The 57671-nt window shown below is 62.3% G+C and carries 41 protein-coding genes, 2 tRNA genes and 2 pseudogenes (2 of these 45 cut by a window edge); 24 read left to right on the top strand and 21 right to left on the bottom strand.

The genetic code is table 11. The features are described 5' to 3' along the window. Positions 1-123, bottom strand: the start of a protein-coding gene (locus J0663_RS13880; RefSeq protein ID WP_207240911.1) for a sigma-70 family RNA polymerase sigma factor. 144 nt of this gene lie to the left of the window's left edge; the window shows 123 of its 267 coding nt (coding positions 1-123); the start codon lies at positions 121-123; its stop codon lies beyond the left edge, outside the window. Positions 124-261: 138 nt separating this feature from the next. Beyond that, the gene (locus J0663_RS13875) at positions 262-486 is read right to left on the bottom strand and encodes a hypothetical protein (protein ID WP_207240910.1); all 225 of its coding nucleotides are present in this window, start codon (positions 484-486) and stop codon (positions 262-264) included. 83 nt (positions 487-569) lie between these two features. Between J0663_RS13875 and J0663_RS13870 the strand changes: the two genes are divergently transcribed. From J0663_RS13870 to J0663_RS13855, 5 genes and pseudogenes are all read left to right on the top strand, one after another. Continuing rightward, a complete protein-coding gene (locus tag J0663_RS13870; RefSeq protein WP_085777282.1) occupies positions 570-1217 on the top strand; it encodes a S24 family peptidase in 648 nt (215 codons plus the stop codon). Positions 1218-2024: 807 nt separating this feature from the next. Further along, positions 2025-2288, top strand: a complete 264-nt coding sequence (locus tag J0663_RS13865; protein ID WP_207240909.1) for a hypothetical protein — start codon at positions 2025-2027, stop codon at positions 2286-2288. Beyond that, positions 2281-2510: pseudogene (locus J0663_RS31715) on the top strand (hypothetical protein). Before J0663_RS13865 ends, J0663_RS31715 begins: the two are co-directional and overlap by 8 nt. A 32-nt stretch (positions 2511-2542) precedes the next feature. Continuing rightward, positions 2543-2794: a type II toxin-antitoxin system Phd/YefM family antitoxin gene (locus J0663_RS13860; protein ID WP_207240908.1), complete on the top strand. Its 252-nt coding sequence runs from the start codon at positions 2543-2545 to the stop codon at positions 2792-2794. Next, positions 2791-3240 carry a type II toxin-antitoxin system VapC family toxin gene (locus tag J0663_RS13855; RefSeq protein WP_207240907.1) on the top strand — a complete coding sequence of 150 codons (450 nt, stop codon included), beginning with the start codon at positions 2791-2793 and terminating at the stop codon, positions 3238-3240. The genes J0663_RS13860 and J0663_RS13855 overlap by 4 nt, the downstream gene beginning before the upstream one ends. Positions 3241-3265: 25 nt before the next feature. Here the strand turns inward: J0663_RS13855 and J0663_RS13850 are convergent, their stop codons facing one another. From J0663_RS13850 to J0663_RS13835, 4 genes are all read right to left on the bottom strand, one after another. Further along, positions 3266-3505, bottom strand: coding sequence for a DUF982 domain-containing protein (locus J0663_RS13850; RefSeq protein WP_207240906.1), 240 nt, complete (start codon positions 3503-3505; stop codon positions 3266-3268). 548 nt (positions 3506-4053) lie between these two features. Then, positions 4054-5376 (bottom strand): glucoamylase family protein, encoded by a 1323-nt coding sequence (locus J0663_RS13845; RefSeq protein WP_207240905.1) that lies wholly within the window; start codon positions 5374-5376, stop codon positions 4054-4056. Between the two features lie 2 nt (positions 5377-5378). Then, on the bottom strand, positions 5379-9233 hold the full coding sequence (locus J0663_RS13840) for a GH36-type glycosyl hydrolase domain-containing protein (protein WP_207240904.1): 3855 nt from the start codon (positions 9231-9233) through the stop codon (positions 5379-5381). A 42-nt stretch (positions 9234-9275) separates the two neighbouring features. Then, entirely contained in the window at positions 9276-11723 is a 2448-nt protein-coding gene (locus J0663_RS13835; protein WP_207240900.1) for a phosphoketolase family protein, read from the bottom strand. Between the two features lie 378 nt (positions 11724-12101). Here J0663_RS13835 and J0663_RS13830 point away from each other — a divergent pair, with 378 nt between their 5' ends. Beyond that, entirely contained in the window at positions 12102-13790 is a 1689-nt protein-coding gene (locus tag J0663_RS13830; RefSeq protein ID WP_207240898.1) for an ABC transporter ATP-binding protein/permease, read from the top strand. A 131-nt stretch (positions 13791-13921) separates the two neighbouring features. Here the strand turns inward: J0663_RS13830 and J0663_RS13825 are convergent, their stop codons facing one another. Continuing rightward, on the bottom strand, positions 13922-14149 hold the full coding sequence (locus J0663_RS13825) for a hypothetical protein (protein ID WP_207240897.1): 228 nt from the start codon (positions 14147-14149) through the stop codon (positions 13922-13924). A gap of 506 nt (positions 14150-14655) precedes the next feature. Between J0663_RS13825 and J0663_RS31250 the strand changes: the two are divergent. After that, positions 14656-15519, top strand: a pseudogene (locus tag J0663_RS31250) (septal ring lytic transglycosylase RlpA family protein); the annotation flags it as partial. A 414-nt stretch (positions 15520-15933) separates the two neighbouring features. Here the strand turns inward: J0663_RS31250 and J0663_RS13815 are convergent. Then, a tRNA-Pro gene (locus J0663_RS13815) sits at positions 15934-16010 on the bottom strand. A 262-nt stretch (positions 16011-16272) separates the two neighbouring features. Here J0663_RS13815 and J0663_RS13810 point away from each other — a divergent pair. Then, positions 16273-16680 carry a hypothetical protein gene (locus tag J0663_RS13810; protein WP_010055906.1) on the top strand — a complete coding sequence of 136 codons (408 nt, stop codon included), beginning with the start codon at positions 16273-16275 and terminating at the stop codon, positions 16678-16680. Positions 16681-16879: 199 nt separating this feature from the next. Here the strand turns inward: J0663_RS13810 and J0663_RS13805 are convergent, their stop codons facing one another. Beyond that, complete coding sequence (locus J0663_RS13805; protein ID WP_207240895.1) at positions 16880-19855, bottom strand: NAD(P)-dependent oxidoreductase; 2976 nt, start codon at positions 19853-19855, stop codon at positions 16880-16882. A 921-nt stretch (positions 19856-20776) separates the two neighbouring features. Between J0663_RS13805 and J0663_RS13800 the strand changes: the two genes are divergently transcribed. Next, positions 20777-21967 (top strand): TCR/Tet family MFS transporter, encoded by a 1191-nt coding sequence (locus J0663_RS13800; protein WP_207240893.1) that lies wholly within the window; start codon positions 20777-20779, stop codon positions 21965-21967. A 515-nt stretch (positions 21968-22482) separates the two neighbouring features. Next, positions 22483-22767, top strand: coding sequence for a GIY-YIG nuclease family protein (locus J0663_RS13795; protein WP_207240892.1), 285 nt, complete (start codon positions 22483-22485; stop codon positions 22765-22767). Positions 22768-24293: 1526 nt separating this feature from the next. Here the strand turns inward: J0663_RS13795 and J0663_RS13790 are convergent. The 3 genes from J0663_RS13790 to J0663_RS13780 all read right to left on the bottom strand — a co-directional run bounded on the left by J0663_RS13790 (position 24294) and on the right by J0663_RS13780 (position 28792). Continuing rightward, the gene (locus J0663_RS13790) at positions 24294-27689 is read right to left on the bottom strand and encodes an acyl-[ACP]--phospholipid O-acyltransferase (RefSeq protein WP_207240890.1); all 3396 of its coding nucleotides are present in this window, start codon (positions 27687-27689) and stop codon (positions 24294-24296) included. Between the two features lie 82 nt (positions 27690-27771). Then, on the bottom strand, positions 27772-28059 hold the full coding sequence (locus J0663_RS13785) for a YiaA/YiaB family inner membrane protein (protein WP_207240888.1): 288 nt from the start codon (positions 28057-28059) through the stop codon (positions 27772-27774). A gap of 46 nt (positions 28060-28105) precedes the next feature. Then, positions 28106-28792 carry a PspA/IM30 family protein gene (locus J0663_RS13780; protein WP_207240886.1) on the bottom strand — a complete coding sequence of 229 codons (687 nt, stop codon included), beginning with the start codon at positions 28790-28792 and terminating at the stop codon, positions 28106-28108. A gap of 111 nt (positions 28793-28903) precedes the next feature. On the opposite strand from J0663_RS13780, the gene J0663_RS13775 reads away from it, so the two are divergent. The 4 genes from J0663_RS13775 (at position 28904) to J0663_RS13760 (ending at position 35060) form a co-directional block, all read left to right on the top strand. Further along, positions 28904-29518, top strand: coding sequence for a TetR/AcrR family transcriptional regulator (locus J0663_RS13775; protein ID WP_207240885.1), 615 nt, complete (start codon positions 28904-28906; stop codon positions 29516-29518). Between the two features lie 427 nt (positions 29519-29945). Next, on the top strand, positions 29946-30725 hold the full coding sequence (locus J0663_RS13770; RefSeq protein WP_207240883.1) for an SDR family NAD(P)-dependent oxidoreductase: 780 nt from the start codon (positions 29946-29948) through the stop codon (positions 30723-30725). A gap of 524 nt (positions 30726-31249) precedes the next feature. Then, a complete protein-coding gene (locus tag J0663_RS13765) occupies positions 31250-31810 on the top strand; it encodes a hypothetical protein (protein ID WP_207240876.1) in 561 nt (186 codons plus the stop codon). Between the two features lie 61 nt (positions 31811-31871). After that, the gene (locus J0663_RS13760; RefSeq protein ID WP_207240874.1) at positions 31872-35060 is read left to right on the top strand and encodes a type ISP restriction/modification enzyme; all 3189 of its coding nucleotides are present in this window, start codon (positions 31872-31874) and stop codon (positions 35058-35060) included. An 82-nt stretch (positions 35061-35142) separates the two neighbouring features. Here the strand turns inward: J0663_RS13760 and J0663_RS13755 are convergent, their stop codons facing one another. Continuing rightward, positions 35143-36630 carry a hypothetical protein gene (locus tag J0663_RS13755; RefSeq protein ID WP_207240869.1) on the bottom strand — a complete coding sequence of 496 codons (1488 nt, stop codon included), beginning with the start codon at positions 36628-36630 and terminating at the stop codon, positions 35143-35145. Positions 36631-36743: 113 nt separating this feature from the next. Then, a tRNA-Gln gene (locus J0663_RS13750) sits at positions 36744-36818 on the bottom strand. A 164-nt stretch (positions 36819-36982) separates the two neighbouring features. On the opposite strand from J0663_RS13750, the gene J0663_RS13745 reads away from it, so the two are divergent. From J0663_RS13745 to J0663_RS13730, 4 genes are all read left to right on the top strand, one after another. Then, positions 36983-37900: an MBL fold metallo-hydrolase gene (locus J0663_RS13745; RefSeq protein WP_207240865.1), complete on the top strand. Its 918-nt coding sequence runs from the start codon at positions 36983-36985 to the stop codon at positions 37898-37900. Positions 37901-37902: 2 nt separating this feature from the next. Then, positions 37903-38370, top strand: coding sequence for a thiol-disulfide oxidoreductase DCC family protein (locus tag J0663_RS13740; RefSeq protein WP_207240864.1), 468 nt, complete (start codon positions 37903-37905; stop codon positions 38368-38370). Then, on the top strand, positions 38367-40091 hold the full coding sequence (locus tag J0663_RS13735; RefSeq protein ID WP_207240863.1) for a saccharopine dehydrogenase family protein: 1725 nt from the start codon (positions 38367-38369) through the stop codon (positions 40089-40091). Before J0663_RS13740 ends, J0663_RS13735 begins: the two co-directional genes overlap by 4 nt. A gap of 280 nt (positions 40092-40371) precedes the next feature. After that, complete coding sequence (locus J0663_RS13730; protein WP_207240861.1) at positions 40372-41052, top strand: peroxiredoxin-like family protein; 681 nt, start codon at positions 40372-40374, stop codon at positions 41050-41052. A 720-nt stretch (positions 41053-41772) separates the two neighbouring features. Here J0663_RS13730 and J0663_RS13725 read toward each other — a convergent pair. After that, complete coding sequence (locus tag J0663_RS13725) at positions 41773-42681, bottom strand: DUF1499 domain-containing protein (protein ID WP_207240859.1); 909 nt, start codon at positions 42679-42681, stop codon at positions 41773-41775. 332 nt (positions 42682-43013) lie between these two features. Between J0663_RS13725 and J0663_RS13720 the strand changes: the two genes are divergently transcribed. Beyond that, the gene (locus J0663_RS13720) at positions 43014-43400 is read left to right on the top strand and encodes a hypothetical protein (RefSeq protein WP_207240857.1); all 387 of its coding nucleotides are present in this window, start codon (positions 43014-43016) and stop codon (positions 43398-43400) included. 15 nt (positions 43401-43415) lie between these two features. On the opposite strand, the gene J0663_RS13715 is transcribed toward J0663_RS13720, so the two are convergent. Then, complete coding sequence (locus J0663_RS13715; protein WP_064706406.1) at positions 43416-43661, bottom strand: hypothetical protein; 246 nt, start codon at positions 43659-43661, stop codon at positions 43416-43418. A 103-nt stretch (positions 43662-43764) separates the two neighbouring features. Between J0663_RS13715 and J0663_RS13710 the strand changes: the two genes are divergently transcribed. Continuing rightward, a complete protein-coding gene (locus tag J0663_RS13710) occupies positions 43765-43962 on the top strand; it encodes a hypothetical protein (RefSeq protein ID WP_207240856.1) in 198 nt (65 codons plus the stop codon). A gap of 679 nt (positions 43963-44641) precedes the next feature. Then, entirely contained in the window at positions 44642-44917 is a 276-nt protein-coding gene (locus tag J0663_RS13705; protein WP_207240855.1) for a hypothetical protein, read from the top strand. Positions 44918-44923: 6 nt separating this feature from the next. On the opposite strand, the gene ppdK is transcribed toward J0663_RS13705, so the two are convergent. Next, on the bottom strand, positions 44924-47590 hold the full coding sequence (gene ppdK / locus J0663_RS13700; RefSeq protein WP_207240854.1) for a pyruvate, phosphate dikinase: 2667 nt from the start codon (positions 47588-47590) through the stop codon (positions 44924-44926). A 903-nt stretch (positions 47591-48493) separates the two neighbouring features. Here ppdK and J0663_RS13695 point away from each other — a divergent pair. Then, on the top strand, positions 48494-49477 hold the full coding sequence (locus tag J0663_RS13695; RefSeq protein WP_207240853.1) for a phosphotransferase enzyme family protein: 984 nt from the start codon (positions 48494-48496) through the stop codon (positions 49475-49477). A 95-nt stretch (positions 49478-49572) separates the two neighbouring features. Beyond that, positions 49573-50223, top strand: coding sequence for a glutathione S-transferase family protein (locus J0663_RS13690; protein ID WP_207240852.1), 651 nt, complete (start codon positions 49573-49575; stop codon positions 50221-50223). Positions 50224-51558: 1335 nt separating this feature from the next. Here J0663_RS13690 and J0663_RS13685 read toward each other — a convergent pair. From J0663_RS13685 to J0663_RS13670, 4 genes are all read right to left on the bottom strand, one after another. Continuing rightward, positions 51559-55020, bottom strand: a complete 3462-nt coding sequence (locus J0663_RS13685; protein ID WP_207240851.1) for a chromosome segregation SMC family protein — start codon at positions 55018-55020, stop codon at positions 51559-51561. 255 nt (positions 55021-55275) lie between these two features. Continuing rightward, the gene (locus J0663_RS13680) at positions 55276-56046 is read right to left on the bottom strand and encodes a DsbA family protein (RefSeq protein ID WP_375337198.1); all 771 of its coding nucleotides are present in this window, start codon (positions 56044-56046) and stop codon (positions 55276-55278) included. A 157-nt stretch (positions 56047-56203) separates the two neighbouring features. Continuing rightward, positions 56204-56350, bottom strand: coding sequence for a type II toxin-antitoxin system RelE family toxin (locus J0663_RS31240; RefSeq protein ID WP_246590403.1), 147 nt, complete (start codon positions 56348-56350; stop codon positions 56204-56206). A 339-nt stretch (positions 56351-56689) separates the two neighbouring features. Next, positions 56690-57181 carry a DUF721 domain-containing protein gene (locus J0663_RS13670; protein WP_207240849.1) on the bottom strand — a complete coding sequence of 164 codons (492 nt, stop codon included), beginning with the start codon at positions 57179-57181 and terminating at the stop codon, positions 56690-56692. A 96-nt stretch (positions 57182-57277) separates the two neighbouring features. On the opposite strand from J0663_RS13670, the gene mutY reads away from it, so the two are divergent. Then, on the top strand, positions 57278-57671 hold the 5' portion of the coding sequence (gene mutY, locus J0663_RS13665) for an A/G-specific adenine glycosylase (protein ID WP_207240848.1). Its footprint extends 698 nt past the window's final position; only the first 394 of its 1092 coding nucleotides appear in the window; its start codon is at positions 57278-57280; its stop codon lies beyond the right edge, outside the window.

Raw genomic sequence — 57671 nt, 5'->3', positions numbered from 1 at the left:
CTCGCTTTCCACGGCGGGCACCGGCAGGCCGAGGATGGCGGAGATTTCGATATAATCCCGGCCGGAGCGGAAGAGCTCGAGGGCGTTCATGTGAGCGGCTTGATGCGCCGGGGCGATGCTCATCGTCTAATCCTCTTTTCCACTCGATCCGCTGCCGAGCTCTTCCCGCAAAGCGGGCGCCGGCGAGATCGTTTGTTTCAAATCTTGTGGGAGGTGCCGGCGTCGCCGAGGGAGCGCGGCGACGCCAGCTGCCGATAGCCTTCAGGGAGGAGTGAGGCTGCCGGATTTGCTGCTCGGCCGAGAGCCGGGGAAGACCGGCGTCTGCCGCATCTCTTCGGGCTCGGTCTGCCGGCCGCAATTTTCGCAATGGCGCTCGATCACCTCGGCGATCGACAGCGCCCTGCCGCAGCGCGGGCAGCCGGTGTAACGGGCATTGGCAATGCCCGAAAGCCGGGGCCGGTTGTTGATGATATCGGTGCTTGTCATGGGCATAAGGGTACGTAAAATACCTCGTACGTCAAGCGATTTAGGGGATTACATGTACCTTTTTTTAGGGTATTATTTATATCATGTTGAAAGATCAGGAACAATTTGAGCGCGAAGAACGCGCAAAGCGTCTGGTCATGGCCAGGAAGAACGCGGGCTTTGCCGGGCCGAAGGCGATCGTCGATCGTTTCGGCTGGAACGCCAATGTTTACAAGGCGCACGAGTCGGGCCGGAACGGCTTCGGCATCGCCGACGCGAAGAAATATGCCAAGGCGTTCAGGGTCAATCTCAACTGGCTGCAGTTCGGAACCGGCGATGCGCTCGATCCGGAGGAGCGGCCGGTCTCCGTCGCCGACGTGCCGAAGATCTCCTGGGTCAGCGCCGGCCAGCTGACCGAGCAGGCGCCGATCACCGACTTCTCGGAATTCCCCACCGTCGCCGCGCTCGATCTGCCCGATGGCGACTGGATCGCGCTCGAGGTCGAGGGAAATTCGATGAACAAGATCTCGCCGCCGGGCTCGATCATTTTCGTCAACCGCCGCGACAAGCGCCTGGCGCCGAACGCGCTTTACGTCGTAGCCGACGAGACGGGGGCCGCGACCTACAAGCGCTATCGCCCGAACGACAATCCGCCGTTCCAGCCCGCCTCATACGAGGACGTGCCGCCGCCGGAATTCCACGGTGCCGTCACCATCGTCGGCCGCGTCCGCCGGTCGGTGATCGAGATGTGAGAGCAACGCTATATTGCAAAAATTCCAGGTTGCTCCGCGACTTAACCCTTAGCGTTCCAGCAACATTCCAACCACTTCCCAAAAAGATTCAAGACCATCCGCCCGTCCTCACGAGCCGGCAGGATCTAGTTCCAAATCGCGACACCTGCCGTGCTGATCACCGCTTTCGGCGCCACGCTAGCGATCCTGCTTTGAGGTGAACCCCTCACAACGAAGACGGATCTCAAGACCGAGGCCCGCTCTGCCCGGCGCTCCACTCACCCCGCGCAAGGTGCCTGCAGCGACCTCGCGACTGACGCCTGCAAACAACCGCTTCGAGCGCAGGCGTCCAATCTGAAGGCCGCGACGCGCCGCAGAGCGGAGCATCGCCCGCCCCGCGCGCCCGCGATATCCTGATCTCTCTCACTCCCTCTCTCTTCCATCTCTTTCCAGTTCCTGAAGGCTGGTGAGGGAGGGTTCCGGCCAAAGCTTCCCCCTACCCCATGAGCAAGGCCCATGAAGCCGGGAGAGCATTGGCCATGTCCTGAAGACCGGAGCCGGGATGGGACACGTGCCAGAGGGGCCATTCGCTTCGCCCTCGTCCTGATTTTCTGACAGCGCACTTAAGGACTTTCGCTTCCCGCGCCGCTGGGCTTCGTCAGCTCGGGAGTTGCACCCGGTCGCCCAATCACTGACCGAGACATACGCCTACGATTCGTACCTCGTCAACCGATCAGGTATTTTTTATACCTTTTCCGATTGACGATACAGGGTATCTTATATACCTTCTTGACATGCCATTCCGGCGGCACGAGAGAGGGCAGAGCGATGCAGCATATCCGCAGGATCGAAACCGAGCAGAGCCGGCGGGACGCCCGATGGAATGGCGCGCGCGGGCTCGACGACTGCCACGCCTATATGGCCAACGAGGCTCAGCGCATGGGCGCCCTCGGCTTTGCCTATCTCGCCCGCCCCGAGCATTCGGTGCGCGGCCCGTCATGGCTGCGCGGCGCCACCGCCAGCGTCGAGGCGCATTACCGCTACGCCCGCGAGATCATGGGCATCACCGATGGCGATCAGCTTTATGCCTGAGGAAGAAAAGGACATATCCGCCAATTGCGTCATCAAAGCCTTTTCCGGCTGCGCCTGCCCGTCCGGTCAATGCGCAGAAAAGCCCGTCATCCCGGCCCCAGTCACCTTCATCTCCTGCGGCTCCAGGCGATCACCTGCATCGCCTTCGGCTTCCTCGCAGCGATCCTCGCATCCGCCTGGATGGGAATTTTTCTTGATTCCAGCAGCAGCAAGCTATTTTGACCACATATGGTCATATTAATCAGGAGATGGTGATGTCGACGATCAGCGTGGCAGAGGCAAAGGCTGGTTTCGCCGGCCTGGTGGACGAAGCCGCAAAGGGCGAGTTCGTGACGATCACCCGCCATGGCAAGCCCGCCGCCGTGCTGGTTTCGGTCGAAGCGGCCGAAGCCGCCAAGAAGGCGCTCAACAGGCCGCGGCCGAATTTCGGGGATTTCCTGTTGACCTTCCCCGGCGGTGTCGAACTGGAGCGGAACCCCTCAAAATTGAGGGGTGTTGATTTGTGACGGCCTATCTTGTCGACACGAATATCATTTCGAAATTCGCGCCGGGCAAGGTGCCGCCGTCCGATCCTGTGCGGGCCTGGTTCCACGAGCAGGGCGAATCCGACGCACTCTTTCTGTCGGCTCTGTCCGTGGCGGAGATCGAGAAGGGAATGCGCAGTCTTCACCGCCGCGGCGGGATCGAGCGGGCAAAGCGCCTTTCGACATGGCTGAATTCCATCACCGACACTTTCGGCGACCGGATATTGCCAATGGATACCGTCGTCGCGCGGATCGTCGGTGCGCTGAAAGATGAGGCGGAAAGCAAAGGCTGTCATCCCGGCCTCGGCGATCTCATCATCGCAGCGACGGCGCGGGCTTATGACCTCACCGTCGTCATCGAGAATCTGCGACATTTCCAGCCGCTCGATGTTCCCGTCGATCTTCCGGCCGCTTTCCGACCGGAGTGATCGGCTAAACCTGGCGCACCGCGGGTCAGGAGCTGAACTTGATGTCGCTCGCCTTCGCCGCGGTTATGAATGCGCGGCGCACCTGCTCGGGCTCGGCGACATCGTTGAAGACATCGAGCACCAGCAGCTCGGCGGCCTTGGCCGCCGGCGTCTGCTCCGGCCAGTCGTTCAGCAGGGTATTGCCGGCCTGGACGACGTTATAAACGGTCCTGGTCTTGCCATTGATGGTGATCTTCACCGGCTTGAAGCTTCGTCGCCTGCCCATGATGCAGCCCCCAACGCGGAACACGCGAGTCAACGAACAAGGTTCGGACTCGTTCCGGTTGAGGTGACTATCTCACATCTTGCCGCCGCCAGGCGAATCAACTTACCTGCAGCCAGACCTGCGAGAGCCAGAATACTTGGCGACCGGTTTTCGATTGCCGGCTGACGTACAGGGACGCCATGCTCGGGGTTTAGCAAACGACCATCGGGCGGCTCACCGAACACCACGAAGTTATCAGCCTAAGTTGTAGATTATTTACTTCTCTGCAGAATAAACTACAATCATACGACTATTCCTTTTATTTATAGCCGTTATAATAGCACTCACGTCAGTATTACTAATTGCAATAAATATTGATTTGTGTAGAATAATTTCACAACAACCTAGACACCAATACCTAGGAAACACCCCCTTCTCTTGATCCCCGCGTTTTGCGGGGCTCTTCTTTATCTCGGCCGCAGCTTCAGAAGCAGCTGGAAGTTGTTGTTCTTGGCATGCAACTCCGGCCTTTCGCAGCCGGGCAGTGGTCCCGCCGAGGGCCAATTGGATCAGTATAACCAGCCGCCTGTGAACCCGGCCCGTCTCAGCCCCACCACCACAGGCTCGCATCGACGCATGATGTTCCATAACAAGCCGGTCCGGTAGTTTTCGATCATCAGAACCACAGGCCCCTGGTCGATCCCGAAATGGTAGGGGCTGACCCACGATCCGCCCTCGCCGTTCTCCAAAGTATAGGTCTGGTTGAAGGACGGTTTGAAACCGTAGAGCCGCGTCATGCCGAGATTCATGCGTGCGAAGTTTCGGACGGTCGGGATGACGATCTCCGGCGCAAATGGCAATGATGCAATGACGACCCAGGGGCATACGGTTCCATCGTCCGGCCCAAAGGGCGCACCGCGGGCGATGTAGTCGAAGAATTCCCTCTCGACACCGTCCACGTTTCGTTTGATCCAACCGGGTCCGTCGCTCGCCGTGAAGCCCCAGCAGTGGGTGCCATAGCCTCGAAAGTTCAACGGGTTGCGGATTGCGTATTCCTGCTGGACAAAAGTCGCATGCCGGCTGTTCTTAAAGTAGTCACTGTCATGTTCGCGCATGAACTCGTCACGGATGCCGCGGAAGTCGATCCACATATGCGAAAGCTGGTGGGTAAACAGCGGTCCCGAATAAAGCATTTCGCGACCGTAGATATTCCGCCAATCATAGCTCTCGGTGTAGGCGGCATAGGATTCCGGCGGCAAAGGATGTGTGGGTGAGCCTAGGCCGAGAATATAGAGGAGCAATCCTTCGTCATAACCGCGCCAGCGATAGGGAATGAAGCCGCTTTCCGGTCGCCAGCCATGGGTCAGCGTCGCGCCGTGGTCGCAGGCCCAGTTCCAGTCCACCCGCTCGTAGAGCGCCGCCGCGAGCCGCCTGACCTTCACCTCGTCGTCCGTGTCGCCATCAAAGTAGGCGGCAACGGTCAGAGCGCCGGCAAACAGAAAAGCCGAGTCGATGGTCGACAATTCACACTGCCAGACCCGCCGCCCGGTCTCGATGTCGAGGAAATGGTAGAAGAAGCCCTTGTACCCGGAGGCGTCCGGTTCCGGTCCCTGATGGCAACGCAGCAGGAATTCCAGCCGCCGTCGGGCGATCTTGGCGGCAAACTCCCTGATGACGACGCCGCGCTCCACCACGACCGGAATGGTCGCAAGCGCCATGCCGATCGCGGCGATGCTCGCCGGAGCACCCGCTTGGGTCTTGTCGCGCACCAATCCGTTGTCCGGGTTCGTACATTGGAGATAGTAGAGCAAGGTGGTGAACTGAAGGCGACCGAGATCTTCATCGGTTGGCATCCGGTTCAGTTCGGGATCGGTCGACAGCAGTTCTGACATAGCTAGCCCATCACCAACTGGATCTGATGGTTCTTCCCGTCGTCCACAAGTGGGAGGCTCTGCGCGGTGATTTCCTCGCCGTCGGCGGTCAGCCAGCGATGCCCCTGACCAGATGCGGGATCCCTTCGCACCTTGATGGAATAGGTCGCCGATCCAAACCGCAAGTCACCTTCATAGCCGGGCCAATGCGAGGGAATGCAAGGCTGGACGGAGAGGTGTTCTCCCTGTCTGCGAATACCGAGAATGGCTTCCAGACCAACGCGATAAAGCCAGCTGGCCGATCCGGTATACCAGGTCCAGCCTCCGCGGCCGGTATGCGGGAACGCGCCATAGACATCAGCGCTGACAACGTAGGGTTCGACCATGTATCGCGCAGCGTCTTCGGCGGAAAGGGAATGATTGATGGGGTTGAGCATGCTCCAGAGCTCAAAAGCCCGATCTGCCTCTCCCAGCATCGCGGTCGCCAATGCAACCCAGGCCGCCGCATGGGTATACTGGCCACCATTCTCCCGAATTCCCGGAACGTACCCCTTTATGTAGCCGGGCTGCAGCGTCCCCTTGTCGAAGGGGGGATGGAAGAGCTGAATCAGCTTGTCTTCTGGCCGAACCAGCCGCTCCCAAACTGCCTGCATGGCAGTGGAAGCGCGTCCAGCGTCGGCGACACCGGAGATGACCGCCCAGGCTTGGGGGATGGCGTCGATCTGGCATTCGTCGTTCAGGTGGGAGCCAAGGGGGGTGCCATCGTCGAAGTAGGCCCGGCGATACCAGGAACCGTCCCAAGCCTCAGCCTCCAATGACGCGCGCAAGGCTTCGGCGCGCTCGAGGCACCATGCCACCCGCTCCTCGTCGCCCCTAGCGGATGCGATGGTGGCAAACGACTTGAGCACGGTGAGGAAGAACCAGCCGTTCCACACGCTCTCGCCTTTGCCCTGCGCGCCGACCTTGTTCATGCCATCGTTCCAATCGCCCGTCCCCATGAGCGGAAGTCCATGCGCTCCGAGACGAAGTCCGCAATCCAATGCGCGGCAGCAGTGGTCATAGAGCGTCCCACTTTCTTCGGCGACCTGAGGCACGCCGAAGCTTTCCTCCTGGTCGTCACTCAAGGGCGGCGACGCCACGAAAGGAACACGCTCGTCAAGGAGCGCGTCGTCCCCGGTCGTTGATACGTAGTGCTGGACGACATAAGGCAGGAAATAGAGGTCATCGGTCATGCGGGTCCGCACTCCGACGCCTGACGGCGGATGCCACCAGTGCTGGACATCTCCCTCCGTGAACTGGCGCGCAGCAGCTCGAAGGATGTGGGCGCGTGTTTCGTCGGGTGCGCAATGCACCAGGGCATCAACATCCTGGAGCTGGTCGCGAAATCCGTATGCGCCTCCGGACTGGTAGAAACCCGTCCGGGCCCAGACGCGGCAAGACAACACCTGATAGATGAGCCAACGGTTCATCATGAGGTCAAAGGCGGCATCGGGCGTTTGCACCGTGACTGAACTCAGCAGTCTGTCCCATTGGCGGGAGACGATCGCCAGGGAGCTTCGGGCGCTCGCCGGCTCGGCATAGTCGCGCACGAGCCTGCGGACCTCATCGCGACTGCCAGCCTGCCCAAGGACGAACACCAGTTCGGCTCTTTGGCCGGGGGGAACTGAAATCTCGACCATCAGTGCGGCGCAGGGATCGAGCAGGGAGCCGACGCTCCCGCCGAGACCGGAGCCCGCCAGCCCGGCCGGTCGGGAAACGGAACCATTGATGCCGAGAAACTCCCGCCGGTCGCAGGTGAAGGATCGCCGTGGCGCGCTTGAGGCAATGAAAGCCAGCTTGCCGGAGAAATCACTTTCCCAGAGGTTCCGCGCAACGATGGCGCCGCTCTCGCCGTCAATCTCGCATTCGATCCGTCCGGGTGCGTTCTCGCGCAACGTACCGAGAACCCATTCGACGAAATAGGTGGCAGTAAGCCTGCGCGCGTCTGTTCCATCGTTGCGGATAGCCAGGTGAACGATCTTGACGGGGTCGGCGTCCGGGACGTGGACCGTCATTTCCTGCCGCAGAGCTCCGTGAGTGCTCTCGTAACGGCTGTAACCCTGCCCATGACTGACGGTCCCCGACGACGATTGCCCAAGAGGCAGAAGTGTCGGCGTCCAGAACTCCCCGGTCTGCTCATCGCTGATGTAGACGACTTCGCTTGGAGGGTCCGAAACCGGATCATTCGCCCACGGCGTGAGCCTGTTCAACTGGCTGTTGCCCGCCCAGCTATAGCCAAGGCCGCTTTCGCTCGTCAGGCAGCCAAACTCGTTGTTGGCTATGACGTTGCACCAGGGCATGGGCGTCATGGCCTCTCCGTCAGCCGCGATCACATACTCGCGCCCGTCAGGGGTAAAGCCCCCGCAACCATTCCAGAAAAGCAGATCACCTCGTGCGGCCCCGCGAAGTTTCTCGCCCGCGCCTCGAGCCGTCTCCGTCGGTTTCCGGGCTGAAGGCATGGTGGTCGCCGGCGTCTCAACCTGACCGGCAAGTGATCCCTTGCTGCAACAAAGAACGACGCGTGCGGCAGCAACGAGGGCATCCGCTGACGCGCCTGAAATAGCGGCCGCCGACAGGAGGTGAATGCCTCCGGCCTTGCCGAGCGTCTCCTCCAATTGGCTTCTGTCCACCGCTTCGCCAGCGCCGCTTTCCTCGAGGAGAGCAAGGTCGAAGGGAAGTCCGCACCTGGTGATGAACGCGTGAGCCTCGATAATTTCCTCGACGAGAGATTTCTGGTCCGCCTGGTCCATGCGCAGCAGCAGAATGGGCAGATCTCCGGATATGCCTAGCGACCACAGTCCCTCCGTGGTCAGCCGTTCTTTGACGGGAGCGCCACCATATCGAAGGCCGGGATTCGAAAATGCCAGGCTTCCTGCAAGGCGATTGTAGACCACCTCCCTGGCCGGCGAGAGCTTTGGGAAAGCAAGTGCAGCGGCATGCCTTTCCTTCGCATCCGACACGGTCTGGACGACCGCATCGATATTGGCAAAACGCTCTGCAATGGCAGCCGCACCTGCTTCGCTATCAGCCGCGCCCGTCACGAATGCGATTTTCTCCATTCCGGAGGGCTCCAGGCGGACGGTTCGGCGCAAACTGAAGATGGGGTCGAGTACCGGACCGGTCGTGCCTGGCAATTTTCTTCCGCGCTCGAGCGCGCCGGGATTTGACGGTGTCCTTCCGCGGCCGAGAAACCTGTAGCGGTCGGTGTCGTACTCGACTGCTGGATGGGCGTCGTCGCTTGATGCCGAAACGTGCACCGCCCAGATCGGCTTCTCTGAGCCGCTGCGTGGCCGACGCCTTGCAAACAGTGCGGTGGTTTCAGCGACAAACCAGGTCTCAACGAAGAGCTTTGCAAATGCCGGATGTGCGCTGTCGGCCCGTCGGCCATTCAGGCAGATCTCGGAATAGCTCGTCAGCTCGAGTTCCCTTGCCTTCGTCCCCCTGTTGAACAGACGAAGCAAACGCACCTCGGCATCACAATCGGTTGCGACGCAAACTTCCCACGAGATCTCAATGTCCCCTGCCGAACAGCGAAACTCGGCGCGATCACCTGGAAAGCTGTGCCGGTAGTCGGCGTCGGCCCGGCAGACCGGCTGCCGGGCGATGGACCAGACCTTTCCGTCTTCAAGGTCGCTGACGTAGCAGAACTGGCCCCAGCAATCTCGCGTACTGTCCTCCCGCCAGCGCGTCACGTCGAGACCGAGCCAGGATCCGTAGCCGGAACCGGATTCGGTAAGCAGGACGCTGTACCGGCCGTTCGAAAGCAAGGTAATCTCGGGAGGCGCGCCCGCCGGATGCGCCTCACCGACGTCTTCAATATCGCCAGTCAATCGGGCCATTGGACAAAACCCTCAATCGCAGCGGGCACCGGCCCATGGCATCTATGCGTTGTCACCTTCAGTGGAGGTAGCCCCCCTCGCGCGGACCGTGCTCTTGACGCCCCACCGCCAACCGCTGATCTCAGGCATGTCATCGCCATGCTTCTCGATATACTGACGATGCTCGATCAGCTTCTCGCGGATTGCTTGCTTGAAGTAGGCGGCGCGAGCGCCGAGTTGCGGCAGTCGATCGATAACATCCTCGACAAGGTGGAAGCGATCGAGTTCGTTCAGAACGACCATGTCGAAGGGTGTTGTTGTCGTTCCCTCCTCCTTGTATCCGCGCACGTGCAGATTGCGATGGTTGGTGCGTCTGTAGGTCAGCCGGTGGATCAGCCAGGGATATCCATGGAACGCGAAAATGATCGGCTTGTCCTTGGTGAAGAGCGCATCGAAATCCCGATCGGAAAGTCCGTGCGGGTGCTCGCTCAACGGCTGCAGCTTCATGAGGTTGACGACGTTGATGACGCGCACCTTCAGTTCGGGCAGGTGCTCCCGGATCAACTGCACCGCAGCCAGCGTTTCAAGCGTCGGCACGTCGCCGCAGCACGCCATCACGACGTCCGGCTCGCTGCCCTTGTCGCTGCTGGCCCATTCCCAGATGCCCAGGCCTTCGGCACAATGCTTGATCGCCTCATCCATCGTCAGCCATTGCGGCGCTGGCTGCTTGCCGGCAACGACGACATTCACGTAGTTGCGGCTGCGCAGGCAATGGTCGGTGACGGAAAGCAGCGTGTTCGCGTCCGCCGGCAGGTAGACGCGGATCACCTCCGCCTTCTTGTTGACCACATGGTCGATGAACCCCGGATCCTGGTGGCTGAAGCCGTTGTGGTCCTGGCGCCAGACGTGCGAACTCAGAAAGTAGTTGAGCGACCCGATCGGCCGCCGCCATGGAATGTCGTTGCAGATCTTCAACCATTTGGCGTGCTGGTTGAACATCGAGTCGATGATGTGAATGAACGCCTCGTAGCAGGAGAAGAAGCCGTGGCGGCCCGTCAGCAGGTAGCCTTCCAGCCAGCCTTGGCACTGATGCTCGCTCAACACCTCCATCACCCGGCCGTCGGGCGAGAGGTGATCGTCCTCGGGATAGATCTCAGCCATGTAGCAGCGATCGGTGACTTCGAGCACGTCCTGCCAGCGGTTGGAATTGTTTTCGTCGGGGCTGAACAGCCGGAAATTCTTGCTGTTCAGGTTCAGCTTCATGACGTCGCGCAGGAACCTGCCCATGACCCTGGCAGATTCGGCCGTTGTCGCCCCGGCGCTCGCCACCGACACGGCGTAGTCGCGGAAATCCGGCATCTTCAGGTCACGCAGCAGCAGGCCGCCGTTTGCATGTGGGTTGTCGCTCATCCGGCGTTTCCCAGCCGGGGCGAGAGCGGCAATTTCGGCGCGCAGCTTGCCGTCGTCGTCGAAAAGCTCTTCAGGCTTGTACGTCTTCATCCACTGCTGAAGGATCTCGATGTGTTCCTGCTTGCCCATCTCGCCCATCGGGACCTGGTGCGACCGCCAGTAGTCCTCGCATTTCTTGCCGTCGATTTCGCTCGGGCAAGTCCAGCCCTTGGGTGTGCGGAAGATGATCATCGGCCAGGCTGGCCGCTTGAGGTTGCCCTTCTCGCGGGCCTCTGACCAGATTCTCTTGATCTCCGCGACGGCGGTATCCATCGCTGCTGCCAGTTGCTGCTGCACCTTGTCGGGCTCATGCCCTCCCACGAAGAGGGGCGCGTATCCCATGCCTTCGAAGAACTTCCTCAGTTCTTCCTCGGGAATGCGGGCGAGGAAGCAGGGATTGGCGATCTTGTAGCCATTGAGGTGCAGGATCGGCAGCACACAGCCGTCGCGGGCGGGATTGAGAAATTTGTTGCCCTGCCATCCCGTCGCCAGCGGGCCGGTTTCCGCCTCCCCATCGCCTACGACGCAAGCGACGATCAGATCCGGGTTGTCGAAGGCAGCACCATAGGCATGGCTCAGGGCATAGCCCAGTTCTCCACCCTCATGGATGCTTCCGGGCGTTTCGGGAGCGACGTGGCTCGGAATGCCTCCGGGAAAACTGAACTGTTTGAACAGTCGCTGCATCCCTTCGGCGTCCTGGCCGATATTTGGATAGAACTCGCTGTAAGTACCCTCAAGATAGGCATGCGCGACGAGCGAGGGTCCGCCGTGGCCGGGGCCGATGATATAGATCATGTTCAGGTCATCGCGCTTGATCACCCGATTCCAGTGCACATAGAGCATGTTCAGGCCGGGCGAGGTTCCCCAGTGTCCGAGCAGCCGCGGCTTGATGTGCTCGCGTTTAAGCGGCTCCTTGAGCAGCGGATTGTCGAGAAGATAAATCTGTCCGACAGAGAGATAGTTCGAGGCCCGCCAGTAGGCGTCCATCAAGCGGAGTTCCTCGGCTCCGAGTGGTCCGGTCGTCGTCTGATTGTCATCCATTGAAAGAGCGTCATTCGCCATCGTCAGCCTCCTCGCGATTTGTCTTCGCCTCTGCATGCCCGCAGCGGTCACAGATGAAGCCCTGCCTCCCCGACAGGCTCCTCGAAGGCATATCGCACCAAATAAGTTGCCAGCTTGAAAGACAAGCGGCGACCTCTCCACACATTCCCAGGCACATAATTCCCGAGACGATCGATCTTGGCCGCGTCAATGCGCCGGAAACTTAGGCTGGCTGGCTGATTGGCGCTTTCCCGATCCGCCCCTGCGAACAAGCTACACCCGGCGGAGAACGTAGAACATTAGGAATGCCCACTACGTGTTTTTACGAAGCCCGGGCCTGTTCTTCGTTGACTGCTCTTCAGGTTATACTTCTCCAGGCACTAAATTGCGGAGGCGAGCATGAGCCAGCAGCGTATTCCGCTCAAGTTGACGGCCACCAGATTCGTCCGCGCGGTCAGGATTTTCATGACGTCGGATGTAGGCAGACAAGCCAGGCTCCTTCTCTTCGCCCTGGTCGCTCTTTTTGGCGGCATCAGCGCCCTGAATGTCGTCAACAGCTACGTCGGCCGATACTTCATGACGGCAATCGCCGAAAAGCAAACTGCCGAATTCATCCGTCAGGCGATCCTCTATACTGGCGCATTTGCCGCTTCGACGATCGTTTCGGTTATCGCCCGGCTCGCCGAAGAGAGACTGGCATTGCTCTGGCGAGAGTTCCTCACGCGTCGCGCGATCGGCATCTATATGACCAACGGCACCTTCTACCGGGTCGGGGTGCGAGGCAAGCTCTCGCACCCCGACCAGCGAATTGCCGAGGACATCAAGGCCTTCACGATCACCACGCTTTCCTTCGTGCTGATGCTCCTCAACAGTGCGCTGACAATCCTGACCTTTTCCAGCGTGCTGTGGCTGATCAGTCCGCTGCTCTTTATTGCCGCTGTCGTTTACGCGGCCTTCGGATCGTACATGACAATCGTGTTGGGCCGCCCCTTGATCAACCTCAACCATGATCAGCTCGACGGCGAAGCAGCCTTCCGGTCCAGTCTCATCCGCGTGCGGGAGAACGCAGAATCGATTGTGATCGCGGGAGAAGAGCAACGCCACGCAAACCTGCTGTTGAGACAGTTCGATGCACTTGCGGCGAACTTCAGACGCATCATCGTGGTCAATCGCAACGTCGGCTACTTCACCACCGGCTACAACTGGATGATACAGATCATACCGGTCGTCATCATTGCGCCAGCCTTCTTCCGTGGCGACATGGAATTCGGTGTGATCACCCAGTCGGCCGCAGCGTTTACGATGCTGGTCGGCGCATTCTCGTTCATTGTCAGACAGTTCAATTCGATCTCGAACTTTGCGACGGTCGTCGCGCGCATCAGCTCCCTGCTGGAGGCCGTCGAGGAGGCTGGTAAAGCGTCGACAACAGACGTGGAAGTCGTCGAAACCGAAGGCAAGCTCGCCTACGAACAGCTCACCCTGGCGTCGCCGACACAAGAGACTTTGCTGAAGAACCTGTCGATGGTTGTCCCAACCGACACGCGATTGATCGTTGCGGGAGAGGGCGAAGCTGCGGGCACCGCATTGTTCCGGGCCACTGCGGGAATTGGCGCCTCCGGAAACGGACGCATCCACCGCCCGGCTCGCGAACACATGCGGTTCATCGCCCAGCGCCCATATTTCGCTCCCGGAACGTTGCGCCAAATTCTGGTGCCGACGCAGCGCCCCACGGAAGAATCGGATGACCAGATCCTTGCCCTGCTCGAGAGGCTCGGCCTTGCGCGCCCCCTGACCTCCACTGACCTCGACGAGGATCAGGACTGGTCGAGTATGTTGTCACCGCGCGAGCAACAGCTGATTGTAATCGCCAGCGTACTCATCACGGCCCCGTCCTATGTCGTTCTGGAAAAAGCCGACACCATCTTCGGTCATGAGCTCCTGGCCGAAATCCTCAGGCTTCTGGCGGACCGAAAAATCGCATGCGTCAACTTCGCGGAAGCGGACGCTCCGCGCGCCGGTTATGATGCCGTTCTGGAATATCATGCGGACGGCTCCTGGAGGTGGATCGACCAGGGAAAACGGCCCTGACGGTCGCAGTGCGCACGCCGCCTTATCAAATTCTCATCGGCTACCGCGAGCGACCTCCCCTGTGACCAATGACACCGAAGTGTCGTCGGCCCTCCGCGTGCCACTGCGGGGCTGGGACATCAATGATGTCATCACGGGAAGCTCAGGTCCAAACCGAGCATCCTGCTAAGGACGAAGGCGATGAGCCCCACGGCCAGGAGCGCTAGCACGAAGATTGCGGCCATCGTGACGCCCGTGCGCAGTACCGCTCGCCTCTCCCCCTTCTCGCCTTGATCGTAATGCCACTTGATGGCGAAGAACATGGCTATGCCTAACGCGAGAACCTTGAAGGTAGCGAAGACTATAGGGACCCAATCCAAAAAACGACTCTCCTGTGCATCAGCTACGCGCCTTATGACCTCAATCTCGGGCAAACGCATACTTCTTATTATGCAATGCTGATATGTAGCCGCAGGTGGCGGCTTGCGGGCCTGTATCGTTGGGTTCACGAATAACCGCCTGGGGCGTCAGCTGACTTCAGCCGTGTGTTCGCTCCCGGCAATTGAATAGTGGTCGATATCCGATAGACAATGCCGCTCGGCGACCACTCGGTGCCTGAGGTGGCAACCGGCCCTGGCAAAGCACCGCGTAAAATCGCATGTCCCCATGGAACCATTGCCCTCAGGCCAGCTTTCACAATTATGTCAGGGATGGAGCGAATTGACGGCAATCCCAGAAGGCAGTAGCGCATCGAAGTGCGCTTGGGCTGCTACTCCGTCTGGCTCTCGACCCCACGCGTCGCAAACTTTCGAGTACGCGGCCGGCAGGAGCGTTTGTATCGACGCATGGCGTGGATACATGGAAGACTGTTGTCAACGATGAACGGATGGCAATTGATGTAAGTGCTGTAAAGGGCTTGCGATGGCTGGCGATCATGTCGGTCTGCGCGTGCTGTGCCTGTACGACCACACAAACGCCGAACACCTATCGCAGCAAAGGATATGTTTCCGAGACGGTTTACGGTGTGACGGCGGGCCCGCGACCCGCCCACGGCAGGAATATTCGCAAGGGTGGTGGCCGTTATATCGTCGGCAAGCCTTACGTGATGAAAGGCAACCTTTACTCACCGAAGGAGGACCCGAGTTACGACAGGAATGGTGTCGCTTCCTGGTACGGCTCAGCGTTTCATGGTCGCTTGACTGCAAACGGCGAAATTTACGACAGGCATCACCTTTCCGCCGCGCATCCAACCCTCCCCTTGCCCAGCTACGTGAGGGTGACCAATCTTGAAAATGGTTCGTCGCTCATCGTGCGTGTTAACGATCGCGGTCCCTACCATAGGGGCCGCATCATCGACCTTTCCAGCAAGGCAGCAGATTTGCTGGACCTGAAGCACCATGGCACGGCCTATGTTCGGGTCCAGTATGTAGGCCGCGCCCGCTCGGACGGACATGATATGCCTTTTCTTATGGCGTCCTACGTCAGGAAGCGTGATCGCCTCCAGGACATCAAACCAGAGCCTCAGATCGCGACCAACGCGACGGTAGCCTCAAACCAGTCGACCGGCCATCATTTGGAGAGCCACAGCAAGTTCTTCTCGTCGTCACGGGCGAACCCTGCCATCAAGGCGATGAGCGCCTCCTCCCAGCCGGGGGCAATCGCCGCGGCGGCGTTTCAGACATTCGGGCAATTCGTGACGTTAGCTGGGATCGGCCCTACCACCTTTGAGCGGACGCCCGAATTCGCTCCGTCGATGCCGCGACAAAAATACTGCCTGAACGAGGATAGTGATGACCGTGAGCGCGGCTCCTGCGAGGTTCAGGCTCTCCCGTTACCGGGTGTCAATCGCAATGTACGTCTGACGGTGGTTGTCTCAATAAAGCGACGCCGCTCTCGATCAAGAGGCCACCGCCGGCGAGGAACAGCACTGGTTCTTCCCCAGAGTGCGCAAGAAGCCGTCACGAGACATGCCCACCCGCGGCGATACGCCCATGATCGCAATCCGCATGCCGCCGACAACAAAAGCCGTGGCTGTAAAATCAATATAGCAATTCTACCGCCCCGGAGCAGAATCAAATGCCAAGTCCGGGGTGGCTGTCGTGGTGGCGGATCGCAAGGCATATCAGCAATAAAGAAAAAAGCCCGCTTTCGCGGGCTTTTCGGCTGGTCGGAGTGGAGTGATTCGAACACTCGACCCCCACGTCCCGAACGTGGTGCGCTACCAGACTGCGCTACACTCCGTGACCAGCGGCGCTTCTATAGAACAGCCTATCTGGTTGCACAAGCGCCAAATTTCAAAAAACCGAGGGATTTTTTGACAGGTCGATGACAGGGGCCGGAAGGGTCGCTGCTTGCAAAAAGACACACCGCAAGCAAATCGAACGGAAGTGCAAAAGGGGCAATTTTCTTTTCCCGGGTTCCGCGCTAAAGGGCTCGGCGGGACAGGCGAAACCGCCGCGACGGCGGCTTCGCAGCCATTGCGCTTGAGATCAGGGACGACACGATGAAACTCCGCACCATTACCGCGGCCGGGCTTGCCATTGCGCTTGCCGGATGCACGACCATTCCTTCCGCCGGCAATCCGATCGAGGCCCGCTGGGTCGGCAAATCGGCCGGCATCTTCTTTGCCGCCTACGGACCGCCGATCAGCGACCGCGAGGAAGGTGCGAGCACCATCTATACCTGGCGCGGCGGTTACAAGACCGTGCGCATTCCGGCGAAATACGCCGAAGGCGCCGACGGCAAGCGCGGCAAGCAGATCGCCGCCGCCCGCACGGCCTATCTGCGCTGCCAGGCCGAAATCACCACCAATTCCGACTACACGATCCGCGACATCCGCACCGTCGCCGACATTCCGGGCGTCAACGGCCCGTCCTATTGCGCAGAGTTCCTGGCGCCCGAACAGAAATAACGGACGCTTCGTCCGGCACATGGACACAGGCGGCCAGCGTGCCGCCTGTTTTCGTTTGGGGCTACGAGTTTAGCCTCAAAGCATCCGCACGAGGGGCAGTTGCGGATCGTTTCGTGGAACGGGCTCGGGCACGGAGTCACCGAGCCAATGATGAAGTTAGGTTGTGCCGTGCGGCCGCCTCATCCGCCTAGATGGGTCCTCACCCCTCCGCCGGCCCGTAGAGGCCGAGCTGGTCGAGAAACGCCCGCTGCCGGTCGGCATTTTCGACCAGGAGGGCGGTGTAGCGCTCGAAGATCCGCTGGCGGTGACCCGGGTCGGAGACGGCGGACAGCGCGCCTGTGATGGCGGCGATCCTTTCCGAGGTCTGGCGCAGCTCTTCCAGAAGTTGGGCCTTGCCGCCGGCCTCGGCGACCGCCTGCTTCGTCACCTTGCCGATGCCGGCGGGCGTGCGGCTGCCGCCCGACACATAGCCCTCCGGCAGGTCGCCCTTGAGATTGACGACGGATTTGAAGCGGATGACGTCGAAGATCTGGTCGACCGCTTGCTTGGCGCCGGTCACCCGCGAGGGATGGTCGGTGTCGGCGGCCGCATGCGGCAGGAGCTCGAGCTTGCCCTTGTGGCGCTCATCGAGCGGCAGGTAGGGCAGCATCGGGCCGCTGAGCGTACCGGTCGCGGCGTCCCTGAAGAGGTCGGCGTCGATCGCCGCATGGGCGATTTTGCCGGATGCCAGGGCCGCGTCGAGCGCCTCGGCGTCGACGACTTCGCCGCGGTCGTAATTGATGAGCACGGCGCCGTCCTTCATGGCGGAGAGCACCTTCGCACCGACCGTGCCGGCATTGGAATAGAGGCCGGTTGAGGCGTCCAGGCGGCCGAGGCCGATATGGACGGAGAGCACATCGGCGCCGCTTGCCGCTTCGGCCGGGCTGGCGGCATAGTCGAAGCCCTCCGCCTCGATCCAGCGCTTGTGATGCTCGCGGGCGTAGATCGCCACCGTCATGCCGAAGGCCTTGGCGAGCTTGGCGACTTCACGGCCGATATTGCCGTAGCCGAGCACGGCGAGCTTGCGGCCCTCGAGCTTTGCCGTCGGGAAATCCTTCAGCTGACGGCCGGTATCGAAATCGCCGCCGGCGACCATCCGGTGCAGCCGGTCGACCGGCAGGTCGGGAACGACCTTCAGGATCGCCTTGAAAACCATCTGGGCGGTCGCCCGGCTGTTGATGCCGGGCGTGTTCATCAGCGGTGCCGTGCCGCCCTCGCCATTGCCGCCGCCCCAGGAGGCCGAGCCCATATTGCCGGTGCCCGCACCGATGCGCACGCCGCCGAGCGGGAAGACCGAGGCCTTGGGAATGAAGGTCGCCGCGGCGATCAGCGCGTCGTACTGGCCCTTGTCGGTCTGCGGCAGGATCTCCGCCTCGGTGCTGAGGTTCGGCTGGTAGAAGAAGTGGATGCGGCCCTTTTCGAGGCCGGCACGATCACTGAGCGGACCGAGATGGAAGACCCCACCCTTCTCCTCGATATAGGCCTTGACCTCGCTGTAATCAGGCTCGCCGTCGGCGCCGAAACGCAGGCCCACCAGGTCGGCGATCAGCACCGTGTAAATGCGGTTCGGATCGTCCTTGCGCACAGCGCCTTCGGCTTTGACCGGCGCCTCGAAGGTCACGCCGTGCTTTTCCAGCTCCTCCTCGAGAACGACGATCTTGGCTCTGAGATAGGCATATTGCAGATTTTCCAGGAGTGCCACGACATCGTCCGGCTCGCGGATGCCGCCGACCCAGGCGCGGTAGTCGCCCGGCGTGCCCGGGAAGGCGTTGACATAGCGGGCGGCGTCCAGGCCGGGCTCGTATTCGCCGTTCGGATGGGTGATGCCCTCATAGCCGAGGAGCTGCTTGGAGCGGGCAATGATGCGGGCGTGGATGGCGGCATCGGTGATATCAGCGTCATCGACCTTCAGCAGCGTCACGGCGGCACCACGCCGTTCGGCGTCGGCGACTGCAAGTGACAGCAGCGGATGCGACTTGACCCATTCGTCGATGACGGCGCGATTGGCGGCGGAGCGGCGGTTGAGCTCGACGACGGAGCCGACCCGGGCTTCCGACTGCAGCAGGCCGAAGGTGGTCTCGGCAAAGGCGAGCGCGCTGTAGGTGTTGATGACGCCGCCGAGCATGCGGTCCTCGGCGGCATCGTAGAACGGGCCGGCATCGACGGAGCGCTTGGCCGAAAACGGCTGCCGGGGATCGATCGGCGGGGCGATCTTCAGCTGCCGCGGGATCGCCCAGGCGGGATCCTGCAGGTTCTTCTCGATCAGCGCCAGCGCATGCGGCGTGAAGGAGGCGACGAAATAGCCCGAAATGCCGCCGATCGCCTTCTGGAACGGCATGAACAGGCAGCATTTCGCCATGACGGCGCTCACCAGCTCAGGCTCCCACGGCATGGCGCCGAGCATCGAGGTGGCGTCGAACACCGCATGGCGGTTGGCCGGATCGCCGTCGAGCCAACTCAAGAGTTCGCGGATCTCGCGGCTGGTATAGGCGTTGGCGCCCGTCGTCTCGTGGCCGACGCCGACGAAGATCGAAACGCCAAGGTCGGCAAGTTCAGCCGCCGTCGGGATCACGCCTTCGGAGGCGGCGAAATGAATGCGGCTCTCGCAGCCCTTTTCGGCGAAGCGCTGCATCTCGATCAGCTGCGTCGCCCAGGACTGGCGGAAGAAGCCGGCCGCCTTGGACGGATCGCTCTCCGGCCGCGGCGTATCGACATAGACGCGCTGGCCGGCGTCGTTGGCATTCATCAGGTGCTGGATGCAGACGGTGAAGCCGCTATGGCCGCCGCCGAGCCCGACCGCCATGCGGTTGAGCTTCGGAAAGCCGAAATAACGATGGATCGCCCGCATCATGTCGGTCAGGATCTTGTCGGCCGGGTAGCCGCGATGCATGCTGCGGGAAATCTCGGCCGTGGTGAAGCCGCCGATATCGTTGCCCCTGTCGTCGAACTTGCGATAGGTCTTCTCGATCCAGGCGTCGAAGGCGATGCGCCGCAGGCGGCTGTCCACTTCGTCGGTCGTCGCGTCGGTGATCGGCCCGACGCCGAAGAAGGGGTTGGACGGCAGCTTCGGCGCACCCGACGCGGTCTGTCGGAGGGCGATCAATCGCTGTTCCTGCATCTTGGCGATATCTGTCATTGCCTGCCTGTCTGTTTCCGGAGCTGAAGTTGCCTTCATGGTGAAGTGAGTGTTCCGGCAAGACAACCTCATCTGCGCCGAACGACAGGCGAAACGCGTCATCGGGGGCCAACGTTTCGGTAGCCACCGCCAAGATCACCGACATCTCGCCGGAGGCGAAACGCGCGCGCCGCTTCGGCCTGTTCAACGCGATGTTCTATGCGCTCACCGTGCCGCTCGCTCCGGGTCTCGGATGACGACGCCGGAGCGGGCGCCGGCGAGCTGAACCGCTGCGGCAGGCCTGGCGCCGCCCGGATTCGTCCGGGAGCCGGTCATCGGCGCGTTTGGCGAGAACGCCACCCCACATTCCGTCATCCCAGGGCTTGACCCTGGGATCCACAGCCAGGCGCGCGGCTTCAATTGTTCCCCTTCAGATCATCGCTCTTCTGCAGTGCCAGCCGCATGGATCCCAGGGTCAAGCCCTGGGATGACGGAGGAGAGGTGGTGCCCGGGATGACGGAGGGGAGGTGGTGCCCGGGATGGAGGAGGAGAGGTAGTGCCGGGGACCAAAAGCCTCGTCAGGGCGAGAAGCGAACCGTGAGCGCGGCGCCACAAAGCATCACAGCCGCAACCATCCCCGCACAAAAACAGACTTGCCGCACGCAACCATCCGGCGTATGTCTTTGCCGTCGCGAAAAGCGACTGCCTCCCTTGATCCGCTCAGTGGCGGAGTAAACAGGTGGACGAATGGGTCGTCCAGGCGGTCGAGCACACGCCCTCCATGCGCATCAGCCATGGTTCGGCCAGCACTCCCTGAAACCAGTGCCTGACGAGATCAGGCCTCATCGTGAGCCCTCGGCGTCGCGACGCAATTCCGTGATTTGAACGAAATCAGGGAAGCGCTGGCGAGCCTCCCGGCTTGCGTCGACCGTGGAACGCGCCATGACCAGATCCCTCATCGTCATCTTCACCGCCATCGTCCTCGATGCCGTTGGCATCGGCCTCATCTTTCCGATCCTGCCGCAGCTCTTGCAGGAGATCACCCATGCCGACAACGTCGCGCCCACTATCGGCACGCTGACCGCGCTTTACGCTGTCATGCAGTTCATCTTCGCGCCGGTGCTCGGGGCGCTGAGCGACCGGCTCGGCCGCCGGCCGGTGCTGCTGATTTCGCTTGCCGGTGCAGCCGTCAACTACCTGTTCCTCGCGCTCGCGCCCAACCTGCCGCTGCTGTTCATCGGCCGGGCGATCGCCGGGCTGACGAGCGCCAACGTCTCCGTTGCCACGGCCTATATCACCGACATCTCGCCGGAGGAGAAACGCGCCCGCCGCTTCGGCCTGTTGAACGCCATGTTCGGCCTCGGCTTCATCATCGGCCCGGTTCTCGGCGGCGTGCTCGGCGATCACTGGCTGCGGCTGCCCTTCATCGCAGCCGCCGCACTCAACGGCGCCAACCTGCTGCTCGCCCTCTTCGTCCTGCCGGAATCGCGGCCAGGCAGGCGCGAGAGGATCGACCTTGCCGCGCTCAATCCGCTGAAGCCGCTGAGGTCTGTGCTGGAGGTCAAGAGCCTGCTGCCCGTCATCGTCCTCTTCTTCCTGTTCAGCGCCACCGGCGAGGCCTACGGCACCTGCTGGGCGCTGTGGGGCAGCGACGCCTTCCACTGGAACGGGCTTGCGATCGGCCTGTCGCTCGGCGCCTTCGGCCTCTGCCAGACGCTGGCCCAGGCCTTGCTGCCGGGACCGGCCGTCCGGCTGCTCGGCGAACGCGGCGCGATCCTGACCGGCATCGCCGGCGTCTCGATCGCGCTTACCGTCATGGCCTTTGCCGACCGGAGCTGGATGATCTTCGCGATCATGCCGGTCTTCACCCTCGGCGGCATCGGCGTGCCGGCGCTGCAGTCGCTGGCGACCCGGCAGGTGGACGTATCCAGGCAAGGCCAGTTCCAGGGCGTGCTCGCCTCGGCCGTCAGCCTCGCCTCGATCGCCGCGCCGCTTGGCTTTTCCAGCCTCTATTTCCTCGTCCGAAGGGAATGGCCGGGCGCCATCTGGCTCTCGGTCGTCGCCGTCTATGCGCTCGCCGTGCCGCTCGTTCTGGGTCTCGGGCTGAGGAAGCCGGCGGCTGCGGCGAGTTGAACCGCTGCGGCTGCGGGCTTTTGCGTCCGGCACCACCCCCCTGCGTCATTCCAGGGCGTCAAGCTGTGCCGGCGGTGCGTCTGGCAACAAAGGCCACCCCACACTCCGTCATCCCAGGGCTTGACCCTGGGATCCACAACCACGCGAGCGGCTTAGATAATTTCCTGCACCTGCACTCCATCACTCCACACGCGCCAGCCGCATGGATCCCAGGGTCAAGCCCTGGGATGACGGAGGAGAGATGGTGCCGGGACGCAGAAGCCCGCCGGCGCGCAGCAGAGGTGGTGCGGGACGCATAAGCCGGCGCGAAAGCAAGGTGGCGCCGCGACGCATCGGCTCAGCAGCGGTGAGTGCTTCGGCAAAAGCGGCGCCGCACAAGCCTCGGCGAAAGCGACATCCCACAAGCTGCGCCGGCCCTCAAGCTGCGCCAGCGGTGCATATGAAGAGAACGCCACCCCCACCTTCCGTCATCCCAGGGCTTGACCCTGGGATCCACGAGCAAGCACTCTGCCCACATGGCAGGCTATGTTTACATCATCACCAATCAGAAAAACGGTACCCTCTATATCGGCGTGACATCCGATCTGGAGCGCCGCATCTATGAACATCGCGAGGGGCTGACGCCGGGCTTTGCCTGGAAATATGGCTGCACCCGCCTCGTCTGGTACGAGGAGCATTGGGACATCGGCACCGCGATCCAGCGCGAGAAGTCATTGAAACGGTGGAACCGGCAATGGAAGATCGACCTGGTCGAGGCGATGAATCCCGAGTGGGGCGATCTCTATCTTACGCTGTGGTAATGCCGTCTGCGTCTTCTGTGGTGCGCTGGGCATGGATCCCAGGGTCAAGCCCTGGGATGACGGAGGAGAGGTGATTGCGCGGCAAATCGGCTCCGCAGGCGCGATGGAGCTTCAACAAAAGCGACATCCCACAAGCTGCACCGGCGGTGCATTTGGCGAGAGCGCCAACCACACACTCCGTCATCCCAGGGCCTGACCCTGGGATCCACAGCCAGGCACGCGGCTTCAATAATTTCCCAGCTTCGGCTGCCATCTCTGTTCACGCAGCGCCAGCCGCATGGATCCCAGGGTCAAGCCCTGGGATGACGGAGGGGAGGTGGTGCCCGGACGCACACGCCGACGCGGACGAGAGGGGTGCTGGACGCATGGGTCCGCCTTCGCGGAAGCGAGGTGGTGCCGGGACACATCGGCTCAGCAGCGGTGAGGAAGCTTCGGCAAAAGCGCCGCCGCACAAGCCTCGGCAAAAGCGACATCCCACAAGCGGGCTCTCAAGCTGCACCGGCGGTGCGTCGCGGCAAGAACGCCAACCACACACTCCGTCATCCCAGGGCTTGACCCTGGTATCCAAAGCCACGCACGAGGCTTGAATAATTTCCCGCAGACGGCCTCCATCAATTCACGTAGTGCCAGCACTATGGATCCCAGGGTCAAGCCCTGGGATGACGGAGGAGAGGTGGTGCCGGACGCACAAGCCGGCGCGGACGAGAGGTCGTGCCGAGGAGCATCGCCAGCAGCGGCGATGAAGCGACGGCAGATGCGGGCATTATAGGCTGCACCGGCGGTGCGTGTGGCGAGAACGCCAACCACACACTCCGTCATCCCAGGGGTTGACCCTGGTATCCAAAGCCACGCACGAGGCTTGAATAATTTCCCGCAGACGGCCTCCATCAATTCACGTCGTGCCAGCACTATGGATCCCAGGGTCAAGCCCTGGGATGACGGAGGAGAGGTGGTTGCGCGGCAAATCGGCTCCGCAGGCGCGATGGAGCTTCAACAAAAGCGGCGTCTCTCAAAGCTGCACCGGCGGTGCGTGTGGCGAGAACGCCAACCACACACTCCGTCATCCCAGGGCTTGACCCTGGGATCCACAGCCAAGCACGCGGCTTCAAATTTCTCTGCGGTGGGGGCCATTGCTGTTCAGTGCCAGCCGCATGGATCCCAGGGTCAAGCCCTGGGATGACGGAGGAGAGGTGGTGCCGGACGCAGACGCCAAAGCGGACGAGAGGTCGTGCTGGGATGCATGAGTGCTCCGGCGCGGGCGAGAGGTCGTGCCGAGGAGCATCGCCAGCAGCGGCGATGAAGCGACGGCAGATGCGGGCATTATAGGCTGCGCCGACGGAGCGTTTGGCGAGAACGCCAACCCCACTCTCCGTCATCCCAGGGCTTGACCCTGGGATCCACAGCCAAGCACGCGGCTTCAATTTCTCTGCGGTGGGGGCCATTGCTGTTCAATGGATCCCAGGGTCAAGCCCTGGGATGACGGAGGAGAGGTGGTGCCGTGCACAACAGCCCTCCCCGCCCAACGCCTACGCCGCCTCCTCCTTCTGCACCGCCCCCTCCGCCAGCTTGCGGGCCGCGACGAAATCGACCTTGCCGGAGCCGAGCACCGGCACCTTGCCGATGGTGACCTCGGCCGGGACCATCATGTCCATCGCGCCCTTCGATTTGGCGAAGGCGAGGAATTCGGCGCGGGTGGCGGTCGGCGCGTCGGTCAAGAGCACCAGGCGCTCGCCCTTCTTGGCGTCGGGCAGCGATGAGACGACCGAGAGCGCGGTCGGCCAGAGCTCGGCGGCGAGTGCTTCGATCGCCGCCAACGAGATCATTTCGCCGCCGATCTTGGCGAAGCGCTTGGCGCGGCCGCGGATCTTGACGAAGCCGTCCTCGTCGATGCTGACGATGTCGCCCGTGTCGTGCCAGCCATCGGCGAGCGGTTCGATCACGCCGGGCTTTTCGGCGCGCAGATACCCGGCCATGACATTGGCGCCGCGCACATGCAGGCGGCCACCCTCGTCGATGCCCGGCACCGGCTCGAGCTTCCATTCCATGCCCGGCAGGATTTTGCCGACCGTGCCAGAGCGGTTGTACATCGGCGTGTTGATGGCGATTACGGGCGCCGTCTCGGTGACGCCGTAGCCCTCAAGGATGCGCAGGCCGAATTTTTCCATATAGGTGTGGCGGGTCGAAGCCTTCACCGGCTCGGCGCCGGAGAAGATGTAGCGGATCGAGCGGAAATCGTAAGGGTGCGCCGTCCTGGCATAGCCGTTGAGGAAGGTGTCGGTGCCGAAGATGATCGTGGCGTTGGAGGCATAGATCAGCTCCGGCACGATGCGGTAATGCAGCGGCGAGGGATAGAAATAGACCGGCACGCCCGAGATCAGCGGCAGCACCGTGCCGGCCGTCAGCCCGAAGGAATGGAAGACCGGCAGGATGTTGAACACCTTGTCGCCGCTGTGGAAATCGATGCGGGCGGCGGCCTGGGCGGCGTTCGACAGGATGTTGCGATGGGTCAGCACCACGCCCTTCGGCGTGCCTTCCGAGCCTGAGGTAAAGAGGATGACGGCCGGATCGTCCGACCGGCGCTTGGTGAGCGGCCGCGCCTTGCTCAGATAGCCGAGGATCTTGTCCTTGAGGCCGATCTCGGCTCTCAAATCATCGAGCCAGACGATGGTCAGCTGCTTTTCCAGCTCCTCGACGACGGAGCCGAGCTTGGCCTGGGCGACGAAGGCGCGCGAGGTCAGCACATGTTTGACCTCCGCCGCCTTGCAGGCGGAGAGGATGTTGGCCGCACCGGCGGTGAAGTTCAGCATCGCCGGCACCTTGCCCGCCGACATGACGGCGAGAAGGGTGGCGGCGGCGCCATTGGCATTCGGCAGCATGACGCCGAGGTTCTGTTCCGGGAAGCGGGCGCGGAACTTGGCGCCGAGCACGGCGGCACCCGTCAAGAGCTTGCCATAGGTCAGCCGGCCGCTGACCGGATCCTCGACGGCGAGCTTGCCCATGCCGAATTCGCGGCCGGCCTGAACGACGCGGTCGAACACGGTGGACGAGGTATCGGCGGTGCGGAACAGCAGGTTCGACATCACCTGGTAGAGGGCGGCACCCGCCGCCGTGCGGCGCTTGCGGCCTTTCAGCTCCGGCTCCACCTCCAGCTTCACCGGCTCGAGAATGGTGACCTTGACCTTGGGAAACAGCCGGCGGCGGATCTTGCCGTTGTCGAGATAGGAGAAATAGGTCTTCTCCAGCCCGTCGATCTTGACCGGCACGACCATCGAGCCGGTTTTGTCGGCGACCATGGCGGCACCGTCATAGACCTTCATCAGCGTGCCGGTCACGGTCAGGCGGCCTTCGGGGAAGATGCCGATCGGGTTGCCCTCCTGCGCCACCTTGATCAGCGAACGCGTCGCCATCGGCTTGGTCGGGTCGAGCGGCAGGAATTTGCACATTTTCAGGAAGGGCCGCACCCACCAGGCCTGGGCGATCTTGTAATCGACGGCAAAGGTGGGCTCCTCCTCGGTGATCGCGAGCGCCAGCGCGCCATCGAGCAGGCTGACATGGTTGAGCGCGATGATCGGCGCCGGGCCGGCCTTCTTGATATTCTCCAGCCCCTCGACTTCGAGGCGCATGAAGGCGCGGAACAGGATGGAGATGAAATCGCGGAAGGCATTGGTCGGCAGGGTCTTCAGCATCAGCCAGGCGACCGCGAAATTGACGATGCCGAGGCCGATCAGGATCTGAGGAATGCTAGCGCCGAGCGCCTGGATGACGGCGACGAGGCCGAGGCCGACGGTGATGAACAGCGCCGAAAGCACATTGGCGGCGCCAATGACGCGGGCGCGGCGATCCTCATGCGCCCATGTCTGCAGGCCGGCGAAGGTGGGCACGGCGATGAAGGCGCCCGAGATCGCCATGCCGGCGAGATCGATGGCGACGCGGATGGTATTTTCCCCGGCGAAAAAAGCGAGGATGGTCGTCGCGTGCGAGGTCGAGGTGAGGCCCCAGAGGTTCCAGGCGAGATCGAGGCTGAAGAGGCCGAGCAGCGCGGTGCCGACCGGGGCCGGCAGCAGCACGATGCGGCCCGCCGACATCCAGGCGGCAATGCCGGAACCGACAGCGACGGCGATGGCAAAGACGGTGAGATAGGCCGGCACGACGAGCTCGGAGCCGCCGAGCAGCTCGGTCACCATGGTCGGCAGGATGGAGAGAATGAAGGCGCCGACCAGCCAGAACCAGCAATTCATCAGCGCCGAACGCCACAGCCGCTTATCCTCTCGGATTTCCATGACCAGCGTGTAGCTGGAGCGGATGACGTTGCGGTCGATCTCAAGATCCGGCGCCTTGGAGCCGGTCGGCGGGATCATGCGGGCAGAAAGCCAGCAGAGCAGCGACAGCCCCATCATCATCGAGCCGAACAGCAGCACATTGTCGCCGCTGGAAAAGGCGAGCGCGGCGATGATCGTGCCGCCGAGGATGGCGATGAAGGTGCCGCCCTCGATCCAGGCATTGGCCTTCGGCAGGTCGCGGCGTTCGAGATGATCGGGCAGGATGCCGTATTTGATCGGCCCGAACAGCGCCGAGACGACGCCGAAGCCGAAGAGGGCCGCCATCAGCACAAAAATCGAGGAGAAAGCGAGACCGATCACCGCAAGGGCGGCGATGCCGATCTCGCAGCGTTTCAAGAGTTCCGCCACCTTGGCCTTGTCGTGCTTGTCGGCGATTTCGCCGCCAAGCGCCGAGAGCAGCAGGAAGGGCACGATGAGGATGACGCCGGCAAGCGTCACCAGGGCAGCGCCTTCGCTCGCCGACATCTTGTAAAGAATGAGGAATACCAGCGTATTCTTGAGGAAATTGTCGTTGAAGGCGGTCAGGAACTGTGTCCAGAACAGCGGCGCGAATTTCCGCGATGTCATCAGATTGTGTTGCACGGCGAGACCCTCTTTCGGTGGGCAGAGAAGGCCACAGAGTTGTTACGCAAAAGTTGAATGCGATAACAACTCTGCGATGTGGTTAAGGAAGATCTTCACCGTTACGATTGAATTTGACCAGCAGCTTCTCGGTGCGGGCATCTTCGACCTTGCGGATCAGCTTCTCGGATTCGGCATTGTCGCGCAGCGTCTTGGTGATATTCACCGTCGTCTGCACCAGCATCAATATGCCCATGGCGAGATAGCCCTTCCCCCAGAGATCGAGCGGCATCATGTAGAGGCCGAGCGCCAGCATGAAGGCGGCGGCGCCGAAGGAGATGTAGGAGAAGCTGACCCAGCTGGCGGAATGTTTCTGGAAACTGTCGTTCATTTCAGTGACCCTTTAATTTCTAGGGGTGGATGGTGGGATGACGATCTCAGGCGGCCGGCGTGATGCGGCTCTTCAGCCGGGCGAGCACGTCATCGGCCGATGAGGTAAGCGGCGCGCCGCAGCCGGCATTGGCAAGCTTTTCGATGATGCCGGCCGGCCGGGTGGCGCTTTCCGTCTCCTTCAGCGCCGCCGCCGTCAGCTCGTTCTGGCTCTGGCGCAGGCGAAGCCTGGCCAACGTCTCCTCGGCCTCGTCGAGGGTGGCAAGGCCGGGGCCGGCGACGGCGATATCGAGCTTCTGCGCCTGCTCGGTGGCGCGGGCCAGCCGCTCGCCGCGCTGCAGCGCCTGCAGCCGCGCCTCGGCATCCCTGACGATGCCCTTCAGCTTGGCGATACCGGTGGTGAACTGGCTTTGCGCCTGTTCCGACGCGTCGCGCTCGGCCTCGAGAAAGGCGATCGCCTCGGCCGCTTCCCGCGCCAGGCCTTCATTGCCCTTGGTGAGTGCCGCGGTGGCGCGGGTCTCGAGATCGGCGATGCGGGCAAGGATCGCCTGATGCTGCGCCTTCTCCTGCTCGTTCTGGGCAATGGCGACGGCGACGCTGCGCCGCGCCGTCTGGATCGACTGGGCGGCATCGCGGATCTGCTGGGCCAGCAGCGGCACGGCGTTGCGATCGGCGAAAGCCTGCTCGGCATCATGCGCCCTGCCCCGCAGCAATGTGGAAATCAATTTGAACATTTCCTTCCTCCGGTTTATGAACGTTGTTCACGAGACGAGTTATGGCAGAATCATGAACGACGTTCAAGATAATTATTGAACGTCGTTCATAAAATCGAAATGGAATGGTTAATGGCCGGCAGACGAGAAGAAAAACGGGAGGATTTGAAGGCCCGGCTGATCGAGGCGGCGCGCGAGCGCATCGCCCGCGACGGCCTTGCCAACCTGCGCGCCCGCGACATCACCCAGGATGCCGGCTGCGCGCTCGGCGGCCTCTACACCGTCTTCTCCGACCTCGCCGAGCTCGTCATCCATGTGAATTCCGCGACGCTGAAGGCGCTGGAGGCCAGGCTGACGCTTGACGAGGCCAGGGGCAAAAGCCCGACCGATCGCCTGCGCAACCTCGCCCAGGGCTACCTCGCCTTCGCGGTGGAACACCGCAATCTCTGGAAGGCGCTGTTCGACCACTTCCCCCCCGCCACCAGCCCGACGCCGCAATGGCACCTGGACGAACACCTCTTCCTGATGGACGTGATCGCCGAACCGCTCGCCGAACTGCAGCCCGACATGCCGCCCGAAGACCGCGCCATCCGCGCCCGCACATTGTTTGGCGCGGTGCATGGGGTGGTCAGCATCAGCCTGGAGGGGCGCTTCGTGGGATTGCCGCTGGAACGGTTGGCACGCGAGGTGGACGAGCTGGTGCAGACGATTGCCGCGGGGGCGGAGCTGCGGCGGCAGGGGATGTGAGGTGGCGTCGGTTGGAGTGGCCCAGCCTGACGAAGTTGCCGTTTTCGCCGAACCCCACCCCACTCTCCGTCATCCTCGGGCTTGACCCGAGGATCCACGCCCGCCGACGATTACTGGCGCCAAATCATTGAATCACCGACGAAAATCGCCCCTCATCCGCCTGCCGGCACCTTCTCCCCGCGCGCGGGGCGAAGGGACCATGACGCGCCCTCTCCGTCCCTCTCTGACGTCTCGTTTGGCACGTCCCCTCGCCCCGTTTTTACGGGGAGAGGGTTAGGGTGAGGGGCAAGCATCCGCACAACGGACAACCCCAAAACGTTACTTCGGGAGATCACGCGCCGGGAACCCACACCCCAACTCCTGCATTGAGCCCCCAACCAAAACCTGCTTGACTCCCCACCCCACGCCCACCGCGAAAGGAACCCCCATGAGCCGCATCTTTATCACCGGTTCCACCGATGGCCTCGGCCTCGCCGCCGCCCGTACCCTCATCCGCGAAGGCCACGACGTCGTGCTCCACGCCCGCTCCCGCGAGCGCGCCGCGGCAATCGCCGAGACCTCAGCCGCCGCCCTCGGCCTGGTCATCGGCGATCTCGCCAGCGCCGTCGAAACGCGCTCCATCGCCCATCAGCTCAACACCATCGGCCGTATGGACGCCGTCATCCACAATGCCGGCATCTATCTCGAACGCAGCCGCGGCGAAACGCCTGAAGGCCACGCCAAGACGCTGGCGGTCAACACGCTCGCCCCCTATCTGCTCACCGCCTGGATCACGCGGCCTGACCGGCTGATCTATCTCAGCAGCGGCATGCACCGCAGCGGCAGCAGCGCGCTCGACGATATCGACTGGAAGAAGCGTCCCTGGAGCGCCAGCCAGGCCTATTCCGAAAGCAAGCTCTACATCGCCACGCTTTCCGCCGCCATCGCCCGCCACTGGCCGGACGTGCTGAGCAACGCCGTCGACCCCGGCTGGGTGCCGACCAAGATGGGCGGCGCCGGCGCGCCCGATGATCTGGAGATGGGGCATCTGACGCAGACATGGCTTGCGACGAGCGATGATGGTGCGGCCAGGGTCAGTGGTGGATATTGGTATCATCGGCAGCGGCGGGAGGCGGCGGCGGAGGTTGGTGATGTCGGGTTTCAGGATGCATTGGTGGAGAGCCTTGGGAAATTGACTGGGGTGCGGCTGTTTAACGGGCGCGGATGAGGTACAAGATCGGCGGGTTTGTCGGGCGTTGCTGCGTTCCCTCCCGATGTTTGACAGCAGGCTTTCCCTGGGCAATCGCATAGCCGCTTCGGGCTTCGGTTTGTTGCCGAGGTCGAAAGCAGCCTCGCATGTACTGCCGCATCTCCAGTGCGGTGCATTCGACCCCTCTGCCACCTCTCCGCGGTCAGGTCGGCGCTTGTTCGGCGCGGGCGTTCTGATAACGAGCGTCCTCATGTTATCAAAAGGCGGTTTACGAGATGCGCACGGTAAGCTGCAGCATTTCAAGTGCTGACAACTTGTGCCTTCGGCACAGGGCGAGACTCCAATCATAGGCATCGTAGAGACAGCCTAGGTAGAAACGAGGGCGAAGCATGGGACTTCCGAATAGCTACAGCACCGAGCTCCCAGTTCGTTGTCACGATCTCTTACAGTTTCTCCTACCAGTTGTCCTAGGTGATAGAGAAACCGCTTCACGGCACGGGGGCGCCCTCACGACGACGCTTACTCTGGCTTTGGCCACGCCTATGCTTACCCTTCCCATCGAACGGATCCAAAAACACCTTGGTGAGGATGAAGGTTATGCAGACGAACGCCTTCTCTCCAAACACCTCGCGAAGAAAATTGAGGCTGCCGTTCAGGGCAAGAAACTGTGCGACCATCCGATATTCGCGGAACTCGATTGGTCATTTCTGCAAAGTGTCCCGCTTTTCAATGTCGCACATGGCCTCCCACAAAAAATAGCAGAGGCCCTTCAATCACCCGACGCGCGAGAGTCTGCCAAGGAGCTGCCATTCGTGACCTTCCTGAACTGTCTCCGAAACGGTCTGTCACATGGTGGCATCCTGTATTTGAACGACCAAGGTGAGACTTCCTATGGGGAAGCGTCGATGTTGTGCTTCGTCAGCGCGCGACAGGATCGCACGCCACCGAAGTGCCACAACCGCCAGGGACGCTGTCCGACTGTAATCCCGACGATTCGAGATCTGCGCCTGCTCCGCATCTCCGAAAGTAACTTCCGAGAATTTTTAGGCCGGTGGATTGATTGGTTGGCTCGCGCGGAACTAACGAGCATCGCAGCGGAATGAACTATAAAAGGGCACTACCGCATGCCTAACAATAACGGTAGCTTCCGCTCGTGAGGGAATCATGAGCCAGCAGTTAATCAATCAATACCTTAATGAAATCGATCGCTTGCGGAAGTTTTCCGGCTCGGTGACGGAAGGGGTCATATCCGAGGCCTTCAAGGACCTCTTGAAAACTTGGGCCCGCCAGCTCAACTGGCAGTTCGCAGCGCAATACGAGTTTGCGTCGGCCCAGAGGTCACGCATCCGACCCGACGGCACAATCTTTCATTCGATCGGTCTCCCATTCGGTTACTGGGAGGCTAAGGACACAGCCGATGTCCTCGACGTAGAGATTAGCAAGAAGCTCGCGAAAGGGTATCCGCAGGACAACATAATCTTCGAGAACTCTAACACAGCTGTGCTGATCCAGGACCGACGTGAAGTCTACCGCTGCCCCATGAACGACAGCGAGTCGCTGTTAAAGCTGCTTAACCTGTTCTTCGACTATGAGAGAGCCGAAATCCGCGAGTTCCGCAAGGCGGTTGAGGAGTTCAAGACCTATCTCCCCTTTGTGCTGGATGCTCTACGTGAGCGCATCGACACTGCCTACGCCGAAAACGTGCACTTTAGAGCGGCGGCGCACAAATTCCTCGACACCTGCAAGGAGACTATCAACCCGACACTCTCGGAGGCAGACGTCAGGGAAATGCTGATCCAGCACATCCTAACCGAGGAGATCTTCACCCAGGTCTTCAACGAGGGCGACTTCCACCACGAGAATAATATCGCCAAGGAACTGTATGCGCTGGAGGGCAAGTTCTTCACTGGGGCAGTGAAGAAGGAGACGCTGAAAGGGCTGGAACCTTACTATGCCGCCATCCGGGCGAACGCCGCCCAGATTACCAGTCACTCGGAAAAGCAGACCTTTCTCAAGGTGATCTACGAGAATTTCTACAAGGTCTACGACACTAAGAAAGCCGACCGGCTGGGCGTGGTCTACACGCCAAACGAGATCGTCAAGTTCATGATAGAGAGCACGGACTGGCTCTGCGAGAGGCACTTTGACAAGAACCTGATAGACCCGCATGTCGAGATCCTCGATCCGGCGACCGGCACCGGCACCTTCATCTGCGAACTCCTGGAATATTTCCGCGGCGAACCGAAGAAGCTCGCGCACAAATACAAGAACGAATTGCATGCAAACGAGGTGGCGATCCTTCCCTATTATGTCGCCAACCTAAACATTGAGTCGACCTATGCTGCGATATCAGGCCAGTTCGCCGAATTTCCCAATCTCTGCTTCGTCGACACGCTGGACAATGTGGAGGGGCTCGGCATCCGCGCCGGCCACCAACACGACATGTTCGCGGCACTCTCGGACGAGAACATCGAGCGCGTGAAACGTCAGAATGCTCGCAAGATTTCGGTAGTCATCGGCAATCCGCCGTATAACCCACGACAGGAGTATTATGATCAGCGCAACGCGAACCGATCCTATAACCGAATAGATCAAACGATTAGGGATACATATATTCGACTAGGAACTGCACAGAACAAGAATACTGTGTATGACATGTATGTTCGGTTCATTCGTTGGGCGAGTGATAGACTCGCTGACGACGGTGTAATTGCATTTGTTACCAATCGGAACTTTGTGTCCAAAGCCGCATTCGATGGCTTCAGAAAAGCCGTAGCTAAGGAGTTCTCCGAAATTTGGTTGGTAGACTTGGGCGGCGACGTTCGAGATAATCCGAAGCTTTCTGGGACGTCTCACAACGTCTTTGGCATTCAGACCGGAATCGTAATCTCCTTTTTTGTCAAAAAGCGCGGGAAAACCGGCGCAGTTATTCGCTATCTTCGACGTCCTGAAAACGAGTTGGCGACCGATAAACTGTCGTTCCTCTCGCATTCCAAAATGTCAGATGCGCGTTTCGAGACAATCCTGCCGAACAAGACAGGTCAATGGCTGGAGCAGAGCGACAACGACTGGGGTGAATTACCTGCCGTCTGCTCAAAAGACGTCAAGGCATTCAAGAAAAACAAAAGTAATGCAATATTTCGCCTGTTCTCATTGGGAAATGCGAGCCACCGTGATGAGTGGGTATACGATCGCTCAAAGGAGCATCTGGAACGGAAAATAAAATACTTCATAAGCGCCTACGAGAGAGCCAGAAGCCTTGGTGAAAATGCGGCTACCGACATCAGTTGGGACCGCGAGCTGAGCAAGTATCTGACGTCTGGCGTCTCGAAGCAGTTCAGCCAAGAGTTGATCATTCGGGTCAATTATCGCCCGTTCCATTCAACGTGGTTTTACTTCGATCGGCATCTAAATGCGATGACATATCAATTGCCTGATATGTTTCCGCCAAACGCCGAGAACAAGATCATCAGCTTCAGCAGTGTCGGCGCTCGTGCTCCGTTTTGTGTGTCATCTGCGGCCTGTCCGGTAGACCTTCATTACGGCGCGGCTTCCGATGGCTACCAGGTTCTCCCTCTCTACCGCTACACCGCTAACGGCGAGCGGGTCGACAATATCACCGATTGGGGCCTAAAGCAGTTTCACAAGGCCTATGGCAAGGACGGACGGCTACTCCCGGGTGAGGGGGAAACGTCGGCGGAGCCGATAGCGCGAGGTGAACCTCCGGCCTCAGCGCCGGCCCAATATTCCCCCTTTGCCCCTGCCAAGGCATCTCCACAAGAAGGGGGGAGAGGGAAGCAGCGCACCATTGGCAAGGAAGACATCTTCCATTACGTCTATGCCGTGCTGCACGATCCGATCTATCGGGAGACCTATGCACTGAATCTAAAGCACGATTTTCCCCGCATTCCCTTCTACCCGGATTTCTGGATCTGGGCCACCTGGGGCGAAAGGCTAATGGCGCTGCATATCGGTTACGAGAGTGTCGAGCAATTCGATATCGCCCGAGCTGACACGCCTGACGAAGGTGCCCGCGCTGCCGGTGTCCTGCCAAAGCCAATTCTGAAGGCGGACCGAGACAATGGTGTGATCCGCATCGACACGGAGACCACACTCTCCGGCATTCCGAAAGAAGCGTTTGACTATCACCTAGGCAACCGTTCGGGGCTCGAATGGATCCTTGACCAATACAAAGAGAAGACGCCGAAGGACCCGACCATCCGGGAAAAGTTCAACACCTACCGGTTCGCCGACTACAAGGAGCACGTCATAGACCTCATTGCCCGCGTGACGACCGTGTCTCTTGAGACGATCAAGGTGGTCAACGCAATGAGATTGGCCAAGCGCAGGTAGGCCAGTCGTTGGGCGATGCGAAGATTCAGAATCTGGAAGTTCGCCTGGATTCGAACCAGGCGATGGCGGCACTCGAGGTGATTTAGTCCTCTTCTGCATCCTTCGTCGATGAAAGCTTGCTGGCAGACGCCGTCAACTTCCCGTCGATCAAATGCACTCGTCTGCGTTTGGCTACATCCGGCTTACCTGCCGCCAGCGCAAGCAGATTTCTCCACATATTTCCCATTGAGCCTACATCAATGACAACGTAATGACTATTGTTCGTGCCTTCCGCTAGCTCGTATGCTTGAAGTTGAGCTTTGTATCCCGCAACAATCTTCTTGTTTGTTGAAAGCTTTATTTCAACAATTACTTTGTGCTTTCCACTCGAAAACTTGAAATCGACCGGTCCCGCCCCAGCATCAGATTCCGGAGACATATCCAAGCCGTTCGCATCACAATACGCAAAAGCGATAGCCAGAAATAGGAGCTGTGCGTAACGCTCATGTCGAGGATTTCCATCGACATAGAAGGTTCTGCTGAGACGATTTTGCTCAATAAGCTTCTTAAACTGCCCGATAATGGCTTGGACAATATGCTCCACGCGTTGTAGTTCGGGAAGGCTAATATCGTCCTTTATTTCAAGCTTATGTAAGCTCGAAAAGGTTGCTGCATTTGGTTTCCACTGCATGAGCCCCTGTGGATCTTTAGCCATGTCGTAGGGTGTTTTTTCCAATATCTTGAGTACATCAAGAAGCGCCTGGAACGCCTGCGCGTCTTCCATCGCTCGTCGTTTAATCGCTTCCTTCTCTGCTTTTGTCCTAATCTTGAATATTTCACCGATATGCGCGTTGACCCTTTGCCTGACATCGTTATCGGTTTCCGCGGCGTCCTGTAGCGACGTCGCGTCGTTCATAACGGGGAGATGTTTTAAAATATCCGTAGGTAATAGAAGTAGCGGCGCACTGCTGAAGGGATTCACAAGCAGATCGCATTTGTGACCCGCGATATGTGTTGTTTGGGGCTCGTGAGATAGATTTTGTTCAGCCTGCATCTCCGCAATTATGCGCTGATTGAATGCGATAATGCAGTTGGCGCAGATGCTTGCGACCATGTCAGAGATGCGATCCGCGCCAATTCCCTCTTCGAATAACGACAATGTAGAGAAAAGTTCGGGATCTTTGACGCCCATGTTGACGACCGTTTTAGCCCAGCCAAGTGCTTTCTCAGCTAACTTTTTTCCGATGCCGCGACCACCGGCAGTCGAACTTTTGCCGTAACCCAGGCAGGTACCCCCTAGGCCTTTGACCTCTCCGGTTTTAAACAGCTGAAAGGCAGAATAGTAGGCCTTCGCATCCTGATCCGGGGTGCCTCGCGCAAGCAGAAGGGCGCAGATTTGCGTGAATCGAGCCTCGTATTCCGATGCGGCAAGATCCGAAAACTCCGGATGCGAGCTATAGTGAAGCAGAAATGGATCGATAAACAACGGGGAGTCGATGTCTAGTGTCGGGTCGAAAACTCCCTTCTTTTTAAGCCACTCGGGGTCGATATCAAAATATTCAGAAAAACTTACGCCGAATCTGTTGCGCATCTTCACTGCCTCAGTTTTGCCGAAGCTGAAGCTGAGCTGGAAACCTAAGAAATGCAACTTTTCAGCGACAGGAGAGTGTGGATAAAATTGCAATAGAGATGGGCAACGTGAATTGGCTGGGGCGCCTGGATTCGAACCAGGGGATGGCGGTACCAAAAACCGCTGCCTTACCGCTTGGCTACGCCCCACCAGAGCTTGAGCGGCGAACCGCTTGCTCGGATCGCGCCTGATTAGCAAAGCTCTTTGCCTGTCACAATGACTAAGTTTGCGCGTCGGGAAGATTTATGCGCGCGAAGCGGCGGGTGGCGTGCTAGCATAAGGCGATATTATCAACCTGAGATCATCGTCCCGCATGGAAAGTCCCGCATTCGACCTTGCTTTCGAGCCGGCCTATGGGCGGGCCGTGCCGGTTGCTCCGGATATCCACCGCATTACCGCGGAAAATCCCGGGCCCTTCACCTTTTTCGGCACCAACAGCTATCTCGTCGGGGCCTCCTCGCTTGCCATCATCGATCCCGGGCCGGAGGACGAGGCGCATTATCACGCGCTGATGGCGGCGATCGGCGGGCGTGATGTGACGCATATCTTCGTCAGCCATACCCATCGCGATCACTCGCCGCTTGCCCGCCGGCTGCAGGCGGCAACCGGCGCGGTGACGGTGGGGCAAGGGCCGCACCGGCCGGCGCGGCGGCTGCGCGACGGCGAGGTCAATCCCTTTGCCGAAAGCTCGGACATGGATTTCGTGCCCGATATCGCGCTTGGCGATGGCGAGACGATTGCGGGCGATGGCTGGGCGCTGACAGCGGTGCTCACGCCGGGGCATACGGCCAATCATGCCGCCTTCGCGCTCGAAGGGCGCGACATCCTGTTTTCCGGCGATCATGTCATGGCCTGGTCGACCTCGATCGTGGCACCCCCGGATGGGGCCATGGCGGATTACATGACCTCGCTCGACAAGCTGATAGCGCGCGAGGACGCCATGCTCTTTCCCGGCCATGGCGGGCCGGTGACGGAGCCCCGCCGTTTCCTGCCGGCGCTGAAGGCGCATCGCCTCAAGCGCGAGCAGGCGGTGCTGGCGCGCGTTTCGGCCGGCGACAGCGGCATTGCCGAAATGGTGAAAGCGATCTATCGCGATACCGATCCGAAGCTGCATGGGGCGGCGGCCCTTTCCGTGCTCGCCCATATCGAGGATCTCTTGGAGCGCGGCGAGATCGCGGCGGATGGGCCGCCGTCGCTGGCCGCCAGCTATCGGCCGGCGCGGCCAAGATGAGGATGGGGAGATCAAGCGTGGGGACAAAAGCCGCTTACAGCTATCGCAGCGATGCCGCCGTGCCCGATTTTGCCGATGACCGGCCGTTGATCGTCTTCGATGGCGAATGCGTCTTCTGCTCCGGCTGGGTGAAATTCGCGCTGAAGCACGACAGGCAGCGGCGCTACCGGTTTGTCGCCGCGCAGACGCCGCTCGGGGAAGCGCTCTACCGGCATTACGGGCTCGATGCGCGGGACTACGAGACCAATATCCTCATCGAAGAGGGCCGCGCCTTCTTCAAGTCGGATGGTTCGATCCGCATGGTCGCCGGCCTCGGCTTTCCCTATTCGCTGGTCAAGCTCTTCCGGCTGCTGCCGCGGCGCGCAGCAGACGCGCTTTATGAATTCATCGCCCGCAACCGGTTGAAGATCGCCGGACGGCAGAGCTGCATGGTGCCGACACCGGAGCAGCGCAGCCGCTTCATCGCATGAGCGGCGAGCGCCTATCCCTGCTGATCATCGGCGGCTACGGCACCTTCGGCGGCCGGCTGGCCCAGCTGCTCGGCGAGGAGCCGCGGCTCAGGCTGCTGATTGCCGGGCGCTCGCTCGAAAAGGCCGATGATTTCGTCGCCGATCTTCGATCGCCGAAAGGCGGCGCCGGGCGGCTCGGCGGCAACGATCTCGGGGCGCGGCTGCAGGCGGTGGCCTTCGATCGCGACGGCGATCTCGCCGAGCAGCTGACGCGGCTGAAGCCCGATCTCGTCGTCGATGCCTCGGGGCCGTTCCAGAGCTTCACTCGGGATGCCTATAAGGTGGTGCAGGCTTGCATCGACCTCGACATCGATTATGCCGATCTCGCCGACAGCACCGGCTTCGTCGCCGGCATCGCCGAGCTCGACGCGCAAACCAGGGCGAAAGGCGTCTTCGCGCTCTCCGGCCTCAGCAGCCTGCCGGCGCTCTCCTTCGCGGCGCTGGAGGCGATGGCGCCGCACTTCTCCCGCATCGAGAGTGTCTCGGCTGGCATTGCCCCGTCGGCGCATGTGAAGATCGGGCTCAATGTCGTCAAAGCCATCGCAAGTTATGCCGGCAGGCCGGTGGCGGTGCTGCGCGAGGGGCGGCCGGCCACAGGCTCCGGGCTGATCGATGACATCAGGGTGACGATCGCGCCGCCTGATGTGGCGCCGCTCGCCAGCCGGACCTTCCTGCTCGTCGATGCGCCCGACCTTGCGCTGCTGCCCTCCCGCCTGGCCGGCCTGCAATCCACCTTCACCGGCGTCGGCACCGAACCGCAGGCGCTGCAGCGGCTGCTGTCGGCTGCCGCCCGGCTGGTGCGTCTGCGGCTCCTGCCCTCGCTGCTGCCATTTGCGCGGCTCTTGCAGGCCGCCAGCCACCGCTTCGCCATCGGCGATCATCGCGGCGGCATGTTTGTCCGTGCCGGCGGCATCGATGGCGAGGGAAGAAAGCTCACCTGCGGCTGGCATCTGATTGCCGAGGGCGATGACGGGCCGTTCATTCCGGTCATCGGGGTGGAGGCGCTGGTGCGCCGGCTGCTCGAAGGCAAGCGGCCGGAAAGTGGTGCGCGGCCGGCGGCAGGCGAATTGTCGCTTAAGGATTTCGAGGCCGCCTTCCGGCGTTTTTCGATCACCTCTGGCATCCGGCTGGAGCGCGAGGAAGAGCCCCAACCGCTCTACCGGCGCATCCTCGGCAGCGCCTGGGAGCGACTGCCGCCGGCGCTGGCCGCAATCCATGCCGGCGGCGCCCGCACCGCCTCCGGCCGGGCGCGGATCGAGCGCGGCCGCGGCCTCATCGCCCGGCTCGTCGCTCTCGCCATCGGCTTTCCCCCGGCAGGCGACGATGTGCCGGTGACGGTGCGCTTTGCCGCCGAGGGCGACAGGGAGATCTGGACGCGCACATTCGGCAACCGAAACTTCCGCAGCTGGCAGGCCGAGGGCAAGGGCCGCGACCAGCACCTGCTCGCCGAGGTCTTCGGGCCGTTCCGGGTGCTGCTGGCGTTGGTGCCGGAGGAGAACAGACTGCGGCTCGTCGTGCGCGGCTGGCGGTTCTTCGGGCTGCCGCTGCCGCTGTTTCTGGCGCCTGGTGGAGAGACATATGAGGAGGAGCGCGACGGGCGCTTCCATTTCCACGTCGAGATCGGCGGGCGGCTGACAGGGCTGGTGGTGCGGTATGCGGGGTGGCTGGTGGTGGAGGAGTGAGGGTGGCTTCGCCAGGCTGGACCGACGACTGCCCCTCACCCTAACCCTTACCGGGGTCGAGCCACTGGTCTCTACCCCGGTCGGTGCCGGCAGGCGGATGAGGGGCGCGCGGCGATCGCGGCCGGCAAAACTGACACGACACCTCTCCCATCATTCTTTCCTCGAAGCGTGCTGGCCACTCCAGGCGATCGCAGGATCGAACGGTGGGTCTTCCTGCGACGAGCGCTATATTTCAATTTCGGGCGTTTCCCCTGAGACGATCCGAGAAAGGAATGACCTCATGGGAGTCCAGAAGCCCCCGCTGCAAGCTGGAGACACCGCGCCCGCGTTCGAACTCGCCACCGCCAATTTCGACGGAACGGTCTCTTTGGCCGATTTGAGCGGTCGCCCGTTCCTGATCGGCTTCTTTCGCGGGCTGCACTGCCCATTCTGCCGACGCCAGCTCGAACAGCTTGCCGGCATTGAGCCCACGCTCCGCGCCGCCGGGGTGAAGACCGTGGCCGTCATCAACACGCCGGTGGAACGCGCGCGCCTGTATTTCCGCCACCGTCCGACGCCGGTGACGCTGCTCTGCGATCCCGACTGCCACACACATCGCGCCTATGGCGTGCCGCATGCCGAGTTCCTGCCCGATGGCAGCAGCGAGCAGCCGGAATGGCCCTATCGCGCGACGATGGCGCAGTTCCAGGCGGCGCGCATCAACCCCACGGGCGAGTTTCCCGAACCGATCCAGCCGATGGAAGCCAACACGGTGCTCAACGCCAAGGACCACTTCGCGCTTGAAGAAGCCGATCAGGCGATCTTCGCCAAGCACGCCACCCAGCTCGTCGGGCACTTCCTGGTCGATGCGAACGGCACCATCGCCTGGGCACAAATGGAGGCGCTGGACGGACCCAACAGCCTTTGCACCTTCCCGACGGCAGCGGAGATCATCACTGCGGTGGGCGAGCTGGGACGCTGATCTGCTCACCTCCCTCATTCCCTTCCTCGGGTCTTGCCCGAGGAAGGGAATGAGGGAGATTGGGGTGGCGGCCGCACAAATCTTTGTTGGTGTGCCGCGTGGGCCGGCTGCAGATGCCGCCCCCTCTCGCAGCCCTTCGCTTTAGGCTCAGGGCGTTCGCCCCACCTCTCCTCCCTCATTCCTGTGCTCGTCATAGGAATCCAGCGACCGCGCGTCTGCGCGGTGAATGACTTCCCATCAGGCAAAGAGTCTCCCGCGCCCAGGGACCTGGGCGCACTGGATTCCTGTGACAGGCACAGGAATGAGGGAGATTGGGGTAGCGGTTCTCGCTGAAATTTTCGGTCGTGTGTTGTGTGAGCGGGTCGAGTCCGCCGCACCCTCTCCCGGCCCTTCGCTTTGGGCTCAGGGCGTTCGCCCCACCTCTCCTCCCTCATTCCTGTGCTCGTCACAGGAATCCAGCCACCGCGCGTCTGCGCGGTGAATGACTTCCCATCAGGCAAAGAGTCTCCCGCGCCCAGGGACCTGGGCGCACTGGATTCCTGTGACAGGCACAGGAATGAGGGAGGTTGGGGTGGCGGTTCTCGCTGAAATTTTCGGTCGTGTGTTGTGTGAGCGGGTCGAGTCCGCCGCACCCTCTCCCGGCCCTTCGCTTGGGCTCAGGGCGTTCGCAACTGCAATCGATTCACTGGATCGATTGCTGGCGCTTTGCGCCACCGTTGCTCACCCACCCGCAATTCCCAGGAGTTCGGCGTCGAGCGCCTTCAGATAATCGCCGGCGATTTCGGCGCTGAAGCCGAGGTCGTGCTGGCCGTAGCGGGAGGCGACGCGGATGTCGACGAAGGTGGTTTCGGCCTCTTCGCGCAGGCGGATCAGGATGTCGAAGCGCAGGCCGAGGACCAGGGTGCGGGTGGTCGCCTGCAGCGTCACGCCGTTGGCGCCGCGGATCAGCTTGGCGACATCATCGTCATAGGGGCGCGGCGTCGGCACGGGAATGATGCCGGGCGCATCGGATACCGCATCGTCGCCGGGCGCGGGCCTTGCCGGCCGGTCCTCGAGATCGCGGTCCGGCTCTGATGTGCCGCTGCTCCTGACGATCGTATAGCCGCTCTGCTTGGCGACCTTGCGCACCGCTTCCAGCACGCGGTCGAGCGCGCCCTCGTAGCGCCGGCCGGTCAGCTCGGGATAGGCAGCCATCTGCCTTTCGCGATCCTCAGGCGTCACGAGCGGATTGCGCTTCAGCCAGATCTGGTCGGCCTTCGGCGGCGACAGCCAGTCGGGTGCGGCGACCGGGTCGGTCGAGACATCGTAAATCTCCGGCAGGTTCAAGTAACGTTCTGCCGCGAGCGCCCCGAGCGCCAGCGGAAAGGCGGCATAGATCAGCGCCGCGAGTGCGGCGAGCCCGCCTTCGGCGCCCGATACCCAGAGGCTGCGCAGACCGAGCGCGGCGAGCAGCGCCGCCAGCAGCGCGCAGCCGACGGCAACGACCAGAAGCAGCACGAGATAGGGAGTGGCGAGGCCGCCGAAGCGGTGGGCGATCAGAACAGCGAGCGCCAGAACCAGCGAAAACGCCCCGATCAGCCGCGAAGCGTGGGCGGCGCTGGAAACGGGACGGTCGAAACGGATGGCCATCAAACTTACCGGTTGCTCGTCGGCGCCGCGCCTCAACCACGCAAATCGCCTTACCCCTGTTTAGAGCATGATGCCGAAAAGTGTGAAGCGGTTTTCGGACGATATCTTGCTCTATTTCTTTGATTTAGATCCGGATTCAGATTTTAGGCCGGTCCGGCCTGAAATCATTCGGATCTGGCCAAGATTCGGCTGAATTGAAACTGTTGTCGCAAGCATATCCGCTGGAATCTACGATGACGGCAGAAGGCCAATTCATAAGCCCTTGCTGATATGGCAAAAAAAGGCCATTCTGGCGCGGTTTCATCTCCAAGGTCATGCACAGGAGAGCCGGGATGATTGCACCCGAGATAGCAGCAAGGCCGCAGGCGTCTGCGCTTGGCGGGATCGACCACACCGAGCCGATGCTGCCGATGGAGCTCGTCGAGCTCGAACTTTCGCTCGAAGGTTATGCCGGCGGCGATGCCGGCTTCTGCGAGGCGGTGCGCCAGGCGGCGAACCGTGCCGGCGGCGAACTGCTGTTCGATCTGCCGGCCGGCGGCCTGATCGAGGATTGCCGCCGCATCGCCGTGCTGCGCATTCCCGATGGCGAAAGCATGCGCGTCGTGCTGGCGCTGCTCGACGCCAACGGCACCGAGATCCGCATGCAGGCGCCCGACGAGGAGACCACCCATCTCGTGCGCTTCGCCGATGCCTTCATCGAGGTGCTGGAGCGGATCTAAGCTCGACCGAGATCTCTAGCGCCGCTCGGCTGCGGCTTCCGCCAGGCTGCGGAAGGGAAATTTGCGTCCGCATTCGCATTTGATCATGAAGCTTTCCTGGTGGTTGGAAGCCCGCTGCACGCCAAAGCCGCGCGGCAGCTGATCGACCTGGAAATCCGGGTGCTTGCGCTTGGGATCATCGATCTCCGAGGCCTCGGCAAAACCCGCATTGCCGCATTGCGGGCAGTTCAGTTTCTTCGAAAATCGATCGCGGATGGCCATGCTCGTTCCAATATTTTCAGGCCCCTCATACAGAGGAATCGCCGGCGGCGAAAGTGGAACCATCTGCCGGGCGTGCCGTTCCCTTCTGGAAAAGGAGGCGATCATGCCGAACCGAGATCCGATCCCGACACCGACGACCGACACACCGCGCGGCCCGACACCGACGCCGGGCATCCCCGACCGCATCCAGGAAAAACCGCCACTGACGCTAGCCCAGGACCCGGGCGATACCAAAAACCCGCAAGACCCGCCGCTCGATCCGGCACTGCTGCCGATCGGGGATCCGGCCGGGGCGGCGTGAAGGTGGCGAGGAGGTTATCCTAACTCTCGTTCTTCTCGTAAGTAATTGACGCCGCGTGCCTGGTTGTGGATCCCAGGGTCAAGCCCTGGGATGACGGAGTGTGGGGTGGCTTTGTCGCCTAACTCCCGGGCGAGCGTCGTCACTTTTGCCATCGCTTCATTGCCGCGGCTGAGGCGATGGAGCCGGGCACCAACCTCTCCTCCGTTATCCCAGGGGCATCCGGGAAGAGCGAAGACCCGCAGGGGAACAATTGAAACCGCGCGCTTGGCTGTGGATCCCAGGGTCAGGCCCTGGGATGACGGAGTGTGGGGCTGGCGATGTTGCCAAACGCACGGCCGGTGCAGCTTATCCGGCGTCGCTTTCGCCCCGCCGCAATTGCCGTAGCTCCTCACCACTGCTCAGCCGACGCGTCGCGGCACCACCTTGCTTCCGCGCGGGCGGACTTATGAAGCCAGGCACCACCTCTCCTCCGTCATCCCAGGGCTTGACCCTGGGATCCATGCGGCTGGCGCTGCAGAAGACGCAGCTGGCATCGCCACAGCGTAAGATAGAGATCGTCCCATACGCTAGCGAAAACAGGTCAGTCACGGCCCAGGCCGACTCGCAAGGGACGAGAGGTCTGTCACTTGACGCCCTCGCCCGAATGGCATTTCCTCAGGGAAAAGCAAGGACCACCCCGATGCGCCTCCCCCTCCTCCTCACCCTCGTCGCCGTGACCGCCGGGCTTTCCGCCTGTCAGACGATGACGCCGGAGGAGCAGCGGGCGGCGGATGAGCGGCAATGCCTGAGCTATGGTTTCCGCCGCGGCACCGATGGCTTTGCCACCTGCCTGCAGCGAATCGATCTCGACCGCCGCGCCGAATCGCGGGCGCAGAGTGCCGAAATGATGAACCGCATGGCCTGGGATCTGAACGGGCCCTATATCTACCACGATCGCTGGCGGTATCGTTACTAAGCCGCGTTACCTGCTTTCCGCAATCACCGCCTGGGCCGCCGCCAGCCGTGCGATCGGCACGCGGAAGGGCGAGCAGGAGACGTAGTCGAGGCCGATCGTCTCGCAGAAGCGGATCGAGGCCGGGTCGCCGCCATGTTCGCCGCAGATGCCGAGCTTCATGTCGTTGCGGGTGCGCCGGCCGCGCTCGGCGGCGATGCTGATCAGCTCCCCCACCCCGTCGAAATCGAGCGAGATGAAGGGATCGTGCTCGATAATGCCCTTGCGCTGATAGGTGGGAATGAAGGCCGAGGCATCGTCGCGCGAGATGCCGAAAGTGGTTTGCGTCAGGTCGTTGGTGCCGAAGGAGAAGAATTCGGCGGCTTCGGCAATCACGTGAGCCCGCAGCGCGGCGCGCGGCAGTTCGATCATCGTGCCGACGAGATAATCGATCTTCATGCCGGCCTCGCGCATGACATTGCCGGCGATGGCGTCGATGCAGGCCTTGACGTAATCGAGCTCGGAACGCAGGCCGACGAGCGGCACCATGATCTCGGGCACGACGGCGGCCCCGGCCTCGTGCGCGGCGGCCACCGCCGCCTCGAAAATGGCGCGCGCCTGCATCTCGACGATCTCGGGATAGGAGATCGCCAGCCGGCAGCCGCGATGGCCGAGCATCGGGTTGAACTCGTGCAGCGCATCGACGCGCTGGCGCAGCGCCAGCGCCTCCATGCCCATGGCGGCGGCGACCTCGGCCACCTCCTCGTCGGTCTTCGGCAGGAATTCGTGCAGCGGCGGATCGAGGAGGCGGATCGTCACCGGCAGGCCGTGCATGACGGTGAAGAGGCCGGTGAAATCGGAGCGCTGCATCGGCAGGAGCTTGTCGAGCGCCCGTCGCCTGCCCTTCTCATCCTCGGCCAGGATCATCTCGCGCATGACATGGATGCGTTCGCCCTCGAAGAACATGTGCTCGGTGCGGCAAAGGCCGATGCCTTCGGCGCCGAAGGAGCGGGCGGCGCGCGCATCGGCCGGCGTATCGGCATTGGTGCGCACCGTCATGCGGCGCGCCCGGTCGGCCCAACCCATGATGCGGCCGAAATCGCCCGACAGCTCCGGCTGGATCATCGGCACTTCGCCCTTCAGCACCTGGCCGGCCGAACCGTCGATGGTGATGATATCGCCCTTCTTCAGCGTCACGCCGATGCCGAGCAGCCGCTCGTTGCGTTGATCGATACGCATGGTGCCGGCGCCGACGACGCAGGGAATGCCCATGCCGCGGGCGACGACCGCCGCATGACTGGTCATGCCGCCGCGCGTCGTCAGGATGCCTTCGGCGGCATGCATGCCGTGAATATCCTCCGGGCTGGTCTCGACCCTAAGCAGGATGACCTTGCGGCCCTCGGCCTCCGCCTCGACCGCCTCTTCGGCGGTGAAGACGATGGCGCCAGTCGCCGCCCCCGGCGAGGCCGGCAGGCCGGCGCCGATCACCTGGCGGGAAACACGCGGATCGATGGTGGGATGTAAGAGCTGGTCGAGGCTCGATGGCTCGATGCGCAGCACCGCCTCCTCCTCGGTGATCACCCCTTCGTCGACCATGTCGACGGCAATCTTCATCGCCGCCCGGGTCGAGCGCTTGCCGGCGCGGGTCTGCAGCATCCACAGCCTGCCGCGCTCGATGGTGAATTCGATATCCTGCATGTCGCGGTAATGGGTCTCGAGCTCGGTGCAGATGCGCGAGAGCTCGTGGAAGGCCTCCGGCATCAGCTTTTCCATAGACGGCTTGTCGGAGCCGGAGGAAAGCCGTCCTTCCTCGGTGATGCTGTGCGGCGTGCGGATGCCGGCAACGACATCCTCGCCCTGTGCATTGACCAGGAATTCGCCGTAAAGCGCCTTCTCGCCGGTCGAGGGATTGCGGGTGAAGGCGACGCCGGTCGCCGAGGCATTGCCGAGATTGCCGAAGACCATGGCCTGGATGTTGACCGCCGTGCCCCAGCCTTCCGGAATATTGTGGAGGTGACGATAGGTGACGGCGCGTGCGCTCATCCAGCTGGAAAAGACCGCGCCGACCGCGCCCCAGAGCTGGACTTCCGGATCCTGCGGGAATTCCTGCTCGAGTTCCTCCTCGATCAGCTTTTTGTAGAGCGAGACGACATGCTGCCACTCGGTGGCGCCAAGTTCGGTATCGAATTCGTGGCCGAGCCTGGCCTTCTCGTCCTCGAGGATCTCCTCGAAGGCGTCGTTGCCGAGGCCCATGACGACATCGGCATACATCTGGATGAAGCGGCGGTAGCTGTCCCAGGCAAAACGGGCGTCGCCGGCATCGTGGCCGAGCGCCTGCACCGTCTCGTCGTTGAGGCCGAGATTGAGCACGGTGTCCATCATGCCCGGCATCGAGACGCGGGCGCCGGAGCGCACCGAAAGCAGCAGCGGCTGGCTGGTGGAGCCGAAATGGCGGCCGGTGATCGCCTCGATCGCCGATATGCCGGCCCGTATCTCGGTCTTCAGCTCGTCCTCGATATGGCCGCCATTCTGGTAATAGGTGTTGCAGGCGCTGCTGACGATCGTCAATCCCGGCGGAACCGGAAGGCCGAGAGCGCACATTTCTGCAAGATTGGCGCCCTTGCCGCCGAGGATCTCGTGGTCGCGCGCGCCACCCTCAGCCTGTCCGTCGCCGAACCTATAGACCCACTTGGTCATCTTCCCCCCAACACCAGATCGGGATCAGCTCGATCCCTCGGCTGTGGCATGTCTTGCTCCCTCGGCGTCACCCTCGGCCTTGTGCCGAGGATCTGCACCATATCAACTGGCTGCAGATGCTCGGGACAAGCCCGAGCGTGACGAAGGAGAAGTTCAGCAAACACTGCCAGCAGCCTGAGAGCTCAGCTTAATGCCTTGGAGTTGAAATGAAAATCGACAAATGCGGCAAAAATGCTGCGCCGCACAATAAATATGGGGACTGAGGGTGATAGAAACGATTGAATATCGGAGCGCATAAAAAAAGCTTTGCGGGACTGCAACAATGTCCCGCAAAGCCTTGTTTCCGTCCGGCCAGGAAAACCGGACGGGGGGTCCCTCAACCCGGAACGGTTCCCGGAACCGTTCCGATCCTTGTTTTCCGCAATTCCTCAGAAACTGCTTCGCATTTCCAGGGATCGCGCAAACAGCTTTCCGGGTCTATGCCCTCTAACCGGAAAGCGCATCGCATATTCGGCAAACCGCAACTTTGACCGCCCCGCTTTTCAGCAAAGAACTCAGGTTGCGTTGAAACAACTTCTAATGCAAGTCACGGAAAAGAGCATCACCCAAATGGGGTACAGGCCGCAAGACAGCCGACCTTTTTTGGTGTTTATCGCCGAATGCGCGAAAATTGCACGTCACTTGTTCGCAGTCCGGGCTCACCGTCGGGTCCCGACCGGGGTCATCCGCCATCGGACGACGGCCGTTCCCAGGCCGGAGACCGGTCTTCCGGCGACACACCCGCACCCTTCGATCGCAGCAGCGGGCGATCCGGCGACGGGGCCTATCACAATCAAGCGTTGCAGCCGCCGCAAAATACCTTATCTTCCCAGGTCTCTCCAGATTCCACCATGGGACCTCCAGATGCTCGATTTTGAACCGCAATATTCCACTCCCAGGATCGAGACGATCGGGCGGTTCATCGACAAGCACTATGGCCTCGCCGGACCGGTCGACTGCCGCCTGCTCAACCGCGGCCTCAACGACACCTATCTTGTCATCGACGGCAACGGCGAGCGCTATGTGTTCCGGCTTTCGCATCGCCGCAGCCGCGGTCCGGCCGACGTCAAAACCGAAACGGCTTTCATCACGCATCTCTGGCAGGCAGGCGTGCCGGTCGCCGCGACCATGCCGACGCGCGATGGCGCCTTCTTCCTGCAGGCACAGACGCCGGAGGGGCCGCGTGAGGGCGTGCTCTTCCGGGAAATTTCCGGCCGCGAGCCCGACGCAACGGACGCAGGCGATGCCCGGGCCAATGGCAGGACGCTTGCCCTGATCCATAATGCGGCGCAGACATTTTCGTCCGAGGGCGCGGCCTATCGGCTCGACCTCGAGCATCTGCTGCATCGCCCTTGCGCACAGATCCGCGATAGCCGCGTCGTCGAAGACGCGGGCATTCTACGCGAGTTGGAAAGCATCGCCGCGCGCACCGCAAAGGCGATCGAAACATGCGAAAATCTGAGCTGGATTCACTGCCACGGCGACTGCCACGGCTTCAACGCCCGCATCAATGACGCGGGAGAAGCGGTCTTTTTCGACTTTGACGACGGCGGGCCCGGATATCTCGCCTACGATCTGTCGGTTTTTCTCTGGGCGAAAGTATCCTTTGGCCGGGCATTGACCCCCATGTGGACCGCCTTCATCGACGGATATCGCGACATCCGGCCGATCGCGCCGCAGGATTATGAAGCCGCGATCCGGTTCGTGATCGTCCGCCATTTCTGGCTGATGGGCGAATATGCGAGCCGCGCGAACGAATGGGGAAGCAATGCCGTCGGCTGGATTGAGCGGCAGGCGGCTTTTCTCAAGACCTGGGAGGCCGACCGCTTTGCCGACCGCCTGTTCTGACCCGGTAAAGCTGTGCCGCGGGACGATCCCGAACATCGATGTCGGAACGCCGGCTCGCCGAACGTCTTCAAGACGGATAAGCTACGGAGAAAACGATGACGATCACCATTACCGCCTTTGAACGTTCGCCCGATCGCGGCCGCGGCCTGGCGCGCGACATGCGGGTTCGCTGGGCGCTCGAGGAAGCGGGACAGCCCTATGAGGTTCGCCTTGTCTCGTTCGAGACGATGAAGCAGCCGGCGCATCTGGCCCGTCAGCCTTTCGGGCAGATCCCCACCTATGAGGAGGGTGATCTCACCTTGTTCGAGTCCGGCGCGATCGTCCTTCATATCGCCGAGCGTCACGGCGTCCTGCTGCCGGAAGATGCCATTGGCCGGGCGCGGGCGATTGCCTGGATGTTTGCCGCGCTCAACACGGTGGAGCCGCCGATCTTCGATCACAGCCTCGCGAGGATTTTGGAGCGCGATCAGCCCTGGTACGAACAGCGCCTGCATGCCCTCGAGGGCAGCATCCGCAAGAGGCTCGGCAGCCTTGCGGCCCGGCTTGGCGATGCCGACTGGCTCGACGGCGCCTTCAGCGCCGGCGACCTGCTGATGGTGACGGTGCTGCTGCGGCTGAAATCAACCACCATCCTGGACGAATATCCGAGCCTCGCCGCCTATGTCGCCCGCGCCGAAGCGCGGCCGGCCTATCAACGCGCCTTCGCCGCGCAGCTGGCGGTCTTTCAGGCCGCCTCGGCGGGCTGAGCAACTATTGCAGCGGTCCGCTGTCAGCCCCGGTCCGCGCCTCCTGCCGCTCCGTTTCCTCCATCTCCGTCATCCCAGGCCTTGAGCCTGGGATCCACGGGCTGGCGCTGGCGGATGGGGTGACAGCCGCAGCAAAACAGCGACGGACCGCCAAATACGAATTCGGTGGCGCCCCAGTCTGTCCTTGGCCTCCTGCCGGTCGCGCCTCCTGCCGCTCCGTTCCCCCGTCTCCGTCATCTTAGGCCTTGAGCCTGGGATCCACAGGCTGGCGCTGGTGGATGCCGCATGGATCCTCGGGTCAGGCCCGAGGAAGACGGAGGGTGGGGTAATAGCCGCAGCAAAACAGCGACGGATCGCCAAATACGAATTCGGTGGCGCCCCAGTCTGTCCGTGGCCTCCTGCCGGTGCGCGCCTCCGGTTACTTGCTAGCCTCCTGCCGGTGCGCGCCTCCTGCCGCTCCGTTCCCCCGTCTCCGTCATCCCAGGCCTTGAGCCTGGGATCCACAGGCTGGCGCTGGTGGATGCCGCATGGATCCTCGGGTCAAGCCCGAGGAAGACGGAGGGTGGGGTGACAGCCGCAGCAAAACAGCGACGGACCGTCAGATACGAATTCGGTGGCGCCCCAGTCCGTCCGTGGCCTCCGCCGGTGCGCGCCTCCTGCCGCTCCGTTCCCCCTCTCCGTCATCCCAGGCCTTGAGCCTGGGATCCACAGGCTGGCGCTGGTGGATGCCGCATGGATCCTCGGGTCAGGCCCGAGGAAGACGGAGGATGGGGTGACAGCCGCGGCAAAACAGCGACGGCCCGCCAAATACCAATTCGGTGCCGCCCCCAGTCTGTCCGTGGCCTCCTTCCGGTCGCGCCTCCTGCCGCTCCGTTCCCCCGTCTCCGTCATCCCAGGCCTTGAGCCTGGAATCCACGGCCTCGCGCTGGTGGATGCCGCATGGATCCTCGGGTCAGGCCCGAGGAAGACGGAGGATGGGGTGACAGCCGCGGCAAACAGCGACGGACCGCCAAATACGAATTCGGCGGCGCTCCTGTCTGTCCGTGGCCTCCTGCCGGTGCGCGCCTCCTGCCGCTCCGTTCCCCCTCTCCGTCATCCCAGGCCTTGAGCCTGGGATCCACGGCCTGGCGGATGCGGCATGGATCCTCGGGTCAAGCCCGAGGAAGACGGAGGGTGGGGTGACAGTCGCAGCAAAACAGCGACGGATCGGCAAATACGAATTCGGTGGCGCCCTCTGTCCGCGGCCTCCTGCCGGTCCGCGTTTCCTGCCGGTTCCGTGCCTCAATCTCTATCAACGTGAGCCCTGAGCCTGGGAGCAAGCCTCCCCGCAAGACCTCAAGCAATCTCGCGCAGGCGTTCGGCCGTCTGCAGGTCGACGGAGACGAGGGTGGAGACGCCTTGCTCGGCCATGGTGACGCCGAAGAGGCGGTTCATGCGGGCCATGGTGATGGGATTATGGGTGATGATGACGAAGCGGGTTTCGGTGGAAGCCGCCATTTCGTCCATCAGGTTGCAGTAGCGCTCGACATTGTGGTCGTCGAGCGGCGCGTCCACCTCGTCGAGCACGCAGATCGGCGCCGGGTTGGTGAGGAAGACGGCGAAGATCAGCGCCATCGCCGTCAGCGCCTGCTCGCCGCCGGACAGCAGCGTCATGGTCTGCGGTTTCTTGCCGGGCGGCCGCGCCAGGATTTCGAGGCCGGCCTCAAGCGGATCGTCGGATTCGATCAGCTGCAGCTCGGCGGTGCCGCCGCCGAAAAGATGGGTGAACAGCCGCTGGAACTGGCCGTTGACGACGTCGAAGGCGGCGACCAGGCGCTCGCGGCCCTCGCGGTTCAGGCTCTGGATGGCGCCGCGCAGCTTGCGGATTGCGTCGATGACGTCGTCGCGCTCCTTGATCAGCGCTTCGAGCTTCTCGCTCAGCTCCTTCTGCTCCTCGTCGGCGCGCAGGTTGACGGCGCCGAGCCGTTCGCGCTCCATCTTCAGCCGCTCCAGCTCGCGCTCGACCTCGCGCGGATCAGGCAGCGCCTGCATCGGCTGCAGGCCGGCGAGCCGCAGCGCCTCATGCGGCGGCACGTTCAGCGCTTCGCGGATGCGGCTTTCGCTTTCGTGCCGTCTCTCGCGGGCCGAAACCAGGCGCTCCTCGGCGCGGCCGCGCCGTTCGCGGTATTCGGCAAGCTCGGAAAGAGCGGTCGCCGCCCTGTGGTCGGCCTCGCGCTGGATGCGTTCGGCTTCGGCGAGCAGATCGCCCGCCTGACGGCGCGCCTCCTCGGCCTTCTGCAATTCGCTCAGCAGAGCACGGCGCTTGTCGTCGAATTCGTCAGGCGCCATTTCGAGATCGGCCGCCTCTTCGCGCGCCTCTTCCTCGCGCTCGCGCAGTGTCGCGACATGATCCTCGCCGCTTGCCGCCCGCTGGCGCCAGGTCTCGCGCTCCTGGCCGATCGCCATGATGCGGCGCTGCCTGGCTTCGTTTTCCCTGGCAAGGCTTTCATGGCGGGCGCGGGCTTCGGCGAGCGTGCCGCGATCGGTCGCGACTTCCGCCTGCTGGAAGCGCAGCCGCTCGTCGATCTCGGTCAGGTCAGGCGCGTCCTCCAGCTCGATGCGGGCATTTTCTTCCTGGACGCCGATCTCTTCCAGCTGCGCGCCCAGCTGGCTGGCGGCCTCGCTGACAACATCGCGGCGGCGGATCAGATCGCCGGAAGCCCGCTCGGCGGCGGCAAGCGCCTCGCGCGCCTCGGCGAGATGACGCGCCGACAGCCGGCTCATGTCGCGGGCTTCGGCAAGCCGGCGCTCCTCGGCGCGGATCGCTTCGGCGGCCGCCGCCTGGCGCTCCTCGGCCTCGGCCAGCACGTCGCGGGCGATCGCCGCCTCGCTTTCGAGTTCGGTCAGCCGGTTCTTCTGGGCCAGGCGCAGCGCGGCAGCGCTCGGGGCATCGGCGCCGGTGACATGACCGTCCCAGCGATAGACCGCGCCCTCCTTCGTCACCAGCCGCTGGCCGGGCTTCAGCGCCGCCATCAGGCGCCCCGCGTCGCCCTCGGCGACGAGGCCGATCTGGCGCAGCCGGCGGGTGAGTGCGGCGGGTGCGCTGATATGGGCGATGAGCGGCACGACGCCCTCGGGAAGCGCGGGATCGGTGGCGCCATCGCCATTCTCCGACCAATGGGCCGGCGCCTCGGCATCGAGCGGCGATTCCAGATCGTCGCCGAGGGCGGCCCCCAGCGCCGTCTCGAAGCCGCGATCGACCTTCAGCTCCTCGGCAACCGGCGAAAATTTGCCGGCGGCCGCACCGGCTGCGAGCATGCGGGAAATGGTGCGGGCCTCGGTCTCCAGCGCATTGACCGCCGAGCGGGCCTGATCGACCGGGGCGCGCGACAGCGCCTCAGTCTGGCGGGCTGAGGCCAGCGCCTGTTCGACCGCCTGGGCGGCGGCTTCGGCATCGGCGAAAGCGATTTCGCCGGCCTCGACGATCGCGCGTTTCTCGTCGGGATCGGGCAGGCCTGATATCTTCTCACCGATGGCGGCAAGTTCCTGGTTCGCCTCGTGCATCTGGCGTTCGAGGCGCATGCGGCGGTCGGCGAGATCGCGGATGGCGCGCTCCAGCTGGTTGCGGCCGGCAGCGGCTTCCGCGCGCTCGGCCGTCAGCTGGGTGAAGATACGCTCGCTGTCGGCAAGTTTGGCGGCCGCCTCCTCGAAAGCCTCGCGGGTCTCCTCGGCATGGCGGCCGGAATCGGCGAGGATGTCGGAGATTTCGGCCTCTTCGGCATCGAGCTTGGCGAGAATGACGGCATTGTCGGCCACCAGCCGCTCCTCGCGGCGGATATCCTCGGCAAGCTGGGCGAGCCGACGGGTCAGCTCGTCGCGGCGGCGCAGGATGCGGCCGGCATCCTCCTCCAGCTGGCTTCTGGCGATCTGCAGGCGCTGCAGGGCGGCGGCGGCGCGCGCCTCGCCCTCGCGCAGCTCCGGCAGCTTCAGGCTGGCGATGCCCTGGTGCTTGGCCGCCTCCATCTGCGCTTGCGCCTTTTCGGCGACGATTGATGTCGCCTGGTTCAGCGCGCTGTCGGCCTCGCCCTCGGCCTCCTTGGCCTGCAGCCAGCGGATATGCAGGAGCATCGCCTCGCGGGCGCGGATATCGGCCGACAGCGTCTTGAAGCGATTGGCCTGGCGGGCCTGGCGCTTCAGGCTCTCGATCTGACCTTCGAGCTGCGCGGTGACGTCGTCGAGGCGCTCGAGGTTGGTTTCGGCGGCGCGCAGCCGCAGTTCGGCCTCGTGGCGGCGCGAATGCAGGCCCGAAATGCCGGCCGCCTCTTCCAGGAGCTGGCGGCGGGCCTGGGGCTTCGCCTGGATCAGCTCGCCGATGCGGCCCTGCCCGACCATCGAGGGCGAGCGCGCACCGGTGGAGGCATCGGCAAACAGCAGCTGCACGTCCTTGGCGCGGCTTTCCTTGCCGTTGATGCGATAGAGCGAGCCCTGTTCACGCTCGATGCGGCGGGTGACCTGGATCTCGTCGCTGTCGTTGAAGGCGGCCGGCGCGGTGCGCTCGCCATTGTCGAGATAGAGCGCCACTTCGGCGGTGTTGCGGGCCGGCCGGTTGCCCGAACCGGAGAAGATCACGTCGTCCATGCCGGAGGCACGCATGTTCTTGTAGGAATTCTCGCCCATCACCCAGCGCAGCGCCTCGACGAGATTGGACTTGCCGCAGCCGTTCGGCCCGACGACGCCGGTCAGCCCCCGCTCGATGATGAATTCCGTCGGCTCGACGAAGGATTTGAAGCCGACGAGGCGCAGCTTGTTGAACTTCATGCGGAAATATCCACGGCAGGAAGCCCCCTCATCCGCCTGCCGGCACCTTCTCCCCGCTGGGGCGAAGGGGGTGTGCCGCAACGCCTCGATTCCCTCTTCTCCCCAGCGGGGGTCCGAAGGACGGGTCGAGACCCGCGGCTCGACCCCGATGAGTGCCCGTAGGGCGGATGAGGGGGCCACGCCCGCAAACTGCGCTGAAAACGAAAAACGGGCGCACGGCTTTCGCCGTCGCCCGCTTTATCGAAACGATCCGGTTCAGATGAGGCTGTCGATGAGCTTCGACATGGTGTCAACCGGCATGTCTCCAGAATAGCGCTTGCCATTGATGAGGAAGGTTGGTGTGGCGTTAACGCCGAAATCCTTCGATCCCCTTTCCCGCGTGGCGTTCACTTCATCCAGAAGCTTCTGGTTCGTCAAGCATTTCGTGAAGCTATCCTCAGTAAATCCGGCAAGCTTCGACATCTGCAGCAGCGCGGCGCGGCCATCTTCGGCGGCGGCCCAAACCTGCTGCTGCTTGAAGAGCATTGAGACCATCGGGAAATACTGTTCCGGCGTGCTCAATTGCTCCGGATTGGAGGAACTGCAGCGGGCGAGCATGAAGGCGGCCGCCGCACGCGGGTCGAAGGGGAATTCGCGGATGATGAACTGCACCTTGCCGGTATCGACGTATTTCTGCTTGATCGTGTCGAAGGTGGTGTTGTGGAAATGGGCGCAATGCGGGCAGGTCATCGACATGTATTCGACGATCTTGACCGGGGCGTCGGCCTTGCCGAGCGCCATTTCCGGCAGCGCGCCGGGCTTCAGCACCTCGGCCATATCGACATCGCCGTCGGACTGCGGCATGTCCGCTGCCGAAGTGGCCGCCGTCTGCATGTTATCGACATTGGTGCCGTCGGCCATGGTCTTGCCGGAAGACGATGCATCGGCAGCGTCCTTGCTGTCGTTGCAGGCGACAAGCACGGCGGCAGCTGCGGCGATGGCAATACCGCTGAGCAGGCGGCGTTTCGTCAGTTGCATTTCGGACATCTGCATGGGTTCCCCATAACTAATGAGATTGACGGCGTGACTGTGCGATATAACGGCTTGCGGCCGCCCACAAGGCACTGATCAGCAACTTCCTTCAAAGAATTGTGACCGTGATGGGACGGCCCGACAAAAATTGCGAGCTGTCTGCTTGCGGATTTCATCGGTAGACGTCACGGCGGTTGCCGACCCGCGCAACGAGGATACGAACGGCCCCATCGTCGATGCTTGCGATCACTCGATAGTTGCCAACGCGATATTTCCAGAAATCCCCGAGTTCAGACCCTTTAGCGCCTCTCCAATGGATTGTGGATCGTCCAGGCTCGCCACGCGATCGTTGAGAAACCGGAGTATTGGGCGAGCCGCCTCATGTCCAAGCTTCTCAAGCTCACGCTCAGCTGCCCGGTGAAACTCAATTCTCCATGCCATGACGCGTCATCAGCTCGGCCAGTGACACGGTCTCGCTCTCGCCCAGACGAAGCTCTTCCAGGCGCTTTTCGGCGTAGGCCTCTGCAAGCACGGCCCAAGGGATAGACGGGGTCGGCGCTCTTGCCGATCGGCTTCCTCATTCTCCGTCATCCCAGGCCTTGAGCCTGGGATCCATGGCTTCAGCTGACGGAGCCACATGGATCGGCAGAACCCCACTCTAGCGCGCCCGCTTGCCCATCACCGCCGTCCCCAGTCGCTCAATCGCCTGGCGCAGTTTGTCGCCCTCGATGCCCTCCATCATGCCTTCGAGCTTGCGGGCGGCCTCGCCCTTCAGCGGCGCGGGCGGGCGGGAGCGGCGGACGGCCTGGGAGACCGGCTTCTGGACGATGCGGATCTGATGGACGGCGGCGAAGCCGAAGAAGCTGTTGATGCGCTGGATCAATTCGCCCTGGGCATGGGTGAGGAAGAGAGCGCGCGCACCTTCGCAGGCGATCGTCAACACGCCGGGCCGAAAGCTGCCGTCATCGCCGCCGCCGCGGGCCCAGGCGATTTTTTCCGGCCGGGTGCAATCAGCGAAATCCTCGCCGGCGATTTCGCTCCAGGAGCCAAGCAGCGCCGTGTTGATGCCGGCTCGCCGGGCGAGCACCGGATCGATCAGCCCGTTCGCCAGCTCGGAAATCTGCTTCACATCTTTGCGTGGATAACTCATCGAAACCCTTGGACGGAGCCGCGAATTGGTGCGGCCGACTTGATCGCGCGGCGTTGCTTCGCCAAGTATAGTGACTTCCCCCCAACGCGGCAAATCATGACGACCACCACACTCGACACCCCCTCGGCAAAGCCCCTCCTCGACTGGTACGACCGCCATCACCGCGACCTGCCCTGGCGCGTTTCGCCCGGCATGGCGGCGCGCGGCGTCCGCGCCGATCCCTATCGCGTCTGGCTGTCGGAGGTGATGCTGCAGCAGACCACGGTGCAGGCGGTCAAACCCTATTTCGAGAAATTTCTCCGGCGCTGGCCTGACGTCACCGATCTCGCCGCCGCCGAGAACGACGAGGTGATGGCCGCCTGGGCGGGGCTCGGCTATTACGCGCGCGCCCGCAACCTGAAGAAATGCGCCGAAGCGGTGGCGAGGGAGCATGGCGGCGTCTTTCCCGATACCGAAGAAGGGCTGAAGTCGCTCCCCGGGATCGGCGACT

It is taken from the genome of Rhizobium lentis (assembly GCF_017352135.1).
Classification (GTDB): Bacteria; Pseudomonadota; Alphaproteobacteria; order Rhizobiales; family Rhizobiaceae; genus Rhizobium; species Rhizobium lentis.
Note: the sequence above shows the minus strand (reverse complement) of the source record. Positions and strands in the feature narration are given on the sequence as shown.

What these genes read in the sequence shown, in the direction of transcription:
- J0663_RS13875 (WP_207240910.1), bottom strand. Translation starts at nt 486, where the DNA reads ATGACAAGCACCGATATCATCAACAACCGGCCCCGGCTTTCGGGCATT.
- J0663_RS13870 (WP_085777282.1), top strand. Translation starts at nt 570, where the DNA reads ATGTTGAAAGATCAGGAACAATTTGAGCGCGAAGAACGCGCAAAGCGT.
- J0663_RS13865 (WP_207240909.1), top strand. Translation starts at nt 2,025, where the DNA reads ATGCAGCATATCCGCAGGATCGAAACCGAGCAGAGCCGGCGGGACGCC.
- J0663_RS13860 (WP_207240908.1), top strand. Translation starts at nt 2,543, where the DNA reads ATGTCGACGATCAGCGTGGCAGAGGCAAAGGCTGGTTTCGCCGGCCTG.
- J0663_RS13850 (WP_207240906.1), bottom strand. Translation starts at nt 3,505, where the DNA reads ATGGGCAGGCGACGAAGCTTCAAGCCGGTGAAGATCACCATCAATGGC.
- J0663_RS13845 (WP_207240905.1), bottom strand. Translation starts at nt 5,376, where the DNA reads ATGTCAGAACTGCTGTCGACCGATCCCGAACTGAACCGGATGCCAACC.
- J0663_RS13840 (WP_207240904.1), bottom strand. Translation starts at nt 9,233, where the DNA reads ATGGCCCGATTGACTGGCGATATTGAAGACGTCGGTGAGGCGCATCCG.
- J0663_RS13835 (WP_207240900.1), bottom strand. Translation starts at nt 11,723, where the DNA reads ATGGCGAATGACGCTCTTTCAATGGATGACAATCAGACGACGACCGGA.
- J0663_RS13830 (WP_207240898.1), top strand. Translation starts at nt 12,102, where the DNA reads ATGAGCCAGCAGCGTATTCCGCTCAAGTTGACGGCCACCAGATTCGTC.
- J0663_RS13810 (WP_010055906.1), top strand. Translation starts at nt 16,273, where the DNA reads ATGAAACTCCGCACCATTACCGCGGCCGGGCTTGCCATTGCGCTTGCC.
- J0663_RS13805 (WP_207240895.1), bottom strand. Translation starts at nt 19,855, where the DNA reads ATGACAGATATCGCCAAGATGCAGGAACAGCGATTGATCGCCCTCCGA.
- J0663_RS13800 (WP_207240893.1), top strand. Translation starts at nt 20,777, where the DNA reads ATGACCAGATCCCTCATCGTCATCTTCACCGCCATCGTCCTCGATGCC.
- J0663_RS13795 (WP_207240892.1), top strand. Translation starts at nt 22,483, where the DNA reads ATGGCAGGCTATGTTTACATCATCACCAATCAGAAAAACGGTACCCTC.
- J0663_RS13785 (WP_207240888.1), bottom strand. Translation starts at nt 28,059, where the DNA reads ATGAACGACAGTTTCCAGAAACATTCCGCCAGCTGGGTCAGCTTCTCC.
- J0663_RS13780 (WP_207240886.1), bottom strand. Translation starts at nt 28,792, where the DNA reads ATGTTCAAATTGATTTCCACATTGCTGCGGGGCAGGGCGCATGATGCC.
- J0663_RS13775 (WP_207240885.1), top strand. Translation starts at nt 28,904, where the DNA reads ATGGCCGGCAGACGAGAAGAAAAACGGGAGGATTTGAAGGCCCGGCTG.
- J0663_RS13770 (WP_207240883.1), top strand. Translation starts at nt 29,946, where the DNA reads ATGAGCCGCATCTTTATCACCGGTTCCACCGATGGCCTCGGCCTCGCC.
- J0663_RS13765 (WP_207240876.1), top strand. Translation starts at nt 31,250, where the DNA reads ATGCTTACCCTTCCCATCGAACGGATCCAAAAACACCTTGGTGAGGAT.
- J0663_RS13760 (WP_207240874.1), top strand. Translation starts at nt 31,872, where the DNA reads ATGAGCCAGCAGTTAATCAATCAATACCTTAATGAAATCGATCGCTTG.
- J0663_RS13755 (WP_207240869.1), bottom strand. Translation starts at nt 36,630, where the DNA reads ATGCGCAACAGATTCGGCGTAAGTTTTTCTGAATATTTTGATATCGAC.
- J0663_RS13745 (WP_207240865.1), top strand. Translation starts at nt 36,983, where the DNA reads ATGGAAAGTCCCGCATTCGACCTTGCTTTCGAGCCGGCCTATGGGCGG.
- J0663_RS13740 (WP_207240864.1), top strand. Translation starts at nt 37,903, where the DNA reads ATGGGGAGATCAAGCGTGGGGACAAAAGCCGCTTACAGCTATCGCAGC.
- J0663_RS13735 (WP_207240863.1), top strand. Translation starts at nt 38,367, where the DNA reads ATGAGCGGCGAGCGCCTATCCCTGCTGATCATCGGCGGCTACGGCACC.
- J0663_RS13730 (WP_207240861.1), top strand. Translation starts at nt 40,372, where the DNA reads ATGGGAGTCCAGAAGCCCCCGCTGCAAGCTGGAGACACCGCGCCCGCG.
- J0663_RS13725 (WP_207240859.1), bottom strand. Translation starts at nt 42,681, where the DNA reads ATGGCCATCCGTTTCGACCGTCCCGTTTCCAGCGCCGCCCACGCTTCG.
- J0663_RS13720 (WP_207240857.1), top strand. Translation starts at nt 43,014, where the DNA reads ATGATTGCACCCGAGATAGCAGCAAGGCCGCAGGCGTCTGCGCTTGGC.
- J0663_RS13715 (WP_064706406.1), bottom strand. Translation starts at nt 43,661, where the DNA reads ATGGCCATCCGCGATCGATTTTCGAAGAAACTGAACTGCCCGCAATGC.
- J0663_RS13710 (WP_207240856.1), top strand. Translation starts at nt 43,765, where the DNA reads ATGCCGAACCGAGATCCGATCCCGACACCGACGACCGACACACCGCGC.
- J0663_RS13705 (WP_207240855.1), top strand. Translation starts at nt 44,642, where the DNA reads ATGCGCCTCCCCCTCCTCCTCACCCTCGTCGCCGTGACCGCCGGGCTT.
- ppdK (WP_207240854.1), bottom strand. Translation starts at nt 47,590, where the DNA reads ATGACCAAGTGGGTCTATAGGTTCGGCGACGGACAGGCTGAGGGTGGC.
- J0663_RS13695 (WP_207240853.1), top strand. Translation starts at nt 48,494, where the DNA reads ATGCTCGATTTTGAACCGCAATATTCCACTCCCAGGATCGAGACGATC.
- J0663_RS13690 (WP_207240852.1), top strand. Translation starts at nt 49,573, where the DNA reads ATGACGATCACCATTACCGCCTTTGAACGTTCGCCCGATCGCGGCCGC.
- J0663_RS13685 (WP_207240851.1), bottom strand. Translation starts at nt 55,020, where the DNA reads ATGAAGTTCAACAAGCTGCGCCTCGTCGGCTTCAAATCCTTCGTCGAG.
- J0663_RS13680 (WP_375337198.1), bottom strand. Translation starts at nt 56,046, where the DNA reads ATGTCCGAAATGCAACTGACGAAACGCCGCCTGCTCAGCGGTATTGCC.
- J0663_RS13670 (WP_207240849.1), bottom strand. Translation starts at nt 57,181, where the DNA reads ATGAGTTATCCACGCAAAGATGTGAAGCAGATTTCCGAGCTGGCGAAC.